Raw genomic sequence first — 57,377 nt, 5'->3', positions numbered from 1 at the left:
ATCGACCGCACCCGCACTTTCTGCAATGGCATCGCCGCCATTGCTTCAAGCAGTGACTCGATCAGGGAGTGAGTCCGAGCGGCGCTGTCCGCTCGCGCTGGTAGGCTTGCCCTGGGGGCGGTGCTGCGGCTTCCCTCGACCCCGTCACATTTCGTCCATCCGTTGACTGCGGGGCGCGTCGCGTTTCGCGACGCCGCCCCATGATGGATCGCGGCGTTCTGGCCGTACCGCCCTCAGCTCTTCCCGCCCGGCCCCTTCAACGCATTCCAAGCTGCCTGATTGGCCTGATCGAACGCCTTGCGGGATTCGCTCAGGGCGGCGCTGAGCACCGACCAGGATTCGCTGCCTGTCTGTTTCAGTTTCTCGAGATGGGCGCCGGCCTCTGCCGCGTCGGATTTGAGCTGCTTCAGCACGGCGTCCAGATCGGTGGTGCCGACCGTCGTCACCTTGGTCGCCGCCTCGCGAAACCTGTCAGCCGACTCCCGCCATGCCGTCGCCTGCGCGGCGGCGATGTCCTTGAAGGTCGCCTGCTGCTGGGCGGCCTGCTTGCCGGCGGCGTCGAAATAGGCCTTCATCTGCGCCTCGAATCCAGCCCAATGCGCGTCCAGCTCGGTCTTCGCGCTGGCCATCGCGGCTTCGCCGGCCGCTGCTTGCGTCTTGAGCAGGGCTTCGAGGTCGCTGCGGCGCTTCTTCAAGTCCGCCATGATCTCCTCGGTCTTCACCTTGGATGCTGCTTCGACCTCGGCTGCCTTGACCCCCAGCGACTCCAGCGCGGCATCCATCTCGTGGAGGCGCTCCCTGGCCCAGTTCAGGTAGACCTGCATCGTGCTCTGTGCCGGCATGGCTGCTCTCCTCTGATCCATCCTGCGACAAGCCATATAGAAACGAGGTCGTATAGTTTTGACCTGCATCAAGGCCCCGGGATGCCGGGGCTTCACGTTTGCGTGCAGGGCGCGACGTCCGCCGTATGGCGGACCGCCATGGCCGGTGCTAGTCCTATCGTTCGAATACGATCACACGAGGCGCGTCGAGATGACCGGTGACGAATTTCGTGCTCTCGCCCTGTCGTTCGCCGGAACGACCGCGGCGCCTCACTTCGATCGCACCGCGTTCAAGCTGCACCGGACCTTCGCGACCCTCGCCGCCGATGGCGCATCCGCCAACGTCCTGCTCACGCCCGACGAGCAGGAGCACCATGCCGGCCTGCAGCCCGGCGTGTTTCGCCGGGTGCCGAACAAATGGGGTGATCAGGGCTGGACCACCGTGTCGCTCGCCGATGTCGACGCCACTCGCCTGCGCTCCGTGCTCGAGAGCGCGTGGCGCGCCGCGCATCGTCCGCAGCGGTCACGCGGCCGCAGCAAGCGTTGAGCCGACCCCGGCGAAACAATCGCCGGCTGCGAACGGGAGCCTCACACCTTCCGCCCGACCATCAGCAGGATGCCGCCGATCTGCGGCAGCAGCGCCAGCAGGATCAGGCGGAGCATGACGAAATCGTCGGCCGACGGCTTCATTGCGCCGCGCGACACCCAGGCGACCAGCTTGATCGCGGCCTCGGTCTGCGGATCGGCGGTCTGGCTCACCGTGGACATCGCCGCATCCAGCGCCTGGCGACGCTCGGCGACCGCAGCCTCGCGCTCCCGACAGAACTTGCCGACGCCGCCCTTGCACTCGCGGTCGCGCGCGGTCATCGCATCGGCGAGCGCGGTCTGCGCGGCCTGCACCGCGGGCGTCACCCGCGAGGCGCGCGCCAAGGTGACGTCGCTGATGTTGGTCGAGGCGAAGCCGATGCCGGCGGTGACCGCGAATACGAAGGTCATCACCCACACCACCCATCCGGCCAGAGCCGAGGCGCGGTGGCGCGCCTGCCACAGCCGTGCGGCGCAGGTCGGCATCACCAGCGCGACGAGGTCGGCGGTGACGCCGACCGCCAGAAACATGTAGCCCGCGGTGCTGTTCGAGCCGAGCGAGTGTGCGAACCAGCCGTTCATGGCCATGCCGACCGCGGCCAGCGCCAGTGCGGCCAGCTGCAGCAGGACCGACGAGGCGGTGATGCGCCCGGTCGCGGCCTTGGCCAAAGCAGCCGGCGCGGTTGTCGCGACGACCTCGCCTTCGATCACCGCTGGCGTTTCCCGCGGTGTCATCGTCGCCGGCGTGGCTGGAGCCGGGATCGCCGCTGCGGCGGCGCTCGCGGCTGCTTCCGTGCGCGGCTGCTCGGCTGCGGCCGAGGACTTCGCCGGCTCGTTCACGAGCTCCAGGAAGTCCGGCATGATCAGTGTCTCGGACGCGAGCATCTCGTCATCGAGCGCCGCCATCTTGGCCTTCTCGGCCTTGTCGGCTCGGGGCCGCGGGCGTGGCTTGACGACCTTGGCCCGCTTCGGACGCGGCTTGGCCGTCTTCGGCTGCTGCCAGGGAATGATGGATGCGACTACGGACTCATCAGCCATCGGGGCTGCTCCAATCGGTGGTGATGGGCGCGACGCTGCGTTTGCACGCAGCGCTGACCGCGCCGGCATCGGGTGCACGTCTGATCGGGAATCGGGCAGCGGCCCGCCTCGAAGCGGGCCTTCGTTCTTGCGGCCGGGCTGGCGTCGCGCGAAGAAATCGTTGGCGTCTCACGCGCCCTGATCCGCCGATGATGCGGAGGGCTTGCGGTCACAAGCGCCACGTAATGAGGCGGCGCCCGGAAGGTTCTGGTCCGCGCGGGGCCGGGCCGGTCAGCCGTGCGCCCAACACCCTTGTTCTTAACCAATGGTTAACACGGATTCGCCGGTTTCGAAACCACGCCAGGCCGTCGTCGGGATGTCAGCTCGCCGGCAACGGAGAACTGCGTCTTTGCGGTCACAACCGGAGGTGACGAGCTCTTTGTTCGATGCGCGAACGCAGGGTGCCGCGCGCTGGTCAACGGGCTATGGTGGGATCTCGGAAAAGGAGCTCTGTCGTCGTCTCATGCAATGTCCGTGCGGATCAGGTCTTCCCTATGATCGCTGCTGCGGTCCCTATCTCGATGGTGACGATCAGCCGCCGACCGCCGAGGCGCTGATGCGCTCGCGCTACACCGCCTATACGCGCGGCGACATCGGCTATGTCGAAGCGACGCTCGCAGCCGATCGGCGCGGTGCGTTCGATGCGGTCGCCGCGAAGGATTGGGCGACACGCGCCACATGGCTCGGCCTGCGCATCGTCTCGTCGGCCCGCGGCCAGCCCGGCAACGCCGATGGCGTGGTCAGCTTCGTCGCCAGCTATCGCGAGGCCGGCAAGACCATCGAGCACCACGAGGTCTCGCAGTTTCGCCGCGACGCCGACGGTGCCTGGCGCTTCGTCGAGGGTGACGCGCGAGCCGTCGTCACGGAGCCGAAGCGGGCGGCTGCCACCGCGAAGGTCGGCCGCAATGATCCATGCCCGTGCGGTAGCGGCAAGAAATACAAGTTCTGCTGCGGGCGGTGAGCGCAGCGGCATTTCTCGATCGCGGTGCGTCGGCTGGGTTGATAGCAGAGGGAGCCGCGACGGCGGGCTCGTCAGGTGCATCCGTGCCCCGCGAAGGCAGGCGCGCGGCACTCAAGCCGTTGGTGCCGGCGCCAATCTGGCAACGACGGTCCAGCGTCGCCGGTCTTCCCGCGCCGGCTTAGTTGCGAGCGCGAATGAGATGCAAAGATCGGACGCATGCGGCGCGAACGATCGCGGCGGCTTCATTGTGGCTGGCCGATGTCTGCTCGTTTCCGTCGCGCGTCAGAGCGAGGGGGCCACGATGCCGACAGAGCGGAGGACTTCTCTGCCGCCGCCTTGACTCCGCCCAACCGGGCTGGCCTAGAAGGACGTAGTTCCTAACAGGGGTGGTATCAGGTGGCGGAGTTGGACGAGCAGGTCCGGCAGGACGAATGCGAGCGGTCGCAGGTTGCCGCAACCCCGTCGTCGGCAACGAAGGCGCTGTCACCGCGCAAGGCGGCCATCCTCGACCATGCCAACGATTTCGCCGATGCGCGCGCCGGCTGGCGCGACAAGGCGGCGTTCTTTCACAGCGAGGACGAGTGCTATCTGCGCTTCCTGATCCCGCCGGGCAGCCGCGTGCTCGAGATCGGCTGCGGCCTCGGCGATACCCTGGCATCGCTCGCGCCGTCCTACGGCGTCGGCATCGACTTCAGCGAAAAGCAGATCAAGATCGCCCGCAGCCGGCATCCTGAGCTGACCTTCATTCTGGGCGACGCGGAGGATCCGGCCACGCTCGCCGCCGCCACCGGCCCGTTCGATGTCATTCTGGTGCTCGACACCATCGGTTCGCTCGACGACTGCCAGCAGTTCATCGAGCAATTGCACCCGCTGTGCACGCGCGAGACGCGACTCGTCATCGGCTACTTCTCGCACCTCTGGTATCCGCTGCTGAAGGCTGCGGAAGCACTGGGCCTGCGGATGCCGCAGCCGGAGCAGAACGTGCTGTCGCCAGCCGACCTGCGCAGCCTGGCGCACCTGGCCGATTTCGATCCCGTCAAATCAGAGCAGCGTGTGCTCTCGCCGCTGCGGCTCTACGGCTTCGGCCGTTTCGCCAACCGCTTTCTCAGCGTGCTGCCGGGCCTGCGCGCGCTGGCGCTGCGGCACTATCTGGTGTCGCGTTCGCTGCGCTGCGTGAGCGACGACGTCCGCTCGGCCACCGTCGTCATCCCCGCGCGCAACGAGCGCGGCAACATCGAGCCGGCGGTCCGGCGCATCGCGGCGTTCTGCAACGATGTCGAGATCATCTTCGTCGAGGGCCACAGCCAGGACGGTACCTATGAGGAGATGGAGCGGGTGCGCGCGGCATTCCCCGATCACGACATCAAGCTGATGCGCCAGCCCGGCAAGGGCAAGGCCGACGCGGTGTTCACCGCGTTCGACGCCGCGCGCGGCGACGTGCTGATGATCCTCGATGCCGACCTCACCATGCCGCCGGAGCAACTGCCGAAATTCTTCGAGGCGCTGCGTTCCGGCAAGGGCGAGTTCATCAACGGCTCGCGCCTGGTCTATCCGATGGACGAGGGCGCGATGCGGTTCCTCAACCTCATCGCCAACAAGACCTTCTCCTATCTGTTCTCGTGGCTCCTGAACCAGCGCTACACCGATACGCTCTGCGGCACCAAGGTGCTCCGCCGCAGCGACTATGTCAGGCTCAAGGCCGGCAAGGCCTATTTCGGCGATTTCGATCCGTTCGGCGATTTCGACCTGATCTTCGGCGCCTCCAAGCTGAACCTGAAATCGATCGACCTGCCGATCCGCTACGCCGCGCGCAGCTATGGCGAAACCCAGATCTCCCGCTTCCGCCACGGCTGGATGCTGCTGAAGATGGTCGTGTTCGCGTTCTTCAAGATCAAGGCGATCTGAGATGGCCGCTGTCTACGCCGTCGAGCCTGACCAAGCGGTGCGTGGATCGGTTGCCCATCTTCCCACATCGTCATGGCCGGGCTTGACCCGGCCATCGACGTCTTCTTTCGTCGATGAGGGCCGACATGGATGCGTGGGACAAGCCTGCGCATGACGGAGAAAGCGGTACCGAAAGCATCGGCTCCCTTTCCCGACGCCCTCGACCGCCTGACGCGCTTCGGCTGGCGCGGCGGGGTCGCGGTCGCGCTGCTGCTGTCGCTCGTGTCGTTCCTGACCGCCGGCTATTTCACCGTCTATTGGCGCAATGCCGACATGGACTTCATGGTGATCTACAATGCGCTCGCCATCAACGATGGCGGCGCACAGGCCTTCTTCGATCACCCGGCCTATCTCACCATCCTCTCGGTCAAGACCTGGTTCGCGTTGCTGCATCGGCTCGGCCTGCTTGAGGCCTGGACATTGTCGGCGATCCCGGCCGATCGCGCCGCCTTCGATGTCGCGATGACCGGCGCCGTCCATGCCGGACGCGTCGCCGCGCTGCTGACGGCGGCCGGCATCATCCTCGCCTTTGCTTGGGCCGCGCGCCGGCTGGTGTCGGATTGGCGCATCGCCATGCTCGCCGTCACCGCCTTCGCGTTCTCCGGCGGCGTGCAGATGCATCTGCGCATCCTGCGCAGCGAGATGATCGCGGCGTCGTTCTGCATCCTCGCGCTGATGATCCTGATCGCGGTCGTGCGCCGCGCCAGCCTGATGCGGCCGCTCGCCGCCGGACTCGCCGCGCTGCTCTGCATGCTCGGCCTGGAGAACAAGGTGCATGCGATCCTGCTGATCGCCGCCATTCCCGTGCTGCTGTTGCCGTTCGGGACGGCGACGAGCGCAAGCGTGGCGTTCTGGCAAAGCTCGCGCGCGTGGGCGGCCGTCATGGTCGCTGCCGTGGCGGCAATAGTCGCCGCGATGGCCGCCTGGCCGCTGGTCGCCGCCGGCTTCGACCCCGTCAATGCGACGGCTGCCGGCCTCAAGCCGATGCTGCTCGGCCGCTTCGGCCTCTATCAGTTCGCGCTGCTCGGCGTGGTCGCGGTCTGCATGGCCGCCTTCGCGTGGTTATGGCGTGTGAGCGCGGCCGAGACCGTCGCGGCGCTGCTGGCGGCGGTGGCCGGCGCAAGCCTCGGCCTGCTGGCACTGAAGTTGAGCTACGACATCAACGATGTCGTGGTCGTGCTCAATCCGCTTGAGAAGATGATCACCTATGTCGACGCGCCCGAGGCCGCCGGCAGCCTGGGCGGTGCGATCGGCCTGTTGCTGTCCGGCGTCTTCGGGGTCATCCGGCGCTACACCTTCGTGCTGCAATCGTCGGCCCGCCCCGCCGTGTTCCTGACCTGGCTGATCATCCCCGGCATCGTCATGGCCTGGCGCCGCGGTGAGCGGCAGGCGGCCATCCAAGCCGTCCTCCTGATGCTGGCGGCCATCGGTATCGACACGCTCGGCGTCCGCCGCGGGCTGAAGGTCGAGTACTTCGTCTTCACCGATCCCCTGATCATCATCGCCGGCATGGTCCTGCTCGATCGTCTGTCGGACCTGCGCTTTTCCCGCTTCGCCTATCCGATCGGCGCGGTGCTGCTCGCGCTCCATGTCGGCATCAGCCAGGCCGAGCCGGTCAAGATGGCGCTCAAGCGCAAGGGGCCCGAGGAGGTCTGCGAGTGGCGCGGCTACTACATGCCACGGCTCGTGCTGCCCTGGTGCGCGCCGCCGAACAGCCCGCCGAGGATGTGATCGAGCGAGATCTTTCCACCGCCATGGGCAATGAGGCCCAGCGCCATCGCGGCCCAGGTCAGATGGATCGGCCAGCCGTCGGGCACCGTGAGCTCGACGATGCATGTCATGAACAGCAGGCCGAGTGCCGCGAAGCGGGTACCGAGGCCGAGAATGAGCAGGACGGGGAAGGTGACCTCGCCGCAGCCCGACAGGAACGCCATCACCGTCGGCATGGGAAAGTGGTATGGCCCGCCAGGCAGATGCAGCATGAACTCGTCGCTGAACAGCGTCACGGCGGTGTCGCTCAGCCTGAGAAAGCCGTCCCATTTGAGAATGCCCGAGCGCCAGAACGGCACCGCCAGCGCAATGCGAGTGACGAGCTGGACTAGGGTGAGCGGGGTCGCGCTCTGCAGCAGCCGAACGGTCTGGCCGACGAGGGAAGGCAGCGACAGTGTCGCGGTCGGCGCCATGGAGTGGTCCGTCGTCATCATGCGTCCTCGAAACTGATGTCCGTGAAGGCGCCGGCCTCGATCAGGCCGGCAATGTTGGTGGCGAGATCGAACTCCGGCGCTGCCTCGAACGCGGCTTCCGCGGCCACGCCGAGCGGCTGCCGCGTGATCAGCAGGCTTGCGAAGATCGCGCCGCCCCGCGGCAGGTGGCGCACGGCGACGTCGAACGCGGGCCGCGTGATCAGCGCGTCCTCCGGGACCGAGCCGTCGATGCGCGGCACCGGCGCATCGCCGCGATTGGCCGAGAAGATCGTCACCGCCGCGAAATCCGAGCGCACGATGCGGGTGGCGGGATGAACGGCGAAGCGCAGCTCGGGCAACCGCTCGGGCGGCACCGTCGCCAGCGTGGCGCCGTCGAGCGGCGCGGCGTCTGCCGCGTGATAGGCGTCGAGCCAGGCCCGCTCGATCTGTGCGACGTCCGTCAGGAACGGCATCGTCCGAGCGTGCTCGTAAGCTGCGATGAAAGCGGGGAAGTCGCGTCCATAGTCGACGAGCAGCGGCGACGTCGGCGGCGTTTCGCGTACATGCGCCCGCGCCATCGCGCGGAAGAAGTCGGGCCCGGTGATGCGCTGCACCGCCGGATAGATCGCGACGAGCGACTCGATCAGGCTGACCGTGACGTTGTTGCGGTAGACGTTGAACCGGCGCCCGGCCGCCTTGGCCAGCGGACCCCTGACGGCGACAGGCGTCGCGCGATCCGGCGTCAGCAGCGCCGCGGCGAACTGAGCGGCATAGTCGGACATATGCTCAGGCTGCGGCATCGCGCACCTCTTGCGAGCAGTCGGGTGCGTGGTCATCGAGAATCGCCTGCGCGGCCGCGGCCTCTGCCTTCAGCACCGGCCAATCCGGAATGTTGCTGTCCCATTCGATCAGCGTCGGCATCGGACCGTTGCGCGCGACCACGCTGGCGAACAGGGCCCACACATCATAGGCGACGGGGCCGTCATGGCTGTCGATCAGCAGCGGCTCGCCTTCATCGTCGGCCTGCACGGCGTGACCGGCGAGATGGATCTCCCCGACAGCGGCGAGCGGAACGTCGGCCAGATAGTCCTGTGGCGAGAAGCCATGATTGATCGCGGAGACGAACACGTTGTTGAGGTCGAGCAGGAGCCCGCAGCCGGTGCGGCGGACGATGGCGCGGATGAAGTCGGTCTCGCTCATCGTCGAGTCGTGAAAGGCGACGTAGGTCGACGGATTTTCCAGCAGGATCGGCCGGCGGATCGCGGTCTGCACCTCATCGATATGGTCGCAGACCCGTGCCAGCGTGGCGGCCGTGTAGGGCAATGGCAGCAGGTCGTTGAAGAACGTCGTATCGTGCGTCGACCATGCCAGATGCTCGGAGACGAGGCTCGGCTGATAGCGGGCGACGAGCTTGCGGAAGCGCGCGAGGTGGTCGCGATCGAGCGGCTGCGGGCCGCCGATCGACATGCAGACGCCGTGGATCGACAGCGGATGATCCCTGCGGATCGCCTCGAGCTGATGGTGTGGCGGACCGCCGGCGCCCATGTAGTTCTCGGCATGGACCTCGAAGAAGCCGGGCCGCGGCGCCTCGGCCAGGATGGCGGTCAGGTGCGACGGCTTGAAGCTGGTCCCGGCGACGCCGCCGAGAGGTGGCGGAAAGCGAAGCGGCATGGTGGGGCCCGGTGCAGGGGGGGCATCGGTGCGCATGCTGCGTCTCCGCTTTCCGCTTGGGGTGAACGAGAGCGATCAGATCGGCTTGAGCGAGCCCTTGCGGCCGCCGGGGACGTCGATGCTGGTGCAGGTGCCGCCCTGGACGAATTTCCACGCGTTGCCCTGGAAGTCGATCGTTGAGGTACCCTGGCAGGTCGTGCCGGGACCGGCGGCGCAATCGTTCTGGCCCTTCAGGGCAACGCCGAAGCATTTCTCCTTCTTGGCGGCCATTGCGGCTTCCGCTTCGGCCTTGGTCAGTGGCCCGGCCATTGCGAGGCTTGCAAGCGCGGTGCTGACGGCGCCGGCGAGCGCCAGCGTGGTGACGGTTCTCTTGGCGGACATGACAATTCCTCTCGTGTTCTGCGTCGCTCGCTTGGCGACGCGCATCTCTCCTTCGCCCGCAGCCACGACAATGTTACGCGGCGACTCCGCTCACGACCCTGTGAGCGGTATTGCGTGCTTGGGAGCTGCCCTAGTCGAGCGCAAGCCGACTCGAAGTGCCAATGCTTTGCAGGCATCATCGACTTAGCCGGCCGGCATTGGCGGCTCACGCCATCGGAGCGCAGTCTGGCGGCTCCCGGTCGCGCGCCGCCCCGCGCGCCGCTCGGTCCGATCGGAGATCCACCTGCGATGATGGCGAGCGCAAAGAGCCGAGTGCCGCGCCGAGGCGCCGCCGACGAGCGGCTGACCGTCAGCATCCGCTTCGCCGTGTCGGCCCTGGTGCTGACCGCGATCCTGCTGACGGCCCTTGCCTCGAGTCTGTTGTGGTGGCGCACCTCGGAGGCGATCAGCCGTCAGCTCGCGAGCACCATCAACGCGCAGATCGCGGGCGCCGTGCGCAAGGAGGTGAGCGCGATCGTCAGCGAGGCGCGCGCCGCGCACACCGCCATCCGCACGCTGTTCCTGCAGAACGTGCTCGACACCCGCGAGGCGGACAAGCGCGAATTCGTGTTCCTGTCGCAGCTGCAGTCGCAGGCGACGATCTCATCGGCGGCGTTCGGCTGGCCGGACGGCTCGTTCTTCGCCGCCCACAAGCTCGGCGACCGGCGCCTGGAGATGATGGAGATCTCGCTGACCGATCATCCCGGCCAGCGCCGCGTCGATGAATACGACGTCGTGCCCGGTGACATCGAGTTCGCGGCACGCCGCTTCGAGCCGACCCGTTTCAAGGTCGCCGACCAGCCCTGGTTCAAGGAGAGCCTCGCTGCGGACGAACCGCGCTGGTTCAGCGTCGATCATCATCCGAGCGGAGACCGCCCGGCGATCGCGCTGGCCGGCCCGATCGATGTCTATCAGGAGCGGCAGGGCGTGCTCGCCATCATCATCGAGCACGCGCGCATCTCGCGCTTTCTCGCCCAGCTTCAGGTCGGCCGCACCGGCAGCGCCTTCATCCTGGCGCTTGATGGCGGCGTGGTCGCGGCGCCCGACGAGACCGCCGACGAGGTCAATGCCGGGCAGGGCCGCCAGCCGCTGCTGCCGATCGCGCAGCAGGCGATGCGGTCCTCGCGCGAAGGCGACGAGGCCTGGCGCGGGCGCGTGCTATCGGGCGACGGCGCCTTCGAGGTCGCGCGCACGGCGCTGCCGTTTCCCGGCTGGTCGCTGGTCACGGTGATTCCGGAAGCGGAGTTTCTCGGTCCGGTCGACGCGGCGCTGCGGCGCGTGATCATCGGTCTCGGCATCGGCGCCGTGCTCGCGGCGCTGGCCTCCGCCGCGCTGGCGCGTGCCGTCATCGCCGCCCCGCTCGGGCGTGTGGTGGCCGAACTGCGTCACGTCGAGGCCTTCGCGCTCGAGCAGGTGCGACGTCATCCCTCGCGGCTTCGCGAGATCGCGAGCCTGTCCGGCGCCATTCATGACATGGCCGGCGGCCTGTCGTCATTCGGCAAGTTCATTCCCGCTGATCTCGTCCGGCAATTGCTGCGGCAGGGCGTCGACGCCAGGCCGGGCGGCCATGTCCAGGAGCTCAGCGTGATGTTCATCGACATCGCCGGCTTCACCGGGTTGTCGGAGCGCATGGGCGACCGTGTCGTGCCGCTGCTGTCGCGCTATCTCGACCTGATCTCGACCGTCATCGTCGACCACGGCGGCACCATCGACAAGTTCATCGGCGATGCGGTGATGGCGTTCTGGGGCGCGCCGGCCGCGCAGCCGGATCATGCGGTTCTGTGCTGCCGCGCCGCGCTGGCGTGCCGAGACGCGGTGGAGGCCAGCGGCCTGTGCGACGATGACGGCCGGCCGCTCGCCATCCGCATCGGCATCAACTCCGGCCCCATGCTGGTCGGCAACATCGGCTCCGAGGTGCGTCTCAACTATACGGTGATCGGCGATGCCGTGAACGTCGCGAGCCGGCTGGAGGGCGCCAACAAGAGCTACGGCACCGATATCCTGATCGGCGAGGGCACCGCGCGGCTGGCGGGCGATGCGTTTCTCACCCGCGAGATCGACCGCATCGCCGTCTATGGCCGCGAAGAGGGCCTGCGCGTCCACGAGCTGGTCGGGCTTGCGGAGAATGTCGCCGCGCAGGACGTGCGCTGGATCGCACACTACGCGTGCGGACTTCAGGACTATCGCGCGCAGCACTTCGAGGCAGCCATCGCGGCGTTTGAAGCAGTCCTCGCGCTCAAGCCCGGCGATCGCGCCGCCGAGGTCATGATCACGCGCTGCAGGCCCCTGGCAGGCACGCGGGCGGATCATCATTGGCATCCGGTGACGGCGCTGACGACGAAGTAACGTGGCCGGTCCGACTAAGCCGACCGCAGCTTGCCGCGCAGCGGCCGCCGTCCGGCGAACACGGCGGCGAGATCCTGAGACGGCGTCGCCGCATCGTCGTCGAGCCGCAGCCGGCCCTCGACATGCAGGAAGTGCTCTCGCGACACCGCGATCGCGCGCAGCAGGTCGCGGTCGCGCAGCGCGTCGACGATCGCGCCGTGCTCGTCGACCGCGCAGATCGACTGCGCCGCCGGCTCGTATACCGACACCATCACCGAGGAGCGGCTGAGCAGATCGGCGAGCATGCGCGACAGCTCGGGATTGCCGATGGAGTCGACGAGATGGACGTGGAAGGCGCCAGACAGCCGCACCGACGTCGCGCGATCGCCGCGCTGCGCGGCGGCGCGCTCCTCGGCCAGATGCGCATCGAGCCGTGCGAGCAGGAGATCATCGACCCGCAGCACCAGCTGGCTGAGCACGCCGGCCTCGAGTACGCGATGTGCCTCATAAACCCGTCTGATATCATCGAGCGTCGGCCGCGGCACCCGCGCGCCACGGTTCGGGATCATCTCCAGCCGCCGCTCGGCGCCGAGCCGGTGAAGAACTTTTCGGATGCGCTCGCGCGAGACACCGAAGAGCGCGGCGAGCGGCGTCTCGGCGAGCTTGGTGCCGGCCTTGAGCTTGCCCTCCAGCAGCGCGCGCAGGATGGCCTGGTACACCGCCTCGTCCTCGGCGGGATTGGCCTTCCCGATTCGCTGCGCTCGCATCGCCATGAGGTTTTAGCTAGGCCCAAAGGCGCGGCACGTCACCTCCAAAAAATGTGCACATTCTGTCCGCGGCCGGGCGCGCTGCGGATCGAGACATAGCCCGGAACGCTGATCTCATTGATGAATCAAGAATGTGCACATTTGGCACGGCGCTTGCTGATCGCGGGTGACACGCCACGCGACAGCTCACACGGGATCCTCGTCATGCACCCCTTCTCCCGACGCAGCCTTCTGAAGACCAGTGCGGCCTTCGCCGCCACGCTCGCCGCGCCAGCCCTGGTGCGCGCCGCCCCGAAAGAGATCGTGATCGGCGGCCCGGCCGGCGCCGCCAAATATTTCAACTCCGACCTGTTTCCGGTGCTGGAGAAGAAGCTCGACTGCAAGGTGCTCTATGAGGGCACCAACTCGCTGACCAATCTGCAGAAGATGCAGGCCGACAAGGCGAGCCCGAAGATCTCGGTGGTGATCATGGACGACCCGGTGATGCTGCCGGCCGCGGCCGAAGGGCTGATCACCAAGATGTCGGCGTCGGCGATTCCCAATCTCGGCAAGCTGGTCGACGACGCCGTGCACCAGGACGGCATGTGGGCCAATTACCAGAAGCCGTGGGTGGGCATCGCCTATTCCACCAGGCGCATGAAGACGCCGCCCGTCAGTTGGGCCGAGCTGTGGGACGCGAAATACGACTCCAAGATCGTCGTGCCGTCGCTGTCCAACACCGAAGGGTTCTGGACGCTGCTCGCCGCCGCGCATCTCGAGACCGGCAAGCCCTACAAGGAGGCGCAGTACGAAATCGACGCCGGCTTCAAGAAGATCAAGAGCCTGAAGGCCAATCTGCTGAACGTCTATACCAACGCACCGCAGGCCATCAATCTGCTGGAGCAGGGCGAGGCCTGGATGATCGGCGGCCAGTTCTCGGCCTACACGCTGATCCGGAAAGCGGACGGCTCGCCGGTCGATCTCGCAATCCCGAGGGATGGCGGCTTCTCGATGCCGTCGGGCATCGCCAAGGTGAGCGGCGCGCCGGCCGGCGACCTCGCCGACGCCGCGATCGACTTCTATCTCAGCCCGGAGGCGCAGAGCATCCTCGCCAAGACGGCGTTCATCGCGCCGACCAATCAGGCCACGCCGCTGCCGGCCGGTTATCCCGATCCCGCGACATTGTTCGCGCCCGACTGGGCCTTCATCGCGAAGAACCGCGCCGGCTGGGTCGATCGCTGGAGCAAGGAGATGACATGAGCGCCGCTCCGCATCTCGTCATCAGCGGGGTCTCGAAGCGGTTTGGCGCGGCGACCGTGCTCGATCGCGTCGATCTCACGATCCGCCGCGGCGAGCTGGTGACCCTGCTCGGCCCATCCGGCTGCGGCAAGACCACCTTGCTGCGTGCGATCGCCGGCCTCGCGCCGCCCGACACCGGGACGATCGCGCTCGCCGGGCGCGACGTCACCCATGTGCCGCCGCACCGGCGCAATGTCGGCGTCGTGTTCCAGAGCTATGCGCTGTTTCCGCATCTCACCGTCGCCGGCAACGTCGCCTTCGGACTGAAGGTGCGCGGCACGCCCAAGGCCGAGACCGACCGCGCGGTCGAGCGCGCGCTCGCGCTGGTCAAGCTCAGCCATCTCGGCGGCCGCCGCATCTCGGCGCTGTCGGGCGGCCAGCAGCAGCGCGTCGCGCTGGCGCGGGCGATCGCGGTCGAGCCGGACGTGCTGCTGTTCGACGAGGCGCTGTCGGCGCTCGATCGCAAGCTGCGCGAGGAGATGCAGGTCGAGCTGCGCCGCCTGCTGCAGGAGGTCAAGGCGACCGCGATCTTCGTCACTCATGACCAGGACGAGGCGCTGACGATGTCGGACCGGGTTGCGGTCATGAACAAGGGCCGCATCGAGCAGCTCGCCGAGCCGCGCGAGCTGTATGCCCGGCCGGCCAGCCTGTTCGCGCTCAACTTCGTCGGGCTGTCGACGCGCATCGCCGGCCAGGTGGTCGGCGCGCAGGACGGCACTGTGGAGGTGGTGACGCCGGTCGGCCGCCTGTCGGCGCGCGGCGCGTTCCAGCCGGGCGCCTCGGTGATCGTGGCGACGCGGCCGGAGCAGTTGCGGCTGGGCGCTGGTGACGGTGCCAACTCCGCGGCCGGCCGAGTTCGGTCGGTCGTGTTCCAGGGCTCGCGGACCCTGGTGGACGTCGATGCCGGCGCTGGCGCGAGCCTGCTCGCCGAGCTCTCGGGCCGCGAGGCCGAGCTGCCGCGCGTGCATGACGAGGTCCGCTTCGCCTGGCCCGTCGCCGAGACCTTCGCCTTCGCCGCCGAGACCTGACCATGACCGACGCCGTGCTATCAGCACCGATCGTCAAGCCCGCGCCGGATCGCGACAGGCTCGCCGCCTTCGGCTTCGTCGCGCCATCGCTGCTGATCATCGCGCTGGTGTTCGTGCTGCCGCTGGCGCTGCTCCTCGGCGTCAGCGTGCTCGACCCCAAGGGCGGCGTCACCTCGGCGCATTACGTCCGGTTGCTCGGCACGCCCTATTATCTCGGAATCATCTGGAACTCGCTGCGGCTCGGCCTGCTGACGACCCTGATCGCCTTCTTCATCTCCTATCCCGCGGCGTTCGCGCTGGCGCGTGCGCGCGGCCCACTGCGCTCGATCCTGCTGGCGACCTTGTTCCTGCCGCTCGCCGCCTCCGTCATCGTCAAGGCGTTCGCCTGGACCATCCTGCTGCGCAGCGACGGCCTCATCAACACGGTGCTGATCGCAGTCGGGATCATCGAGGATCCGATCCGCATGATCTTCACCCAGACCGCGCTGATCGTCGGCGCCGTCAATATCTTCCTGCCGTTCATGGCGCTGCCGATCTACGCGGTGGTGGCGCAGCTGGACGGGCGCTATGCGGAAGCCGCCGCGACGCTCGGCGCCTCGCCGCTGGTCGTGTTCTTCCGCGTCATCCTGCCGCTGACCCTGCCGGGCATCATCGCCGGCGTCGCCCTGGTGTTCTCGCTGTCGGTGTCGGCCTATGTGGTGCCGACGCTGCTGATCGGCGAGAAATATCCGACGCTCGCCACCACCATCGCCAAGGCTTATCTCCTGGCGCGCGAGCCCGGCTTCGGCGCCGCCGCCGGCGTGGTGCTGCTGGCGATCGCCGTCATCGTCGTCGCGCTCAGCGCGATGCTGTCGCGCGAGCCCAAATGATGTCGCGCCTTGCCATCATCATCTGCTGGGCGCTCGCGGTCGGGCTCGCATTGTTCCTGCTGCTGCCGCTGGTCGTGATCGCCGCGGCAAGCTTCTCGCCGACGCCGGTGTTCGACCTGCCGCTGTCAGGCGCATCGCTGCGCTGGTATGGCCGCATCGGCCGGCTCGACGGTTTCTGGCCGTCGCTGTCGCTGTCGCTGCAGATCGCCGTGCTGTCGACCGCGCTGTCGCTGGTCGCCGGCACGCTCGCCGCCATCGCCATCGCGCGCGGCAGGCTGCCCGGCGCCACCGCGCTGGGCACGCTGCTGGTGTCGCCCCTGATGATGCCCGGCCTCGTGCTCGGCATCGCGCTGCTGCAATATTTCCGCATGGTCGGCTTCACCGCGACCTGGAGCGCGCTGCTGGTGGCGCATCTCGTGGTGACGCTGCCTTACGTCGCGCGCACCATGATCGCCGGGCTCTCCCGCTTCGACTTCACCTTGATCGAGGCGGCGCGCACGCTCGGCTGCACCTATGCCGGCAGCGTGCTCAGGGTGATGGTGCCGGCTTTGGCGCCGTCGTTCCTGATCGCAGGGCTGTTCAGCCTGCTGGCCTCGTTCGACAACTATCCGGTCTCGATCTTCCTGACGGATGTGCGTTCCAAGACGCTGCCGATCCGCATGCTGCAATATATCGAGGAGGCGCCCGATCCGACGTTGGCCGCGCTCTCCACCCTCATTCTTGCCGGCACCCTGGTGCTGCTGCTGATCAGCGATCGCCTGGTCGGCCTGCACCGCATGGCCGGAACCGCGGATTGACGCGATGACCTCACAGCCTGCCTTCCGCCGCGATCTCACGGGCTATGCCGGCAGGCCGCCGCATCCGCGTTGGCCCCACGACGCACGCGTCGCGGTGTCGCTGGTGGTGAATTTCGAGGAGGGCTCTGAATTCTCGATGTGCGACGGCGATACGAGCAACGAGGCGATCTACGAGGTCGTGCACCGGCTCGACGGCCCCGACCCCTGCATCGACAGCCATTTCGAATACGGCACGCGGGCGGCGTGGTGGCGCATCATGGACCTGTTCGACAGCCATGGCGTCAAGGTCACCGTCAGCGCCTGCGGCCGCGCGGTGGAGCGTTCGCCGGAGCTCGCCCGCGATGCCGTGGCGCGCGACCATGAGATCTCTGCGCATGGCTGGCGCTGGCAGAGCCACGCCGGCATGGGCGAGACCGAGGAGCGCCGCGTGATCGCGCGCACGGTGGAGACGATCCAGCGCGTCACCGGCAGGCCGCCGTTGGGATGGCACACGCGCTCGGCGAGCTCGCCCAACACGCGGCGGCTGCTGGTCGAGCAGGGCGGCTTCCTCTACGACAGCGACGCCTACAATGACGACCTGCCGTATTATGTCGCCGTCGCCGGCCGCCCGCATCTGGTGCTGCCTTACGCCTTCGACAGCAACGACATGCAGTTCTTCAACGGCTCGCGCTTCCGCGGCGCGGACTTCGCCGACTACGTCATCGACGCCTTCGACTGGCTGGTGCGCGAGGGCGCGACGGCGCCGAAGATGCTGTCGATCGGGCTGCATCTGCGCATGATCGGCCGCCCCGGCCGGATCGGCGCGCTCGACCGCATCCTCAATCACATCACAGGCAACGGTGCGGCGTGGATCGCGCCGCGCGCCGACATCGCCCGGCACTGGCTGGCGACGGTGCCGCCGGAATCCTGAGCGCGGTCAATCGTCGTTGGCGATGTCCTCGTCGGTCAGCGGCACCTCGATGGTGCCGCCCTCGCCGGTCGCGAGGTCGCGCTCGTCATCGATCGGCTCGCCATCCCGTTCGTCCGCGTCGAGCGGCCACAATCCGCGATCATGCCCGTTGCGTGGTGTCATGGCAGGTCCTCCCGCCGGGATAAGATCGGGCGCGCGCAATGGTTCATGCGATCTGGCCGGGGTGTGGCGGACTGGCGCAGGCCGGTTCCGGCGACTACATCTGCGCCATGGCCGATCCCACCGCGCTGAAATCCTTTCTCGACAATCACCGCCGCATCGTCGTGCTCACCGGCGCCGGCTGCAGCACCAACTCCGGCATTCCCGACTATCGCGACACCGACGGGCAGTGGAAGCGCACGCCGCCGGTGACCTATCAGGCCTTCGTCGGCAGCGACGAGACGCGCCGCCGCTACTGGGCGCGCAGCATGGTCGGCTGGCGACGCTTCGGCCGCGCCCAGCCGAACGGCGCGCATCATGCGCTGGCGCGGCTGGAGGCGCAGGGCAAGAGCTCGCTGCTGGTGACGCAGAATGTCGACCGGCTGCACCAGGCCGCCGGGACCAACAACGTCATCGATCTGCACGGGCGGCTCGATCGCGTCCGCTGCCTGGGATGCGGCGCCGTGCTGTCGCGGGCCGACTTTCAGGACGACCTGGCCGGCGCCAATCCGCACTGGCTGGCGCATGATGCCGCCGCGGCGCCCGATGGCGATGCCGATCTCGACGGCGTCGATTTCGCTGAGTTCACCGTGCCGGCCTGTCGCGTCTGCGGCGGCATCCTCAAGCCCGACGTCGTGTTCTTCGGCGAAACCGTCCCGCGCGAGGTCGTCGCCACCGCGCGCGAGCATGTCGAGCAGGCCGACGCCATGCTCGTCGTCGGCACCTCGCTGATGGTCTATTCCGGCTTCCGCTTCGTCCGCGCCGCCGCCGACCGCAACATCCCCATCGTCGCCGTCAATCTCGGCCGCACCCGTGCGGATGACCTCTTGTCGCTGAAGGTGGAAGCGCCGTGCGACGAGGCGCTGGCGTTTTTGTTGGAGGGGTAGGGAGTAAGCTCGATTCCGAATGAGACGCGAGATCTTCCGGCTTGCTCAGTTCAACCTCGCCCCGCTTGCGGGGAGAGGTCGGATGGCATCGAAGATGCCATCCGGGTGAGGGGGACTCTCCACACGGTCAGTGGTTGTGGCTGCCCCTCACCCCAACCCTCTCCCCGTAAGAACGGGGAGAGGGAGCTCACCGTTGCTGCGGCGAGAGCTCGGCTCACATGAGCCAGACACCTCACCGCGACTGCGGCTCCTCGCGCTGCTCGACGCGGTCCTTGTTGTTGACCTGCTCGCTCTCCGGCTTGCCGACCTCGACCGTCTTGCCGGCCTGGTTGCCTGGATTGTAGTGAAACTTGCCCTCGTGGTTCTCGCCCGGCTGCTTCTGATCGGGATTGACGTTGTCGGCCATGGAACTCTCCTGTCGCTGTGCCGGACAACGTCGCGGACATGATGCTTGTTCCGCGGCCGCGCGCCGCGGTCCCGTCGGTGCGACATCACTGCTCTCTCTGTGCGCACTATCACGGAAGCTGCGCGTCCTGTTCGCCATGATCTCCCCATCGGCTGCACGAGGCAGCCTCGAGGATCGAGGGACAAGGTCATGACTTCCAGCATTCGTCTGTTCGCCGCCGCCGCCATCGTCGCGACCGCCGGCCTGCTCGCGTCAGCATCGACATCGCCGGCCTCGGCCGGCTGGGAGTGGCTCGGCAACAAGAACTACGTCAATTGCCTGCAGCTGTTTGCGAGCGGCAACTTCCTGATGCCGGCAAACGCCACCCCGGCCCAGCGCGCGGCCAAGCACGAAGCCGGCCGCCGCTACTGCAACCGCCAGTACTACGGCCACGATTGAGGATGACAGTTGCAGGCACGATCGAGGCCGCGCGCCGCCTCGATCGTCGCAGCCTGCTGCCTCACGCCGCCGTCACGCGCCAGATGCAGTTGCCGACATCGTCGGCCACCAGCAGCGAGCCGTCCGGGCCGAGCGTCACGCCGACCGGCCGGCCATAGGAGAAGCTCTCGTCCGGCGCCAGGAAGCCCGAGAGGATGTCGCGCGCCGGGCCCGACGGCTTGCCGTTCTCGAACGGGATGAACACGACCTTGTAGCCGGACAGCTTGCTGCGGTTCCACGAGCCGTGCTGGCCGATCACCATGCCCTCCTGGGGGAAGCCGGGCAGGGTGCCTGCCGGCAGCCAGCACAGGCCGAGCGAGGCGGTGTGGCCGCCGAGCGCATAGTCCGGCGTGAGCGCGGTCGCGACCAGGGCCGGATCCTGCGGCACGCGGTCGTCGACCGTCTTGCCCCAGTAGCAATAGGGCCAGCCATAGAAGCCGCCCTCGCGCACCGAGGTGAGGTAATCCGGCGGCGTCTCGTCGCCGAGCCCGTCGCGCTCGTTGACGACGGTCCACAGCACCTTCGTCGACGGCTCGAACGCCAGCCCCACCGCATTGCGCAGGCCTGATGCGAAGATGCGGCTCGCGCCGCTCGCGATGTCCAGCTCATAGATGCAGGCGCGGCCCTCCTCGACCTCGAAGCCCAGCTCGGCGATGTTGGTGAGCGAGCCGACGCCGGCATAGAGCTTGCTGCCGTCGGGGCTGACCAGCAGGCTGCGCGTCCAGTGCCCGCCCGGCTTGAACGTGGTCAGCCGCTTACCCGACACGGTGATGCGCTCGGCGCCCGCAGAATAGGGGAAGGCGACGATGCCGTCGGTGTTGCCGACATAGAAGGTGTCGCCGACCAGCGCCATGCCGAACGGCTGGCTGAGATTCTCCATGAAGGCATTGCGGCGCTCGGCGGTGCCGTCGCCGTCGGCATCGACCAGCCGCGTGATGCGGTTGGCGCTGACGCCGAGCGCCGCGGCCCGCCGCATCGTCGCCTGCATCGCATAGCCGAACATGTTGCGCACCGGGCTCGGAATCTGCGTCGCCTCGGCGATCAGCACCGACTTGTCCGGCATCACATAGATCCAGCGCGGATGATCGAGCCCGGTGGCGAACGCATTCACCTTCAGCCCCGCCGCCGCCACCGGCTTTTCGCCGTCGCGCCAGCCCCGCGCCGTCGGCATCTTCAAGGTCGGCAGCAGGCCCTGCGGCTTCGCGACCGGAATCTGCGGCTGCGCCCCCCAGGCCGGCTGCGGCGTCTCCCCCTGCAGCTTGCGCCACTGCAGCGCCGCATTGCCAACCAGCGCGACACCGCGCGCGACGATGGAGGAGAGCGTGGTCATGGGAATCCTGTTTCGGACTGGATCGACGGATGGGATGAGCGGCCATCGGGCGATGGCGGAAAGACCATGTCGTTATGGTCTACCACGCCCAACGTGACAACTGCGTGCGCCGCGGATGGGGCCTGCGGAACCCGCCGCCAACTTCCCGCCATCGCGCACGCCGCCCGCGCCCCCCTCCCCCACGCCACCATCGCGCCAGCGATGGCGGCACGCGGGGAGGGTCGGGGGTGGGGTGCCACACGGGTGGTGCCGGCCGGCACCTTCCCGAACAGTTGCCGACGTCTCCATGACGACGGCCTTGCCCGACGCCGCGCCGGACACATCACGCTTGGCGCGCGGCACACCCTGCGCGATAACCGCCACCAGAATCACCGCGTCGCACCGCCAGGACCACCATGAACGCCGTCGAGATCGAAGAGGCCATCTCCGCGCTGGCCGAGCAGCCTTTCGATGCCACAGAGTTCCCTTTTGCGTTCCTGCAAGCGTTCGGCAACAAGGAGGCGACGCTCAAGCGGCTGCGCAAGGGCGAGACCAACAAGTCCGATTGCGGCGGCGTGCTGCAGACCAACAACATCCACATCGCCGTTGCGCCGAAGGGCGAGGTGACGGCGACGCTGGCCGCCCTGAAAGCGAGCCCGGCCACGGCGCGCGCCAAAGCCAAGTTCGTGCTGGCGACCGACGGCGAGTGGTTTGAGGCGGAAGAGCTTGCGAGTGGCGACACTGTGGCCTGCGCCTACAAGGATTTCCCAAATCGCTTTGGGGTCTTTCTGCCGCTGGCCGGCATCACGACGGTCAAGCAGATCCGGGACAACACCTTCGACATCCGCGCGACCCGCCGTTTCAATCAGCTCTATGTCGAGCTATTGAAGACTAATCCGGACTGGGGCACGGACGAGCGCCGGCACGACATGAACCACTTCATGGCGCGGCTGATCTTCTGCTTCTTCGCCGAAAGCACTGACATCTTCAACGGTGAGGGCTTGTTCACTGCGACGGTGGAGCAATACAGCGACGCCAGCAATGCGCATGATGTGATCGGCGCGATCTTTCGCGCTATGAACATGAAGGGTCCCGAGCGGGTTGCTGCCAAGCTGCGACCCTGGGCCGACGCCTTCCCTTACGTCAACGGCGGGCTGTTCTCCGGCAACCTCGACGTTCCCCGCTTCAGCCGCATCGCGCGCTCCTATCTGCTGCACATCGGTCGTCTCGACTGGAAGCAGATCAATCCGGACATCTTCGGCTCGATGATCCAGGCGGTCGCCGAGGACGAGGAGCGCGGCGCGCTCGGCATGCACTACACCAGCGTGCCGAACATTCTGAAAGTGCTCAATCCGCTGTTCCTCGACGATCTCAGGGAGAAGCTGGCCGAGGCCGGCGACAATTCCCGAAAGCTGCTCAATCTGCGCAATCGCATGGCGCGCATCCGCGTCTTCGATCCCGCCTGCGGCTCCGGCAATTTCCTCGTGATCGCCTACAAGGAGATGCGGAAGATCGAAGCGGAGATCAATCAGCGACGCGGGGAGTCGGAGCGCAAGACCGAGATTCCGCTGACCAATTTTCGCGGCATCGAGCTGCGTGATTTTCCGGCCGAGATTGCGCGTTTGGCGTTGATCATCGCGGAGTATCAGTGCGACGTGCTGCATCGGGGACAGAAGGAAGCGCTAAAGGATTTTCTGCCTCTCGAGGCGGATAACTGGATTATTCGTGGGGACGCCCTGGAGCTTGAATGGTTGAGCATTTGCCCGCCTGCCGGAACTGGGGTGAAGTATCAATCCGATGATCTATTCCGCTCTCCGCTTGAGCAAACACAAATCGATTTCGAGAATGAGGGCGGCGAAACGTATATTTGCAGTAACCCTCCATATCTTGGATCAACTTGGCAATCCGAAGCTCAGAAGGAGAAGTTGAAGGCTGTTTTCGCGAGTCGTACGAAGAATTGGAAGTCGCTAGACTATGTCGCTGGCTGGTTCATGAAGGCGGCCGACTATGGAAGGTCCGGGAATGCCGCCGCTGCGTTCGTTGCGACGAACTCTATCTGCCAGGGCCAACAAGTGCCAATTCTTTGGCCTTTGTTGTTTCAGGCGGGTCACGAAATCTCGTTCGCGCACACTTCGCTAAAATGGTCAAACCTTGCGAGCAACAAGGCGGGGGTCACTGTTGTTGTAGTCGGGATATCTAGCCGAGTTGGTAGAACGAGGCGTCTTTTTACGATCACAGAAGATGAAACGGCTGTCGCCAAAGATGTCGACAACATCAATCCGTACTTGGTTTCCGGCCCAAACGTCATCGTAGAAAAGTCTAGCGCACCTATTGCTGCAATCTCAGGCATGACGTTTGGTAGCAAGCCGGTGGATGGCGGAAATTTGCTGCTTTCGATGTCTGAATTGAACAGCTTAGGTCTTTCTAAACTAGATAGAGAGAAGTTTATTCGTCCGATATTTGGCTCGGATGAATTTATTGGAGGAAGGGCGCGTTTTTGCATTTGGGTCAGCGATGCGGATGCGCCTGAAAGTCAGGATCACCCCGTAATCGGGAAGCGCATCGATGCCGTGCGCGCGATGCGCTTGGCCAGCGCTAAGATTGCTACCCAACGCGGGGCAGAGTGGCCTCATAGGTTCGATGAGAGGCGTCAAACCGGATCTGAAACGATCATTGCCGTTCCGGCGATCAGCTCCGAAAATCGAGAGTATCTCCCATGTGGGATATTGCCAGCAGGGACCATCATTTCCAACAAGTGCTTTGCTTTGTTCAATTCGCCGCTTTGGAATATGGCGTTATTAGTCTCTCGCGTGCATCTTGTTTGGATTGCGACGGTGTGTGTTCGTCTAAGAACTGACTTCTCGTATTCGAATACACTCGGATGGAATACCTTTCCTGTCCCCACGCTCACAGAGAAGAACAAGGCGGACCTCAACCGTTGCGCCGAGGATATCTTGCTTGTACGCGAAGCCCATTTTCCGGCGACAATCGCCGACCTCTACGACCCCGACAAAATGCCCGACGACCTCCGCGCCGCTCACGACCGCAACGACGAGGTGCTCGAGCGCATCTATATCGGGCGGCGCTTTCGCAACGACACCGAGCGGCTGGAAAAGCTGTTCGACATGTATACGAAGATGACGGCCGAGCAGACGGCGGCCAAGACGGGGGCCGTCCGAAAGTCGAAAGCTGGAGCCTAGGCCGGTTTATTTGAGAGGGGCCCCATGAGGCTTCTGGACTCATGGTCGAATGAGAACATATACTGAACATCATTTCGGGTGGGGCAGCCGATGGAAGGGTTCGAGTGGGACCCCGAGAAGAATGCGTCGAACCTGCGCAAGCATGGCCTGTCGTTCGAGGAGGCTGCGTCGATCTTCCAGGGGCCGGTGCTGACCGGACCTGACGAGAGCGGCGAGTTCGGAGAGATCAGGGAAAAGAGTTTTGGCCTGCTCGGCGGGGTGGTCGTGATCTGCGTGGTTCATACCGACCGCAATGGCGTGATCCGCATCATCAGCGCCCGCAAGGCAACGTCCAACGAAAGAAAGCATTTCGATGCCTATCTCAAACAAGCGCTTAGCTGAATTGGCCGCGATGCCGGACAGCCAGATCGATACGTCCGACATCCCGGAGGCCGACGAGAGCTTTTTCAAATCGGCGAAGCTCAGGCAGCCGCGCGCGGCGCATCCGCGCCACGTGCCGTCGGTGTCCGTATCCTATGCCCGCACCGGCCGCTCGACCAAGGCCAATGCGCTGGGCATGCGGCCGATGCAGGAACTGGCCTATGAGAAGCGCGGCGAGCAATATTTGCTGATCAAGTCGCCGCCGGCCTCCGGCAAGAGCCGCGCGCTGATGTTCATCGCGCTCGACAAGCTGCACAATCAAGGGGTCAAGCAGGCCATCATCGTCGTGCCCGAGCGCTCGATCGGCGCCAGCTTCAACGACGAGCCGCTCAGCCAGTACGGCTTCTTTGCCGACTGGCACGTCGAGCCCCGCTGGAATCTCTGCAATGCCCCCGGCTCCGACAATGGTGGCAAGGTGAAGTCGGTCGCGGCGTTCCTGGAAAGCGCCGACAAGGTGCTGGTCTGTACCCACGCCACCTTCCGCTTCGCGGTCGATCAATATGGCGTCGAGGCGTTCGACGGCCGGCTGATCGCGGTCGACGAATTTCACCACGTCTCGGCCAACCCCGACAACAAGCTCGGCCTGCATCTCGGCCAGTTCATCGCCCGCGACAGGGTGCACCTGGTCGCCATGACCGGCTCCTATTTTCGCGGCGACGCCGAGGCCGTGCTGGCGCCGCAGGACGAGGCGAAGTTCGAGACCGTCACCTATACCTATTACGAGCAGCTCAACGGCTACGAATATCTCAAGCGGCTCGACATCGGCTATTTCTTCTATGCCGGCTCCTATGCCGACGACATCCTGAAGGTGCTCGATCCCGCCGAGAAGACGATCGTCCACATTCCCTCCGTCAACTCGCGCGAGAGCACCAAGGACAAGATCAAGGAGGTCGAGCACATCATCGGCGCGCTCGGCGACTGGCAGGGCTCCGATCCCGCCACCGGCTTCCAGCTCGTGAAGATTCCGTCCGGCCAAGTGCTGCGGATCGCCGATCTGGTCGAGGACGATCCGGCCAAGCGGGATCGCGTCTCGGCCGCGCTGAAGGACCCTGCGCAGAAGACCAACCGCGATTTCGTCGACATCATCATCGCGCTCGGCATGGCCAAGGAAGGTTTCGACTGGATCTGGTGCGAGCACGCTTTGACCATCGGTTATCGCGCCAGCCTGACCGAGGTGGTGCAGATCATCGGCCGCGCCACCCGCGACGCTCCCGGCAAGACCCGTGCGCGCTTCACCAATTTGATCGCCGAGCCCGATGCCTCCGAAGAGTTGGTGACCGAGGCGGTCAACGACACCCTGAAGGCGATCGCCGCAAGCCTCCTGATGGAGCAGGTGCTGGCGCCGCGCTTCGAGTTCAAGCCGAAGAACCCGAACAACGAGGCGGCGCCTGGCTATGATTATGGCGAGGCCGGCTACGATCCGGCCCAGTGCAACGTCGGCTTCAACGAGGAGACCGGCAAGTTCCAGATCGAGATCAAAGGTCTCGTCACGCCGAAGAGCCCGGAGGCGCAGCGCATCTGTCAGCAGGATCTGAACGAGGTCGTCGCCGCCTTCGTGCAGGACAAGCCGTCGATCGAGCGCGGCCTGTTCGATTCCGAGCTGGTGCCGGAGGAACTGACCCAGCTTCGCCTCGGCAAGATCATCAAGGACAAATATCCCGAACTGGATGACGAGGACCAGGAAGCCGTGCGCCAGCACGCCATCGCCGCCCTGAACCTGACGCAGAAGGCCAAGGAGATCGCCGTGGGCGGCGCCGGCGCCGGTAGCGAGGCGAGCCCGAACACCGCCTTCGTCGACGGCGTCCGCCGCTTCGCGATGGACGTGCGCGAGCTGGACATCGACATGATCGACCGCATCAATCCGTTCGGCGAGGCCTATGCGATCCTGTCCAAGGCGATGACCGAGGACAGCCTGCGGCGGATCAAGGAGATCATCGAGGCCAAGCGCGTCACCATGTCGATGGAGGAGGCGCGCGAGTTGGCGCGACGGGCGGTCAGGTTCAAGCAGGAGCGGGGACGGCTGCCCTTGATCACCTCGGCGGATGCGTGGGAAAAGCGCATGGCTGAAGGCGTGGCGTTCCTGGCGCGCATGAAGGCGGAGGCCGCGCGTGGTTGATTTCACCGACGAGGACGATGCCCTGCTCGCAGAGCTGGGCGTCGAGGTCGAGACCAAGAAGGAAGGCGGCCGGACCGCGCGCGAGGAGCGCATCATCGCCGGCTTCGAGGAGATCCAGCGTTTCGTCACCGAGCATGGCCGCATCCCTCAGCATGGCGAGGGACGCGACATCTTCGAGCGCATCTATGCCGTCAGGCTCGACCGCCTGCGGGAGCAAGAGGACTGCCGCACGCTGCTCGCGCCCCTGGATCATCAGGGCCTGCTTGCCGGCGCCGAAGCCGCCCCGTCCGGCTTCGCCGAGGAGTTGGACGACGACGCGCTGCTCGCGGAGCTCGGTGTCGACGCGCCGGCCGACGATCTGACCGAGCTTCGCCACGTCCGCTCCGCCGCCGACAAGTGCGCGGCGGAGGAGATCGCCAATCGGACGAAATGCGAGGATTTCGAGCGTTTCAAGCCGCTGTTCGACCAGGTGCAGAACGAGATCCGCGCGGGCCTGCGCGCCACAAGGCCGATCGTTAAGGACACCGGCTTCCTCAAGGCGGAGATCAAGGCCGGACAGTTCTTCATCCTTGGCGGTCAATTGGCCTATGTCGCAGCCGTCGGCGAGCCCTTCAAGGCGCCCAACGGCCAGACCGATTCGCGGCTGCGCGTGATCTATTCCAACGCGACCGAGAGCGACCTGCTGCTGCGCTCGTTGCAGCGTGCGCTCTACAAGGACGATGCGGGCCGCCGGGTCACCGAGCCGAATGCCGGGCCTCTGTTCGCGGACATGACCGAGGATGGCGACGAGGCGAGCGGCACCGTCTATGTGCTGCGCAGCAAGTCGGATCATCCTGACGTCGCGGCGCATCGCGACGTGCTGCACAAGATCGGCGTCACCGGCGGCGACGTCGCGACGCGCATCACCAACGCGCGGCTCGATCCGACCTTCCTGATGGCCGACGTCGAGATCGTCGCGACCTACGAGCTGTTCAACATCAACCGCACCCGGCTCGAAAACATCATCCACCGCGTCTTCGCCCCGGCCCGGCTCGACATCACCATCAACGACCGCTTCGGCAACCCGATCGTGCCGCGCGAATGGTTCCTGGTGCCGCTGTTCGTGGTCGACGACGTCGTCCAGAAGATCAGGGACGGCACCATCACCGGCTACGTCTACGACCCCAAGACGGCCGCGCTGACGCGGGCGGCGTGAGCGGACCGGATGCGGTGTTCGACCTATCTCCATGAACAAGCCGTTCGCGTGTTCATGGTCAATGTGCAGCGCCGCCCTCGGCGCCAGACCCTCATGGTGAGGAGCGTCGCTCTTGCGACGCGTCTCGAACCATGAGGCCACGGCCGGGGCCTCGCCCTTCGAGACGCCCGCCTGTCGGCGGGCTCCTCAGGGTGAGGGTCTGACGATCGTGACTTGCGACAGCGCGTGACGTTTTGGCGCGACCTGCTCTAAGAAATATCTTGCTCTTTTTCCGAAATCATGCTCTACTCCCTGCATCCCGTCCTCATGCAGAGGGGCGTACGCGTCGTCACGATACGTTGAGGCGGGGAGCGGTGGCCGCGAGTGTTGTCAGGTGCTGTTGCGCTGGACGATTGGCAGCTCGCGGACGTTCAAGCCGTGTGGTCCTGGCGCCCCGATGCTGGCGCCAAGTCTGGATGACATGACGTGTCATCAGGCGACGGGGGCAAACAAGCCGGTCCCCGGGGAGAGCTCGGAGCAGACGTTAAACCCATCGCGCAGGGAGGGCCGGGTCTGTCCGGCTGAACCTGTGGTTCCTGCCGCCTGCATTTTTTTCCGCAGGCGGGCCACGGGCCTCAGTCGGGGCCCGGCCTTCCCTGCGCCCTCGGCATTTGAAGATGGTCTTGGTGATGATGATCTCGGGCGCGATCGCGCCGCGGGAGGTGTTGGTGTGTCTGCGTGCATCATGATCGACTTGCCGTGGCGCTGAGAGAGCTGCCAGTGCGCACAACATCGCCGCAGCCGTGGCGCCGTCATCGAATTGCGCTACACTGGTGTCACACGCGACTGCCGCGTTGGCAGTAGGGCGACAGCGGAAGTCAGGGGGATGGACGGCATGACGGGGGTGATCAATTCCGGCGCAGCGCGATCGTCTGCGTCAGGTGTCGCTCTCACGCGCGGACTCTCCCGATGACGTCGCTCGACAAGTCCGCCTTCACGCCGCATGCCCTGCGCGAGAGCGTGCTGAACGAGGTGCATGCGCGGCCGTTCACGCCGCTGGCGCAGCCGGTGCTGGTGATCCGCTTCGCCTTCATGGCGAAGGGCGACAGTCCGGCGGTCGACCGCGCCAGCCTCGCCGCGTTCTGCGCGCAGCATGGCGCGCTGCCGCCGGAGCCGGGCGTGAAGCATCATCAGGTCGATCTCGGCCCGGTCAGGCTGCGCTTCGAGCAGCATTCGGAATTCGCCACCCTCACTTGGATCTGGAGCCCGCCGGCCGGCGCCGGACCGCGCCGCTTCGGGGCCATCGCGCCCGAGCTGCAGGCGCTGATCGCGGCGCTGCCGCAGGCCGGCGAGCTGCTGGTGGCGGTCAAGCTCGAGGTCGAGAATGCGGCCGATCCGGTGGCGCGTGCGGAGGAGATCTTCGACAAGAGCAGCCTCGCCATCGTGACGATCAAGGGCAGCGCCGGCGCGGTCGCCTCCGACTTCCGCCTCGACGACGACGGCTTCACCCGCATCCTGGTCTGCGCCGACGGCCCGACCCCGGAGCGGCTCGGGGCGCTGGTGCAGCGCGTGCTGGAGCTCGAGACCTACCGCACTTTGGCGCTGCTCGGCCTGCCGGCGGCGCTGGCGCTGGCGCCGGACGTCGACCGCATCGAGCGGCGGCTGGTCGAGGTGCTCGCGGAGATGCAGGGCGCGCAGTCGTTCAAGCTCAACAACCATTTGCTGCGCGAGCTGACCGAGCTCGAGGCGCTGCTGGAGCGCGGCGCCACCGGCAGCCTGTTCCGGTTCGGCGCCAGCCGCGCCTATTACGACCTGGTGCAGGCCCGCTTGGCGGTGATCGAGGGTGAGCCGGTCGCGCCGTATTCGAGCTGGTCGTCGTTCCTGGCGCGGCGCACCGCGCCGGCGATGCGCACCTGCAACGCGCTGGAGGGGCGGCAGTCGAACCTGTCGCTCAAGCTGGCGCGCGCCGCCGACCTGCTGCGCACCCGCGTCAATGTCGAGCTGGAGCAGCAGAACCGCGATCTCCTGCGCTCGATGAACGAGCGCACCAAGCTGCAGCTGCGGCTGCAGAGCACGGTCGAGGGGCTGTCGGTGGCCGCGATCGGCTATTACGTCGTCAGCCTGTTCGGCTATCTCGCCAAGGGCGCGCATGACACCGGCCTGCCGGTCGAGCCGACGCTGGCTACCGCCGCCTTCGTGCCGGTCGCGATCGCGCTGATCTGGTTCACGACCCACCAGATCCGCAAGCGGCACTTGAAGGAGGATCACGAGGCGGAGAAGGCCGAGCAGGAGTGAACGGCTGGGCGCCTTGCCAGCGAGCGGCCGGACGGCTAAGCGGCGGGCTGGTCAGCAAGAGGCGATGAGACGATGAGCGGTGCGACGATCGATTTCCTGGTTCACGCGGATGGTGCGGCGACGCGGCAGCGGATCACGCTGAGCCGCCTCGTCATCGCCGGCTGGACCGGGCGCGATCCGGTCGCCCGCGACAAGCACATCGCCGAGCTGGAAGAGCTCGGCATTCCCCGGCCGGCGACGACGCCGATCTATTACGAGGCTGCGGCCAGCCGGCTGACGACGTCGGACAGCATCGAGGTCAGCGGCGGCGACTCCTCCGGCGAGGTCGAGTTCGTGCTGGTGAAGTCCGGCGGCCGGCTCTATGTCGGCGTCGGCTCCGATCATACCGACCGCAAGGTCGAGACCTACAACATCACCGTGTCCAAGCAGATGTGCGACAAGCCGGTGGCGCCCGAGCTGTGGCTGGTTGACGATGTCGCCGCGCATTGGGACCAGCTGATGCTGCGCGCCTACGCGACCATCAACGGCGAGCGCGTGCTCTATCAGGAGGGTGCGCTGAGCGGCATGCTGGCGCCCGTCGACCTGATCGCGCGCCGTTATGGTGAGGCAGGCCTGCCCGAGGGCACCGCGATGTTCGGCGGCACGTTTGCCGCCAAGGGCGGCATCCGCCCCGCCGACCGCTTCGACTTCGAGCTGGTCGATCCCGTGCTGAACCGCGCCATCCGCCACGGCCACGCGATCGAGCAGCTCGCCATCGCCGGCTGATCGGGACGCGCGCGATCACGTTCGCGTGCGGCGGAATGCGCTAACGATCAGGCCGCGGCGCGTCGTCGCGGCCGTCGCCACGCATGGCTGCATTCGCGCAGGCGTTGCGATCCGCAAGGGCCTGTTAAGCAAGGCGGCCTATCGTGCCGGAGTGTGCCGAAGCGGGACCATGGCCTCGTTTCGCGTTCTGGTCCGGCACACCATGTCACGGCATGAGACGCAATGCGGCTGGCATATCCTTAATCGATCCTTACCTGATAGCAGCGGATTCGACGGGTCGGACGACAAGGGCGATTAACTAGAAGTTTAGGATTGGGTTTGTGCGCGTGAACGCCTCCCTTAAGGGTTTTATTAAATGCCCCGGGAATTGGGAGAGTGCGGTGCGCGTCGCGATCGTCCACGATTGGCTTTACGTTCTTGGCGGCGCCGAGAAGGTCCTTCAGGAGATCCTGCGCTGCTATCCCGGCGCCGACGTCTTCACGCTGTTCGACCTGCTGCGTCCCGAGGACCGCGCCAAGCTGGGATTCGAGAAGTCGCACACCAGCTTCCTGCAGAAGATGCCGCTCTTGCGGAAGTATCACCGCTCCTATCTGCCGCTGATGCCGCTCGCGATCGAGCAGCTCGATCTGTCGAGCTACGACCTGGTGATCTCCTCCAGCTGCGCGGTGGCGAAGGGCGTTCTGACCGGGCCGGAGCAGCTGCACATCGCCTATGTGCATTCGCCGATGCGCTATGCCTGGGATCTGCAGCACCAGTATCTGCAGGAGAGCGGCTACGCCACCGGCGTCAAGGGCCTGATCGCTCGCGCCTTGTTGCACAAGATGCGGATCTGGGATGCGCGCACCGCGCACGGTCCCGACGCCATCTTCACCAATTCGCAGTTCGTCGCCCGCCGCATCAAGAAGATCTACGGCCGCGACGCCAAGGTGATCTATCCGCCGGTGACCATCGCGCAGCGCGATGCGATCCTGCCCGTCGGCAACCACTTCCTCGCCGCGAGCCGGCTCGTGCCCTACAAGCGCATCGAGCCGATCGTGCGCGCCTTCAACACCATGCCGGACCTCGAGCTGGTCGTGGCCGGCGACGGTCCGGAAGCCGCGCGGCTGAAGTCGATCGCGGGGCCGAACGTCAAGTTCGCCGGCTTCGTGCCCGACAAGCAGCTGCGTGACCTCATGACCACCGCCCGCGCCTTCGTGTTTGCGGCGGAAGAGGATTTCGGCATCATCCCGGTCGAGGCGCAGTCCGAAGGCGCACCGGTGCTGGCGCTCGGCCGCGGCGGTGCACGCGAGTCGATCCTCACCACGGGGCCGCGGCCGACCGGCATGTTCTTCGGCTCGCCCGAGCCCGAGGCGATCGCGGCCTGCGTGCGATCGTTCGTGGCCAAGGAGAAATCGATCTCGCGGCTCGACTGCCGCCAGCGCGCCAGCTTCTTCTCGGCCGAGCGTTTCCGCAGCCAGTTCGTCGCGGCGGTCAACGAGGAGATCGACAGTTTCCGTGCGGGACATCAGGGCCGCGCGACGCGGCTGATTGCGTAATATTGGATGTGGTACGGGTGCAGATCATGAGGCAGGCGGCTCTCGGCGAGGCCTTGTCCGGCATTGACGCCGTCGCCCGGATCTGGCGCCGCCGCGGCGTGTTCGCCATCGTGGCCGGCGCCGTTCTCGCGCTTGCCGTGGCCGCGCTCGTGCTGCTGCCGGTGCGCTATCTCGCCACCGCTTCCGTGATCATCGCCGAGCAGGAGCCGGGTGCCAACACCTCGGCGGCGTGGGCGCAGAAGATCGGCGATCCCGCCGACATGGAAAGCCAGCTCCTGGTGATCCGCTCGCCGCGCCTGCTGCGTCAGATCATGTCGTCGCCCGGCGTGGTCGACGCCGTGGTCGGCGAATGCGAGCGCGGCCGTCTCATAGGTTCGGGCGATGCGTGCCAGCGCCTCAAGACCGATCCGGGCGCGTTCATCGATCACGTCGACAGTCGCTTCAGCGTTGCTTCGGCCGGCCGCTCGCGCGTCATCAACATCTCCTATCAGTCGAGCAGTCCCGAGGTTGCGAAGACGCTCGCCAACGCGTTGACGCAGACCTTTCTCGAGGACCAGCGCACCGAAGGCGCCAACAGCCGCGAGGTCGCGAGCTCTTGGCTCTGGAAGGAATTGAAGCAGCTCGACCAGCAGTTGCGCGAGGCCGACGACAAGATCCAGAAGTTCCGGCGCACCAAGGGCCTGATGCGTGGCGCCAATGCGCCGATCTCCTCGGAGCGGCTGACCAGCATCGGCCAGCAGCTGTCGCAGGCGGAGGCCGCGCGCGCCGACGCCGCGGCGCGGCTGCAGGAGATAAAGTCGGAGCAGGAGCGCGGGCCGACCGACGCCCCGTCGGTGCTGCAGAGCCGCACCATCGCCGACCTCAAGCAGCAACTGACGACCGTGAGCGCGCAGCTCGCCAGTGCGGCCGGTGTGCTCGGGCCGAAGCACCCCTCGATCCTGGCGCTGACGCGCGAGCAGGCGATCATCCAGCAGCGGCTGGTCGCCGAGATGCAGAGCATCGCGGCGAGCGCGCAGAAGACGTACGATGCCAACACCGCGCTGGTGAACTCGCTGAAGAAGCAGATGGAGACGGCGAAGGCGGAGGCCGGCTCGGCCACGCTGGACGAGGCCTCCATCGAGAGCATGGTGCGCGACACCGAGATCAAGCGGCAGCAATATGCCGAGCTCTACAAGAAGGCGAGCGAGCTCGAGACCGAACGGCGTGTCCTGCGCGGCAGCACGCGTCTCGTCAGCCTCGCTGAGCTGCCGAGCAAGCCGTTCTTCCCGAAGAAGATCCCGTTCCTCGCCGCTGGCACGACGCTCGCGTTGATCTTCGGTGTCGGCGCTGCGCTGCTCGCCGACAGGCTCGGCGCGCGCCTGATCAGCCCGCCCGTGCCCGTCACGCCGGAAGCGCCGGCCGAGCAGGTCGAGGCGCCCGCTGTCGACGAAGCTCCGGCCATCGTCCCTGAATTGGCCGAGCGTGTGACCGCACCGCAAGCGGCGACGCCACCGGCAGCGCCTGAACGAAGGTCCCATCTCCCGAGCGTCGCCGACGTTTCGATCCTGGCCTGCCTGCCGCGCCTGAAGAGCCTGCGTGAGATGTCGGCGCTCGGCGCGATCCTGCAAAGCCACCAACCGCTGGCGATCCCGCGCGTCTTGCGCCTCGCCTCCGAGGACACTGATTTTCAGCACACGCTGCATGATCTCGTCCACGAACTCGGTTTGAAGCGGTCCGCCCGATCGCAGCGCATCGTCGTGACCTCTCCCGATGCAGCAGATGGCAAGACGACCACGACCTGTGCGCTGGCAGAGCACCTCGCGGCCGCAGGCTGGCGCGTGCTGGTCGTCGAGTGCGACGTCTCGCATCCCGCCTTTGCAGAGATCATGGCGCTGCCGGCAAGCCCCGGATGGCTCGGCGCGCTGGAGCGCGGGACGCCGCTCCGGGACATGGTTCTGCCCACCGCGCATCCCTCGCTCGACGTGCTGCCGGTTGGTGAGGCGACCGGTCCGGTCGGCGACATTCTCGACGCGATCAGCCTCGACCGTCTCCTCGCTGGTCTCGATGGCTATGATGCCGTGATCGTCGACACACCATTGCCGTCGCAACGGAACGACTTCCTTGCCGGTACGGACTGGGCGATCGTCTGCGTGCGCAGTGACCGGTCGTTGATCGAGCCGGCGGTCGCGACGGTGAACAGGAGCAGGGCACTCGGAGCCCGCGATGTCGGCATCGTCGTCACCATGACCGACGTCGAGCACCGCAGCGCGCCTGTGGTCCAGACCGCGCCCGTGGCGGCCTACGCCGGAGCCGGGTGATGTCGACCGAGCGTGTCCTATTCGTCGATCACACCGGGCAGATCGGCGGCGCCGAGTTGATCCTGCTCGATGTCGTCCAGGGCCGCAAGGATTCGTCGGTGTTCCTGTTCGAGCCGGGCCCGCTCGGCCAGGTGCTGGCTGAGCGCGGGATGTCGGTCGTCACGTCGCGCTGGGGCCACGGCCTGGGGCAGTTCAGACGTGACAGTTCGTGGCTCGAGGCGCTGCCGCTGTTCGGCAGACTCGCGGCGATCACCGCGGAGCTCGCGCATGTCGCACGCAAGCATGACGTCCTCTATGCCAATTCGCAGAAGGCCTTTGTCCTGTCGGCCATCGCCAACATCGCGGCACGGCGGCCGTTGATCTGGCATCTGCACGACATCATCAGCCCGGCTCATTTCGGCGCGCTGCAGCGTCGCATGCAGATCTTTCTCGCCAACCGCTTCGCGGCGAAGGTCGTCGTCCCCTCCGAAGCTGCCGCAGCCGCCTTCATCGAGGCCGGAGGTCGACGCTCTCTCGTCGAGGTCGTGCCCAATGGTCTCGCCGTCGAACCCGTACCCGTGTCGCGCGAGGAGCTGAGGCAACGGCTCGGCCTGCCGTCGGGACCGCTGGTCGGCGTGTTCAGCCGGCTCGCGCGGTGGAAGGGGCAGCACGTTCTGATCGAGGCGCTGGCCGAATTGCCGGACGTGCACGGTATCATCGTTGGCGACGCGTTGTTCGGCGAGCAGGACTACGCGGCTGAGCTGAGACGGCTGGTCGCGGAGCTTTGCCTCGGCGATCGCGTTCACTTCCTTGGGCATCGCAGCGACGTGCCGCTGCTGATGCAGGCGGTGGACGCGATGGTGCATCCGTCGATCGATCCCGAGCCGTTCGGCCGCACCCTGGTCGAAGCGATGCTCGCCGGCGTGCCGGTGATCGCCACTGACGCTGGCGCTGCGCCGGACATCCTCGAACATGGCCGGGCCGGCCTGCTCGTGCCGCCTGGTGACGCGCGTGCGCTGTCCGAGGCCTTGGACGCGGTGCTGGCTGAACCCGAGATCCTCGCGCCCCAGCTCGACTACGCGTCGCGCCGCGCGCGCACCCATTACAGTCTGACACGCATGCTGGACTCGATCGGGCTGCTGATCCGCAATGTCGGTGCGGGAGCGGCGGTGTGAGCACGATCGTCACACCTGCCCCGGCCTCCGAGCGGCGTATGGTCGATCTCGTCGTGGATTGCGGCCCGCCGTTCGCCATTCTCGCGCCGGTGCCATCGTGGTCGAAACTGCTCGAGGACGGACAAGTCCCTGCGCGATGGAAAGGGCCGCCGGCCGTGTCGGAGGATGCCGCATGAGCGCCTCCGGTCCTTCGCTCAAGCGCTTCAGTGCGCTGCTGATCAGCGGTGCGCTGGCGAGCAAGATGCTCGGCTTCGGCCGCGAGGTGTTGATGGCGCACGTGCTCGGCGCCTCGCTCATCGCCGACGGCTTCCGGGCCGCCATGGCGGCCGTGCTCATCCCGCTTGCGTTCCTGCAGAACGAGAGCGTGCCCGCGATCATGATCCCGATGCATCGCGAGGCGCTGCAGCGGCCGGATGCCGCGCGCAGCCTCGGTGCGCTGACGATCGTCATTGCCGTCGTCTCGAGCCTGGTGACCGCGATCATCCTGCTGCTCGGTGAGCTCTGGGTGAACGCCGTCGTCGGCGGCTTCTCGGCGGAGGGGCGCGAGCTGACCTTGCACTTCGTGCGCATGATGGCGTTCGGCATGCCGGCGTCGGCGGTGCTCAATGTGCTTGCCGCCGGCGAGATCGCGCTCGGCCGCACGCGGCTGACCAATGTCCGTGCCAGCCTGCTCAACGTCGCGGTGATCGGCGGCATCGGCCTGCTGGTGCTGACCGGCGACGCCTACATGCTCGCCTGCGCCTTCACCGTCGCCTTCAATGGCCTCGCCGCCTGGGGTCTGTTCACGCTGTGGCGCGAGGGCGCGCTGAGCGTCGCCGGCCTGACCGCCGGCATGGTGATCGACAAGGGTATCGAATTCTTCCGCCGGCTGCGCGTCCTGCTGGCGTTGCCGTTGGCCGAGCAGGGCAATGTCTGGATCGAGCGCTTCACGGCATCGCGGCTGACGACCGGCGCCGTCGCGTCGCTGGACTACGCGCGCTCGCTGACCGAGAGCGCGCTGCTGCTGATCAGCCAACCGCTCGGCATGGCGGTGCTGTCGCAGCATGCCCCACGCGATCCGCGTGCGCAGACCGAGGCACTGCTGCGGCCGCTGCTCGCGCTGACCTTGCCGGCCTCGGCGTTCCTTCTGGTCTTCTCGACCGACATCGTCCGCCTGATCTATTTCCGCGGCGCGTTCGGCGACGAGGCCCTGCTGCTGACCTCGCATGCGCTCAAGGGCATCGCCTGCGGCGTCTGGGCCGCGACCCTCGGCTGGATCCTGATCCGTCTGCTCAATGGCGCGGGGCGCAACGGCGTCGCTGCGGTCATCATCGTCTCGGCCTATCTCGCCAACATGGGCTTCAACCTGCTGATGCCGCTGTTCGATCCGTCGCCGGCGGCCGGCATGCAGTTGCTCGGCGTTGGCGAAGCGATCCGCAGCCTCGTGCTACTGTCGGGCGTGGTGTTCGTGCTCGGCGATGCGCGAAAGCTCCTGCTCGTGATCGGCCTGGCCCTGCTGCCGACCGCATTGATGGTCGTGCTCGGCCTGATGATTCAGACCTCCGTGCCGGGCCTGCTGCCGCGCCTGTTCGCCGGCGGATTGGCGTATCTGCTCTGCCTGGCCTTCGCGATCGGCATCCTGCTGCCGGCCGTGGTGGGCACGGCGCTCCGTCATGTTCGTCGTACGTTCAGGATGAAGGGAGAGCTGAGTTGACCCTGCTGGCCCTCGCTGCCGCCAAGGCGATGATGGCATCCGGTGCCTTCGTCCTTCCCGTCGCCAAGGCGGTCGATCGTGTGCTCGGCCCGCGCGGCTGCTGTTTGACGTTCCATCGCACCGCGCCGGCAGAGCAGTGGGAGCGTCTGCCCAATCGCGACTTCTACGTCGATGCCGACTTTCTCGATCGCTTCCTCGGCTATGTCCTCGACCAGGGTTGGGACGTCGTGACGATCAGCGAGGCGCTGCGCCGGACGGCAAGCGCCGAGCCGTCCGGCCGCTACGTCAACTTCTCGATCGACGACTGCTACCGCGATACGTTCGATCTGCTTGTGCCGGTGTTCCGCAGGCACAAGGTGCCGGTGACGCTGTTCGTGACGACCGGCATTCCCGAAGGCACGTTGCCGCTGTGGGCCGCCGGCTTGGAGGATGCGCTGCTGCACAGGGACCATGTCAGGGTCGACGATGAGCGGATCGCGCTGTCGAGCGCCGAGCAGCGCCGCGCGGTGTTCGCGCAGATCGCCTCGCGCTGGGATGGCCCGCAGGCGGCGGATCGTTACGCCGCGTTCTGTGCCGCCAACGCCATCGACATCGAGGCGATGCATTGGAAACATGCGATCTCCTGGGAGATGTTGGAAGTGCTGGCGGCGGATCCGCTCATCGAGATCGGAGCCCACACCGTCTCGCATGCGCGCATCTCGTCGCTGTCTTCCGAAGACGCCCTTTGCGAGCTGGCCGGCGCGCGGCTGCGATTGAACGAGCGGCTCGGCATCGACGTCCGGCACTTCGCATTTCCTTACGGGCGCGCCGCCGATTGCGGACCGCGGGACTTTGCGCTGGCGCGGCAGGCCGGATTCGCCAGTGCCGCGACCACGCGCAAGGGCCTTGTCAAAGCAGGGCAGGATGCGTTCTCGATTCCGCGCAACACCATGAATGGCGCGCATCGTACGCTTGCGGCGATGGAGCTGCATCTCACGGGCTTCAGCGGGACTGCAGCGAAGGTGATGGGCCGTGTCTAGCAGGGGGCGCTTGCGAATCGTCTCGATTGCGCATCCGGCCACCAGCAGCGAGGCCGGCCGGCTGCGCTACCGCCATCTCGCGTCCCGGCCCGACGTCGATCTGCATCTCGTGACGCCCGAGGTGTGGAAGGAATTCGGCCGCACCATCACCGCGGCTCACTCCAACGAAGCCTTTCCCATCCATCGGCTCCCGATCCGACTCCCGGACGCGGGTCCGATGAAATGGTACCTGCACTTCTATCCGGCGCTGCGCCGCCTGCTGCGCGAGCTCGATCCCGACGTGATTCACCTTTGGGAAGAGCCCTGGAGCATCGTCGCGCTGCAGGCGCAGATGCTGCGCGGCCGTGCGGCGCTCGTGCTCGAGGTCGACCAGAACATCCTGAAACGGCTGCCGCCACCATTCGAGGCGATCCGCAAATTCGTCCTCGGCCGCACCGCCCACATCCTGTCGCGCAGTCCCGATGCGACTGAGGTCGTGAGGGCGTGCGGCTACACGGGTCCGGTGACGCCGATCGGCTATGGTGTCGATCTCGCGACCTTCATGCCGGCGGGTGATCGATCGAATGCGACGGCCGGCTCGCCGCTGCGGCTCGGCTATGTCGGCCGGCTGGTGGTCGAGAAGGGCCTCGACGATGCGCTCGAAGCGCTCGCGCGCAGCAAGTCGGCGGCGACGCTGAGCATCATGGGCGAAGGTCCGCACGAGCCGCATCTGCGCCGGCGCGTGGCCGAACTTGGTTTGGGCGGGCGCGTCACCATCCAGGGCTGGGCTTCACCCGCTGCGGTCGCGGCTTTTCTGCGCGGCCTGGACGCATTGCTACTGCTGACGCGAACCACGGACGCGGTGCGCGAGCAGTTCGGCCGCGTGATCATCGAGGCCCAGGCCTGCGCCATCCCGGTGATCGGATCGACCTGCGGAGCGATTCCGGATGTCGTCGGCGACGGCGGCTGGATCGTGCCGGAGCAGGATCCCGGCAGCCTGTGTCGGCTCATCGATGAGCTCAGCGGTCGGCGGGCGGAGCTCGCCGTTCGCAGTGAGGCGGCCCGCGCGAACGTGCTCCGGCGCTTCACCTATGATGCGGTCGCAGCGGCGATTGAAACGGCATGCCGTGCGGCGCATCAGTCGAGAACCGCATCCGGCCTCGCCCGCCCACAGCGGCTGCAGACGAATTAGCTAGGCCTTCACCGGCAGCGCCATCGCTGCGCGGCCGGACTGGCGCTTGGCGGCATCGATCTGCTTGAGCAGTTCGATGTATTGCAGCCCGATCTGGTCCCAGCCATAGATCTGCGCGGTGGCCTGGGCGCCGTCCTGCAGCCGGCGCATCAGTGCGGGGTCGGCGAAGACGGCCGCGAGCTTGGCCGCGATGTCGTCGGCGTCTGCTGAAATGCGGAAGCCGTTGACGCCGTCGCGCAGATAGTCCTCGATGCCGCCGACCGGCGTTGCGAACACCGGCACCCCGCAGGCCATGGCCTCCATGCAGACCAGCGAGAAGGTCTCGTAGCTCGTGGGGAGCACGAAGGCATCGGCCGCCGAGTACAGCGCCGGCAGGTCCGAGCGTGGGCCGGCGAAGATCAGTCGTTGCTGGGCGTTGCGCGTCAGTCTGCGGTAGGGCGCGGGATTGTCCGAGCCGACGACCAGCAGCCAGACGTTGTTGCCGAGCCGATCGAGCGCGCAGATCGCATGCGCCAGTCCCTTGCGGTTGAATTCGTGGCCGACGAACAGCAGCAGGCGCGCGTTCTCCGGGATGCCGAACTCACGCCGGATCGCCTGGCCGCCGACGGCGTCGCGCTTGAAGCGCGCGAGATCAATGCCGTTGGAGATGACGTGGATGCGGGCGGCCGGCACGCGGAAGAAGCGCTGCAGCTCCGCGGTGACGCGGGAGGACACCGCCACGAACGCCCGATACCGCAGGCCTCCGATCATGAACCGGTCGCGCAGCGCGACCCACAGATGCATAGGGTTGAGCATCCAGCGCCAGCTGCCGGCGGCGCGTTTCTCGGCGAGGCTCTGCGCATTGACGGCATGCACGATCAGCACGTCACCCTTGAGGCTGTCGCCGTGGCTGATGACGACGGCGTCGGGGTGACGCGCCAGCGCCCGTGTCGCGGCCAGCGTGAACAGCGGCACGACAATGGCGCGGCCGATGTGCCGGAACAGTCCGCGAGTCGGAATCCGCGCCAGCCATGGCGCAACGCGCTCGACTCTGATCGTGTGTTCGAGATTGTCCGCGACGGTGCTCGCGAGCACGATGTTCGATAAACCATTCCGGCCGAAAACGCGCGCCAGCTCGATAGCGACTGTTTCCACGCCGCCGGCATTGCTTATCTCTTGAACGACCTGGACGATCTCAAACGTCATAGCGGAAATCTAAGGGATCAGACATTGCGACTTCGTTCCAATCTGCTGGTCATTAGCACAGCCCTGTTAACGTTTGTCACGTCGCCATGGCCGAGCGCTGTCCACGCCATCGAAACGAACGCCTCGGCGCTGCGGATCGACGAGCGCATCGGCGGCGGCAATTTGGTCACGCATCTGGCCGGCAAGAGCGCGCAGATCTATCAGGCACTGCACGGTGTCGGTGCCAGGATGGGCCGAATGGATTCCTACGGCTGGCGGACGTTGGCGCGGGTACCGACGCCGCACGATTTCGATGCCGCGATGCTGGAGGCGCACAAGAACGGTATCATGCCGCTGATCCTGCTGGAGTATGAAGGCAGCTATCAGAGCCTGACTCCGCCGCAGCCGATCGGGTCCTATCAGGACTGGTTCGCGGCTGGGCAGGCGATGGCGAGACGTTTCCGCCCCGGCGGCGAATGGGGCCGCGAAAACGGTATTCCCGATTGGGGTGCTACCGTCTTCACCGCCATCAACGAGCCCGATGTGCAGGCCACGATCCCGCGCCAGGACTATCACGACGCGCTGGCCGGGCTTGCCGACGGTGTTCACAGCGTCGCCCCCAAGCTGCGGGTCGTTCCCGGCGGCTTTGCCACCTGCAACTCGCATGGCGATGCGACGTTGCGCGGCTACGGTCCGGCGATCGCCGATCTGCTCGAGGACGGCCGTCTCGACGGCATCGACCTGCATACCTACTACAATGATAAATGGTATCCGATGACCCGCGGCCGCGAGTTCTCGGTGCAGACCTGCTTCGACCGTATCAAGCAGGCGATGGGGCTGAGCCGCGACATCAACTTCTACGCAACCGAGTTCAACGTCGCTCGCGCCGGCGCGTGGGACAGCGATACGGACGCGGCCAGATTGTTTCTCAATGCGATCTGGGACCAGCTTGCGGTGGTTGGCAAGGATGGCAGCATGCCGGTGTCCATGCTGGCGTTTCCTTGGAATCTCGGCGACACACCCGATGTCGACGGCCTGGCCTATGCGATGGCGACGGGCAAGGATCCCTGGACCCCGGAGGCGCGCAGCCTCGTGGTGAAGACGGTGCTGCAGCTCGCCGGTCACATGAGGATCGTGTCCATCGACCGGCGGCTGGCGCTGTACACGCTGCGCGGATCGGATGCCGATTTGATCGTGTGGCAGAACATTGCCGGCTGGACCGAGCGGCCGGGCCGCGCGGTCGAGCTCGAGCTGCCCGCAGGGACGCGCAGCCTCGAGGTCTGGGGCTGGGATGGGCTGCGGCGCCGGATCGAGGCAAAGCCCGGACGTTTCTTCGTCGACGGCCTCAATGCCGATGAAACCTACATGTTTCGCGTGCCGCGGCCGTGAGCGGCGGCTCGGATCGCGAAGATCATGTCGGCGCTGATCGAAGCCTGTCGGGTGTGGCTCGCATGTTCCATTAACTGAAAAGTAAGGCCAGCACGACGTGGTTCACTGCCGCCAAAGCTTTTTACGATAATTGCCGTCATGACGATCCCGCCGCGCCATGGGTGGCGCGCCGGATCTCTCTCGGGTGATGCTGGAATGCAGCCAATCAAAAAGGCTGAGATTGCAAATGACAGGCCGGCTCCCGCGCAGGCCGTGACCGGCGTTCGCATCCGAGAGATCGGCGCGGCGGATCTGCCGGCGGTCGCCGCACTGCTGACGCGCGGATTCGCCTTTCGCAGCGAGGCCTATTGGTTGCGCGGACTCGAACGCCACGCGGCGCGCCCGCGGCCGGCCGGCTATCCGGCATTCGGCTATTGTCTCGACCAAGCCGGGGTGCCTGTCGGCGTGATCCTGCTGCTGTTCTCCGAGCTCCACATCGGCGGTGAGCCGATCGTCAGGGCCAATGTCTCGAGCTGGTATGTCGAGCCGGCGTTCCGTGCCTTCAGCTCGATGCTGGTGCGCGCGGCGACGCGCGACAAGACGGTGACCTATTTCAACATCACGCCGGCCCCGCACACTTGGCCACAGGTCGAGGCTCAGGGCTTTTCGGTCTACTGCAAGGGACAGGTCTACGCCGCGCTGGCCCTGTCGCGACCGCGCTCGGATGTCCGTATCGAAGAATTCTCCGAGGACGATGTGCACGGGCTCTCTCCCGATGAGGCGGATCTGTTGCGGCAGCATGCGCAATGGGGGTGTCTCAGTCTCGTCGCGCGCGAGGCCGATGCGGCGTATCCGTTCGTGTTTCAGAAGCACCGGGTGATGAATGCGCTGCCGGTGTATCGCCTGCTGTATTGCCGGGATGTCGCTGACCTCGTGCGGCTGGCCGGCAACATCGGCTGGCTGCTGCTGCGGCGCGGCGGCCTGCTGGTGCGGCTCGATGCCAATGGGCCCATCGCAGGGCTGGCCGGCTGGTACTCGGACAAGCGCGGACGCAAATATGCCAAAGGTCCGCATCCGCCGCATCTCGGCGATCTCGCCTTCACCGAAGCCGCGCTGTTCGACGGCTGAGAGGTGGCAATCGATTGGGTTGCATGGTCCCGCTGCGGCGGCCGGGATACTCGCTCGCGTGGTCTATGGGACCGGTGTGACGGCACGCACAGTCTGGGCTTCCGGCATGCGCCATCCTCCTGGCAACGGAGGAGGTCATCCATGTCTTACGTTTTCGAACTCGCGCTGGCGGCGATGCTGCTGTTCTTCCTGTTCCTGCCGATCACCGATCGCAGGACGGTCATGATGAAGCTCTGCATGATCATGGTCGTCGCCATCCTGTTCACGGTTACGCTGGCCGTCCCGCATGGCGGCGCACCATCCGCCCACGCCCTGGTGCTGACGGCAAACTGATGTGGCGCGGGTGAGCTCCGGCCTTGCCGCTCGAGCATGATGTTTGGACGGGGCGATCCAGACGGCGCGGCTCGCAGATCGAACGGCCGCCGGTTGGCAGTCCGCCCCTCATCGTGTAGCACCGGCTGAACCTTACGCCACGCTCAGGGGATCCGGATGCCTGCTCTTGCCCATGCGCTGCTCGCCGCCCTGAAGGACCATGGCGCCCGCGAGATCTTCGGCATTCCCGGCGACTTCGTGCTGCCGCTGTTCAAGGTCATCGAGGAGAGCAACATCCTGCCGAGCGTCACGCTGAGCCATGAGCCGGCGGTCGGCTTCGCCGCGGATGCGGCCGCGCGCTATCATGGCGGCCTCGGCGTCGCCGTCGTCACCTACGGCGCCGGCGCCTTCAACGTCGTGAACGCGGTCGCCGGCGCCTATGCCGAACGCTCGCCCGTCGTGGTGATCGCGGGCGCGCCCGGCGCGCGTGAGCGCGTCTCCGGCTTTCTGCTGCACCACCAGGCCCGCACCGTCGACACGCAGCTCGCGGTGTTCAAGGAGATCACCTGCGATCAGGCGGTGCTGAGCGATCCGGCCACCGCCCCGGCCCAGATTGCGCGCGTGCTGCGCAGCGCGAAGGAGATGTCGCTGCCGGTGTATCTCGAATTTCCGCGCGACATGGTCGATGCCGAGGTCGAGCCGGTGGTGCCGCTGCCGCCGCGGCGGGCCAGCCGCGAGGCGCTCGACGAATGCGTCGAGGAGATCCTCGCCCGCATCGCGCAGGCAGAGCGTCCCGTGATCGTCGTCGACGTCGAAATCCGCCGCTACGGTGTCGAGGACAGGATCGCCGCGCTGGCGCGCAAGCTGGGTCTCCCGCTGGTGACGACCTTCATGGGCCGCGGCCTGCTCGACAGGGCCGACGATGTCGTCGCCGGCACCTATCTCGGCGCCGCGGGCAATCCGGCGATCACGGAGCTGGTCGAGAATGCCGATCTCGTGCTGATGCTGGGCGTCATCCTGTCGGATACCAATTTCGCGTTGTCGAACCGGGCGCCAGACCCGCGCCGCATGATCCTGGCCGCCAGCCGTGAGGTGCAGATCGGTCATCACGCCTATCGCGACATGCCGCTCGGCGATCTGATCGATGCGCTCGACGAGCGCGCGGCACCCCGGGCCGCAGCTCCCGGCCTGCCGCGGCAGCGCTCGGCCTATCCGCGCGGCCTCGCTGCCGATGGCGCGCCGATTGCGCCTTCGGACATCGCGACCGCGGTCAACGACATGTTCGACCGCCACGGCCGGATGCCGATGACATCCGATATCGGCGATTGCCTGTTCACCGCGATGGAGATCGACAATACCGCGCTGGCCGCGCCGGGCTACTACGCGGGGATGGGCTTCGGCGTGCCGGCGGGCATCGGCGTGGCCGCGACCGGACTTCGTCCGCTGATCCTGGTCGGCGACGGCGCGTTCCAGATGACCGGATGGGAGCTCGGCAACTGCCGCCGCTACGGGCTCGATCCGATCGTCGTGCTGTTCAACAATTGCAGCTGGGAGATGCTGCGTGTGTTCCAGCCGGAATCGCGGTTCAACGATCTCGACGACTGGCACTATGCCGACATCGCCAATTCCATCGGCGGCACCGGCGAGCGCGTCGCCACCCGCAGCGAGCTCGTCGCCGCGCTGGAGCGCGCAGTGCATCGGCGCGGACGCTTCTCGCTGATCGAAGTGATGCTGCCGCGCGGCAAGACCTCGGACACGCTGGCGCGCTTCGTGGCGGGCTTCAAGTCGGCGCGCGAACGCATGGCCCAGGGATAGGATGGCCGGAAGGCCGTCTCGACGCGCCGCCGTCAACCGGTTGCAGACCGCAGCACCGTCTTGATCGCGTCGCGGCCCTTCCAGGCGAAATAGGTGAGGCGGCCGCCGAACGAGCGATGGCTGCGCAGCCTGTTCGAGCCGAGCACGTGTCCGACCTCTTCGGGGAAGCGCTTGACCTCGGCCTGCACCATTCTGTCGGTATTGGCCATGATGGTGCTCAGGCGCGTACCCCAGTCCGAGTCCTCGATGCGATCGATGCGGACCTGGATCGCATATTCGATGTCATAGATGCTGGTCAGGATTTCCTTGGCGGTCACGACGCGGTTGTTCTTCAACGCGATCCGGAGCGCGAGCCGCTTGTCCTCCAACTGGTCGAGCACCATCGGCACGGTCATCGCGTAGGGTGCCGCGATGACGTCGGCAATGTTCTTCGAGCGCGCCGCCTTCGTCGCCAGCCGCATCACCTGCCACGGCTCCTTCAGACGCTTGGCGACGAGCGTCAACGCAAAGGGCACGGCTTCCGGCTGCCTCTTGCGCAGGGCATCGAGCAGCAGCACCATCTTCTTCACCTGCGGATCGTCGAACTCCGCGATCCGGTCCGGCAGCGAATCGGCGAACTTCGCGAGTTCCTCGCGGGCGCGCAGCGCCTTCATCAGCTTGACGACATCGTCGAACACCGACGGCGAGGCCGTATAGGCCTTCAGCTTGCTGCGGACCTGCTCGATGCCCTCGGCGCGCGCCAACGTGCCTTCCAGCGACTTCGTCACCTTGGTCTGGAACGCGCTCGCCGTCTGGCGGATCTCGCGCTGCTTGTCCGCCGCGATCAGGTCCTTCATCTGTGCATTATAGTCGCGCGCCATGGTCGGCAGCAGATCGCGCGAGATCCATTCCCAGATCGGCGTGAGGGAGCCGCGGGCAATGCGGCCCTCATTGGCATGCTCCGGCGAACCGTCGATGAGAAGCTGCTCGACCGGCATGAAGAAGTAGCGCGAAGGATTGATGGTGCGGTGGCCGCCGGCGCCATTGTTGTTGCGGATCTCGGCGCGCAGCCGGGCCTGGAGGTCGGCGGATCCCGGCATGTCGACGCCGCTCAGCTCCAGCCGTTCGAGCTCGCTGAGCAGACAGCTTCGTGTCAGCGGTGACAACCGCTGCAGGAATTCCCAGATCCGGTCGACCGGTCCCATTGGCGTCAGGCTGTCAGCTATATCTCAAGGTCGCTCGTCTCCACGGACGGGCACGGAACGCATGGAAGCACGAAACAGTTGGTGCGAAATTAATGTCAGTAAACAATCGTAGTAATGCGCGGCATCGTGGACAGCCGCCGCCGCACGCGCCGCGGACGTCTCCTTGAAGGGTGGCATCACGCCCCGGCTTAACCATTGCAGCTTGCAACTTTTTGGGGAAATGATCGACGGTTGCGCGAGTTGCCGGAACAATCCCGTATTGCTACGGACGACATAATTAACCATGTTAAAGCCGCCCTCGCGTCAGAATGAGGCATGGCACAGCTGAACAACAGCCTTTCCGACGCTCACGCCGCACCTGCTCCGGGCGGCCAAGGGGTTAACGACCCGGATCTCCTGGCGACCCGTTCCGGCATGTCTGCGCCGCTCGCGATGGGACGTCACGACGACCAGGGCAGGCTCGCTTTGGCGCGTCAGCTGAACGGTTCGCTCACCGCCCTGATGCTCTACATGGAGGAAATCAAGCAGCGCAGTGACGAGATTGCCAGGACGCCCGGCGAGCGCCGGCATGTCCAGCTCGTCGTCGACAACGCGTTGCTGCAGACCGAGCGGATCTGCGCCCTGGTCAACCAGATGTCCGGCGCGCACGGGCAGTTCGGACCGCTGTCACGGGCGGCGCCGGCTCCCGAGGAGGGCGCGGTGCCCGGGCGGCCACCCGGCCGGGCCAGCAAGTCGCTGACCCCGCGCGAATACGAGGTCCTCAAGCTGATCAGTGAGGGGCACTCGAACAAGGAGGGCGCCTTGCGCATGGGCATCAGCCCCCGCACCTTCGAGAGCCATCGCGCCGAAGCCATGCGCAAGGTTGGCGCGCGCAATACCGCCGAACTCGTCCGCGCAGCACTCCTCAATCAGATCGGATGACGGCGAACGAGCGCGAATGCCGCGCTCGTGCCTTCGAGGTGGGCCCTGCGATGCAGACAACGACAATCGGCGTCCGACCGGCTCGGTCGAACGCGCTGATTGCGGACGCGGATGTCCGTGCTGTCAGAAATAATCCTCGGCGAAGGGACGAACCCGGGAGGTCGGGCGCAGCGGCGCTTGCGCCTTGGGCGGTGTCGGCACGATCGTAATGGTCCAGCGCGGCGGTACGCTCGCTTCCTTTTCCATGACTGAACGGACGTGGCCGGTGATCGTCGATCCGCCGGATTTCACGGTCGCGGTCCGGCCGTTGAACTGCGCAATTCGGAAACGCCTGACTTCCTTCTGGTCGGCGGTTTCAAAAGTAAACATGGGACACATCTCCTATGTGACCCCGAGTCTCGCAGCTCATGATTAGTTGATTGTGAAAATCGTGAGCCGTAGAAGTACGGCGTCAACCCATTGTAAGGGATTATGAAGGTCAGGTTCGGCGAATCCGCGTTCGTGAACGTCTCGTTTGCCATCTCGATCGTCGGAGCCCGTCCTCGTCGCCGCGGTGCACCGTGCGGGGACGTCGCGCGGATCGGCATGCGCCAGGGAGGCCTGCGGCCTCCCCGCGTCAATATTGCAGCTCCTGGGCGCGGGCGGCGGCGTAGGCGGCCTCGATGTTGTCGAGCAGCTCGGCATACTCCTTGGCGGACAGGCGTGGTGCGCTCTTCTCCAGCGCCAGCGCGTAGGTTGCAAGCCGGCGGTACCCGAAGGTTCCGGCTGCGCTCTTCAGCGAATGCGCCTCGCGGCCGATCTTGATGCGCTCGCCGTCGAGCGTCAGCTGGCGGAGCTGCTTCAGCCGCGCATCCGTCTCGCTGAAGAACACGTCGCGGATCTCCTGCGCCGCCTCGTCTCCGATCTCGCCGACCAGCTCGGCGTAGGCTTCGCGGTCCAGCGCAGCTTCGGGAGCAATTTCGGTGTCGGCGCCAATGTCGGGGGCCGCGGCATCCGCCTGAGCCGGCACCAGCGGGGCGTCTGACGCCGCGGTGTCCAGCACCGGAACGGGCAGGGGCAGCACGCGCAGGATGGCCTCCACGAGCGCCTTCTTGCGGGCGGGCTTGACGACGAAATCGTTCATCCCGGCTTCCCGGCAGGCTCGGATATCCTCCATGAAGGCGTTCGCCGTGAAGGCGATGATCGGCACGTTGGAGCGGCGCTCGCCTCGCGCGCGAATGGTCCGGGTCGCCTGGAAGCCGTCCATCTCCGGCATGCGGACGTCCATCAGGATGAGGTCGTAGTTGAAGCGGCTGGCGGCGGTGACGGCCTCGGCGCCGTCGCAGGCCGTGTCGGTCTGGATGTCGAAATCCTTGAGCATCTTGGTCGCGACCAGGCGGTTGGTCGGATTGTCGTCCACCACGAGGACGCGCAGCGGCCGGCCGAACGCCGCGATCCGGTTCTGCAGCGAGGTGTAGATGCCGTCGTCGTTCTGCTCTGGCACCGCGATGGTCTCGGCAATCGGCAGCGTCAGGCGGAACGAGAAGGTGGATCCGCTGCCCAGCGTCGAGGTGACCCTGATGTCACCCCCCATCTGCTCGATCAGTCGCTTGCAGATCGCGAGTCCGAGTCCGGAGCCCCCGAACCGGCGGCTGATCGAATTGTCGGCCTGGACGAAGTTCGTGAACAGCGAGCCGATCTTGTCGGCGGCAATGCCGATGCCGGTGTCGGTCACCGTCCATTCCACGGTCGCCTTCTCGTCATCCTTCTCGATGCAGCGCGTCGTGACGACGACCTCGCCGGACGAGGTGAACTTGACCGCGTTGGAAACCAGGTTGAGCAGGATCTGGCGAATGCGGCCGGCGTCGCCGACCAGCGCCGGCGGCACGGATGGGTCGCCGACGCTCCTCAGCTTCAGGTCCTTGGCGGAAGCCCGCGGCCCGATGATGCTGAGCGTGTTGTGGACCAGGGCCTCGGCGGAGAACGCGATGTCCTCGAGCGAGAGCTGGCCGGATTCGAGCTTGGAGAAGTCGAGAATGTCGTTGAGGATCTCGAGCAGATTGTCGCCGGCATTGTGGATCGCCACCACCGAACGGCGCTGCTCGGGATCGAGATTGGTTTCCAGCAGCGTCGTGGCGAGGCCGAGCACCGCGTTCATCGGCGTGCGGATCTCGTGGCTCATCATCGCGACGAAGGTGGACTTCGCCGCGTTCGCGGCCTCGGCGGCCTCGATCAGGTGCTGGTGGCGTTCCCACCAGCGGGAGATCAGGACCGCGGCCGCGAGCACGGCCATCGCGCTCACCAGCGACACGATGACCAGAAGCGTCGCCATGTCGCGCCAGGCCTTCAGGACGTCGTGCTCGAATACCGACACCACGATCATCGCGGGATAATTGGGCAGCATCTTTGCCGCCCGCAGGCGCATCTCGCCGGTTCGTGCGGAGGGCTCGCGCAGCACGCCGCCGGCCGACAGCGCGCGCTGACCGAAGCCGGAGGTCGGCCTGCCGATCTCGCTCGTGGGCGGAAAATGCGCGAGCAGCGTCCCGTCCTCGCGGATCAGCGACACCGCCGCATCGAGACCCTGCGCGGTGGAGCCGAAGAAGTTCTCCAGATAGGGCACCGACATGGCGCCGAGCATCATGCCCATGAACTCGCCATTGGGATCGTCGAGCCGGCGGGCAAAATAGATGTTCCAGGTGCCGTCGCCGCGATTCTGAACCGGCGTGCTGAGGAACGTGTGCGGTGCAGGGCCGGCCTTCAGCGCCTTGAAGTAGTCGCGGTCGGCGATGTTGACGTCCGGGATCGGCCAGTAGCGCGAGAAGTTCAGGAGCCTGCCTTGCGCGTCGATCAGCGTCACCGCATCGATCTGCGGCAGTCCCGCGATCTTTTCCTTGAGCAGGAGGTGGGTCTGATGGTCTGACGCGACCTTGCGATACGCCGCAGCGTCGATGGCGCCGCCGCGCACCAGGTAGTCGCGCACGCTCGTGAGCACGAGGTCGACGGACTTCACCGAACGGTCGGCGTTCTCGGCAAGCGTGAGGCTATGGCGGCTGAGATCTTCCTCGGCGTGCTGAAGCGCGTTCTCGCGCAGATTGGTGAGGAAGAAGAGGTTGCTGCCGGCAATGACGCAGACGAGGATCAGCGCGATCGCTGCAGGCGCTCCCAGAAAGCGCTTCTTTTTGCTCATCGCCTGCTACCAGCCCGCCGCTCTGACCAGCCGCCGGCGATCGGTCTCCTGCGCGATCTGCTTCAGAGTTTGCCGGGGCCGCATCAGGTCGATCGGCTTCGAGAAGGGGGGATCTATGTTGAGCTCGAGAACCTCCGTGCCGGGGCGTTTGCCCAGCGAGAGTTCCGGCATGGTGCAGTCCAAGCTCCTCTTCTGCAGGACGATCGAGGCTGCGTCGACCGAGCTCACGTCCGTCGTGTTGAAGCCGGCCTGTGCTGCAATCTTTCGCAAGATTGAAACATGCACGGCGGCATCTTCGATCACGAGGAGTTCGTTGCGCATGAATTCCCTGTCCCGTTGCCGCCCTGACACGGTCATCGGCAAGCAGGATCATGTCTACCGGCCGGCTCTGACCCCCTCGTAAATTTTGGTTTCCGTACGACTACGGGGAGCGTGCGGCGATGTATGCGTCCTGCCATCGTCAACCGCGCGGAGTTCGTCCGCCAAAGAGAAAGCGGCCGGACACCGGTCCGGCCGCCGCGCAGGGCATTTCCGGGGAGCTCGGCTATTCGGCCGGGCCGAACACGGCTTCCATCTTGGTCTTGAGCGTCGCAGCGTTGAACGGCTTGACGATGTAGTTGCTCACGCCGGCCTTCTTGGCGGCAATGACGTTCTCGGTCTTCGATTCGGCCGTGATCATGATGAACGGCGTCTTCGACAGTTCCGGGCTGGCGCGCACCTCGCGCAGCAGGTCGTAGCCGGTCATCGGCTCCATGTTCCAGTCGGAGATCACGAGGCCATACTTCTTCGCCTGCATCTTGGAGAGCGCGGCCGATCCGTCGCTGGCGTCGTCGACGTTCTCGAATCCGAGCTGCTTCAGCAGGTTGCGGATGATCCGGATCATAGTGGCGTAGTCATCGACCACCAGGATCGGCATCGACAGATCAAAGGCCATGTCATTACTCCGCGCGTCTGGTCAAAAGCCGAACACGGGCGAGATATATCAGCACGAAGATAATTCGACGCTTCTTGGAACTCGCGCTCGTCAGCACGTCGACAATTATCAGCGCCCGTTGAACAGCGCGTTAATTCCGTCCGCAGCGGTGATGGGGATCATGCAATGGGCCGTAGTTGTACGGAGGCAAGGGCGTTCGGCGAGGCGCCGGCGCGCGACGGCCGGAACGACGCCTGCTTACGGCAGGCTGCGCGGCCGGACCAGATTCTCGTAGTGGGCCTTCACGGCGCCGTAGCACTCACACGCCGTCTTCTTCAGCCCCTCCAGATCGATGATCTCGATATGGCCGCGGCTATAGTGGATGAAGTCCGCCTGCTGCAGCGTGCTCGCCACCAGCGAAACGCTGTTGCGCCGGGCGCCGATCATCTGGGCCAGGGACTCCTGGGTGATGTAGAGCTTGTTGCCGCCTGAAAGGTCATGCGTCTGCAGCAGGCAACGGGCGAGACGCGACTCGACGGTGTGGGCGGCGTTGCAACCGGCGGTCTGCTGACTCTGCACGTAGATGGCGAGTGCGTGGCGCAACATCAGCGCGCGAAACGAGGGGCTCTGTTCGGCGGCTGCCCGTACCCTGTCGATGTCGACGACCGATGCAGCACCGGGAACGAGGACCACCGCGCTGTTCAGCACCACCGGATCGCCGCCCGCGAGCAGGGACATGCTTCCGAAGAAGCTATCGCGACCGATCATCGCCACCTGAACGCGCTCTCCGCGCGCGAGGTTCACGACCAGCGAGATCACGCCGCGATGAGGAAAGTAGATGCGCGAAAGCTTTTCGCCGACCTCGGCGAGAATGGAGTCTTGCACCAGATCCACGGTCCGCAGATAGGGTCGGATCAGCTCGAAATCATCGTCGGTCAACGACGACAGGAAACCGTTCGGAGAACGCAAGCTGGGGTCCAAAGCCATCTCCTGCATTGCAGTATCGGAGCCTCGCAGATCTCAATGCCCTCATGGTTCCATAGAACTGCGTCCCATCCGCTGACAAGAAGAATCACGGGTAATATTCCCAGTAAAGGCCATTCGTTCCTGCTGTGTGCGTTGTCGTGCAGACAGGCGCGAATGCGCTTTGCGGATTTGGGCCGTCAACGTGTGTGCGATGTGCTGATCTGATCGCGCGCGGTTGTATACAGTCGGCACGCATCCGGCCTCCGCCTCGGCTCGTGAAAGCAGCGCAGCACACTTGCGGCGAACGTCTCGTTGCTCCGGCCGCGGCAGCTCCGATGGGCACGGACGCCACGTAGCAAGCGCCGCAATTGACAGCGGACATCTTGAGGCCAAAATCGCTAATAAGCGCGCTGATTCGTTGACGGATCTTTTTCTGTCGGATGCAACTCTCGTCGCGAGTGGAGGCATCGGCCGGTGTCCTGCGACTGGCGTGACGAGGTTGTCGTCCTGGCAGGAGCGGGAGTCCGACTGATGCTGCATCCAGCCGGAGCGCGATCGATGGTCGCGGTGAGACTGAGCGCCAAGGCTGAGCATCAAGACGAAGCTGAACATCGCAGCGGCGTCCGTGCGTTTGCGTCCCGATAGCCCCGCCGTCCTCCCCCCAACAGGTATTGCACGATTCATGGCCTCTTCCACCTACCAGCGGTCCAATCAGTCGCTACCGAGCCCGGGCGCAGACATTCCGGCTGCTGCGACGCCGGACATCCACCCCGGGATGGCCATCGTGGGTCAGGTTGCCGGTGGCCTGCTGCACGACTTCAACAACATTCTCACCGTGATCACGGGGACCATCGACATTCTCGCCGAAGCGGTCGAGGACAAGCCTGAACTGGCGGCCGTCGCGCGTCTGATCGACGAGGCCGCGACCCGGGGCGCTCGATTGACGTCGCAGCTTCTGTCGTTCGCAAGGGGCCGGCCGCCGCAGCCATGTGCGGTGGAGTTGAACGAGCTCCTGGTCGACGTCGCTCGCCTGCTTCGTCCGACATTGGGCACCGAGGTCGAGGTGACGACGTCGGTGGACGCGGACGTGCCGGCCGTCTTCGCTGATCCGGGCCAGTTGATGGCGGCATTGCTGTGTCTTGCGATCGGGGCCCGACATCGACTGGAGCACGGTGGCCGCATCGACATCCAGGCCAGGCGCATGAGTGCGGACGCCTCGGGCGCCGGCGGCATCTCCTCCGACGTGCAGATCGTGTTGACGGCGTCGGTGAGTGCGGCGGAGGCCGGTCCAGCCGATCCCGTGTTCTCGGAGATCCGGCTGGTCGAGGATTTCGTCAGGCGCTCGAACGGACGTCTGGAGCTCCAGGAGCCGCACGGCCGGACCGCCAGCGTCGAGATCGTCCTCCCGCACGCGGACCGCACCCCCGCGTAACCGGCCGCTCTTCCGCAAGCTCATAGTTAGCACTGCCTTAACGGTCGCACCGCGTATCGGCGCGCGCCCGTCAGACGTGGATCCGTGCGCCATTTTACCGTGAATCGCGGCGGCCTGCACGCATTTGATCAAACTGATTAGCGGCCAATTAGGATTAACGGCGGCGGGGGAGGCTGCGCGCGGCCGTTCCGAAGTCAATTTAACGAACGGGTAGGATTCCGCGGACCAGTCTGCGCCATCGCCGACAGAACGGTGCGGCGATGTCTACTCATGTTCATCCAGAAGGGAATGACAATGTCAGGTATCGTACTCTCTGCGTCGGTTCGCCAGAACCTGCTCTCGCTCCAGTCGACGGCTCAGCTCCTCGCCACCACGCAGAACAACCTCTCCACGGGCAAGAAGGTCAACTCGGCGCTCGACAATCCGACCAACTTCTTCACCGCCCAGGGTCTCGACAACCGCGCTTCCGACATCTCCAATCTGCTCGACGGCATCGGCAACGGCGTGCAGGTGCTGCAGGCCGCCAACACCGGCATCACCTCGCTGCAGAAGCTCGTCGACAGCGCCAAGTCGATCGCCAACCAGGTTCTGCAGAGCGCGGTGGGCTACTCCACCAAGTCGAGCGTGACCTCGGCGGCTCTGACCGGGGCGACCGCCACCGACCTGCTCGGCTCCAGCTCGACGGCTGTGACCGGCTCGGTCGTGAACAACGACAATACCTCGAGCGCGGTGGCGATCACCGGCTCGACCAAGCTGTCGGGCACGGCAGGCACCGCGTCGAACAACCTCGCCTCCGGCATCACCTCCGGTGAGACGCTGGTCGTCAACGGCACCACCTTCACCTTCATCACCGGCACGTCCTCGACGGGCACCAACATCGGCATCGGCGACAGCGTCAGCAACCTGCTGTCGGCGATCCAGACCCAGACCGGCGTGACCGCGTCGATCACCGCGGGTGCGATCACCCTGACGCCGCCGGCAGCGGGATTGACGCTCTCGGGCAGCACCGGCACCTTGGGCAAGCTCGGGCTGACTGCCGTCGGCGATGGCTTGTCAGGTCAGACCTTGACGGTCGGCGCCACAGGAGGTGGCACGGCGACAAGCATCACGTTCGGTCTAGGGACAGGACAGGTCAAGTCGCTGAACGATCTCAACGCGAAGCTCGCAGCCAACAACCTGCAGGCCACGGTCGACTCGTCCACCGGCAAGATCTCGATCACCACGACCAACGACGCGGCTTCGGCCACGATCGGTGCGATCGGCGGTACGTCGGCTGCATCCAGCCAGGCCTTCAACGGTCTGACGGCGGCGGCTCCGGTGGCGGACGCGACCGCGCAGACGCAGCGCGCGAGCTTGGTCTCCCAGTACAACAACGTGCTGGCGCAGATCAACACGACCGCGGCCGACGCTTCGTTCAACGGCATCAACCTGCTGAACGGCGACACGCTGAAGTTGACCTTCAACGAAACCGGCAAGTCGACGCTGTCGATCACCGGTGTCACGTTCAACTCGGCTGGCCTCGGCCTGTCGAACCTGACCTCGGGCACCGACTTCCTCGACAACAACTCGGCGAACAAGGTCATCGGCGTCCTCAACTCGGCGAGCTCCACGCTGCGCAACGAGGCCTCGACGCTGGGTTCGAACCTCTCGGTCGTGCAGGTTCGTCAGGACTTCAACAAGAACCTGATCAACGTGCTGCAGACCGGCTCGTCGAACCTGACGCTGGCCGACACCAACGAGGAAGCGGCCAACAGCCAGGCGCTGTCGACCCGCCAGTCGATCGCGGTGTCCGCGCTGTCGCTCGCCAACCAGTCGCAGGCGAGCGTGCTGCAGCTCCTGCGCTAAGGCGCGGGCGGCACCCACCAATATCGGAGGCGGCGGGGCTTGCCCCGCCGTTTTCGGCTCTAGACTATTCGCAAATTGACGCCGCTCGGCTGCGGCGCCGGATCAGCCGGACAGCGAGCACGAGAGCAACGTCGTGTCGACGCGAATGCAGCCTGCCGACGACGCCGCTCCCGAGAGGAGGCTCCCGAGAGGAGCCTTCTGAGAGGAGACTGGGCCATGCCCCTGCGGGTCGAGCTGAAGCCTTTCGAGCGCATCGTGATCGGCGACACCGTCATCGTCAATTCGAACACGCGCGCCCGCTTCATCGTCGAAGGCGACGCGCCCATCCTCCGCGAGCGTGACACCGTCACCGCCGAGACCGCCGATACGCCGGCCAAGCGCCTCTATCTCTGCGTCCAGACGATGTATCTGAAGAACGACGCGATCCGTTATCGCGCGTCCTATCTCGCCTGTATGAACGAGTTGCGCAGGGCGATTCCGGAAGCCGCCGGCCAAGCCGAGATGGTGGATCGCCATGTCACGGAAGGAGCGCTGTACAAGGCGCTGAAGGAGATCAGGGCGCTGATCGAGCGAGAGGATCGCGCAGTTGCGCCGGCCGAAGCGATGCCTTGACATTCCGGCCGCGGAAGGGGCCGGGCTCGCCGCAGCCTGAGAGGTCGATACTACGTCCGTATTAGCACGGACAATAAAATTAACGGGACGGATAAAAGCCCCACCTAACGATGGCGTGGACGAAAGTCTGTTCAGCCGAGTCGGCGAGGGCCGGGTACCGATCCGCGCTGCTGGTGAAGGCCGGGACCGACCGTCGCTCTGACAGGATCAGCGGTCGCCCCGTGACCGCGGCGCCAATTCTTGGAAGGCCAGTTTCATGGACGATCTGTTGCGTGAGTTCCTGACGGAGACCAGCGAGAGCCTGGATACCGTCGACAATCAATTGGTACGGTTCGAGCAGGAGCCGAACAACGCCAAGATCCTCGATAACATCTTCCGGCTGGTGCACACGATCAAGGGGACCTGCGGCTTCCTCGGCCTGCCGCGGCTCGAAGCACTGGCGCATGCCGCCGAGACCCTGATGGGCAAATTCCGCGACGGCATGCCGGTGACCGGCGAGGCCGTGACCTTGATCCTGACCACGATCGACCGCATCAAGGACATCCTGGGACAGCTCGAGGCCAACGAGGCCGAGCCCGAGGGTGAGGACCGCGACCTCATCAGCGAGCTCGAGGCCATGGTCGAGCGCGGCATGGCGGCGATGGCCGCCGGCGAGGCGGCCCCGCCGCTCGCTCCCGCGGCGCCCGAACCGCCGCCCAAGCCGGCGGTGACGCACGGCTCCTTGATCGACCAGACGCTGGAGCGTCCGCTGCGTCCGGGCGAAGTGTCGCTCGACGAGCTCGAGCGGGCCTTCCGCGAG

52 protein-coding genes (1 of these 52 running past the window's edge) are annotated in these 57,377 nt (G+C 66.2%); 35 read left to right on the top strand and 17 right to left on the bottom strand.

The annotated features are described in order from the left end of the window. Positions 1-56: the 3' end of an HNH endonuclease gene (locus QX041_RS31245; RefSeq protein ID WP_315825788.1), read on the top strand. Its footprint begins 847 nt before the window's first position; only the last 56 of its 903 coding nucleotides appear in the window; the start codon falls outside the window, past its left edge; it ends in the stop codon at positions 54-56. Positions 57-233: 177 nt separating this feature from the next. On the opposite strand, the gene QX041_RS31240 is transcribed toward QX041_RS31245, so the two are convergent. Then, positions 234-842, bottom strand: a complete 609-nt coding sequence (locus QX041_RS31240; RefSeq protein WP_315716186.1) for a hypothetical protein — start codon at positions 840-842, stop codon at positions 234-236. A 190-nt stretch (positions 843-1,032) separates the two neighbouring features. On the opposite strand from QX041_RS31240, the gene QX041_RS31235 reads away from it, so the two are divergent. Next, the gene (locus QX041_RS31235) at positions 1,033-1,368 is read left to right on the top strand and encodes an MmcQ/YjbR family DNA-binding protein (protein WP_315825789.1); all 336 of its coding nucleotides are present in this window, start codon (positions 1,033-1,035) and stop codon (positions 1,366-1,368) included. A 41-nt stretch (positions 1,369-1,409) separates the two neighbouring features. Here QX041_RS31235 and QX041_RS31230 read toward each other — a convergent pair whose 3' ends face one another. Then, the gene (locus QX041_RS31230) at positions 1,410-2,444 is read right to left on the bottom strand and encodes a hypothetical protein (protein ID WP_315825790.1); all 1,035 of its coding nucleotides are present in this window, start codon (positions 2,442-2,444) and stop codon (positions 1,410-1,412) included. 502 nt (positions 2,445-2,946) lie between these two features. Here QX041_RS31230 and QX041_RS31225 point away from each other — a divergent pair. From QX041_RS31225 to QX041_RS31215, 3 genes are all read left to right on the top strand, one after another. After that, positions 2,947-3,444, top strand: coding sequence for a YchJ family protein (locus QX041_RS31225; RefSeq protein WP_315825791.1), 498 nt, complete (start codon positions 2,947-2,949; stop codon positions 3,442-3,444). 396 nt (positions 3,445-3,840) lie between these two features. Next, complete coding sequence (locus QX041_RS31220; RefSeq protein WP_315750661.1) at positions 3,841-5,349, top strand: bifunctional class I SAM-dependent methyltransferase/glycosyltransferase family 2 protein; 1,509 nt, start codon at positions 3,841-3,843, stop codon at positions 5,347-5,349. 150 nt (positions 5,350-5,499) lie between these two features. After that, the gene (locus tag QX041_RS31215; RefSeq protein WP_316167759.1) at positions 5,500-7,119 is read left to right on the top strand and encodes a hypothetical protein; all 1,620 of its coding nucleotides are present in this window, start codon (positions 5,500-5,502) and stop codon (positions 7,117-7,119) included. Here QX041_RS31215 and QX041_RS31210 read toward each other — a convergent pair. From QX041_RS31210 to QX041_RS31195, 4 genes are read right to left on the bottom strand one after another with little or no spacing between them, the layout of a single operon-like run. Further along, positions 7,059-7,589: a DoxX family protein gene (locus QX041_RS31210; RefSeq protein WP_409977912.1), complete on the bottom strand. Its 531-nt coding sequence runs from the start codon at positions 7,587-7,589 to the stop codon at positions 7,059-7,061. The genes QX041_RS31215 and QX041_RS31210 overlap by 61 nt on opposite strands. After that, positions 7,589-8,371, bottom strand: coding sequence for a DNA-binding domain-containing protein (locus QX041_RS31205; protein WP_315750664.1), 783 nt, complete (start codon positions 8,369-8,371; stop codon positions 7,589-7,591). Before QX041_RS31205 ends, QX041_RS31210 begins: the two co-directional genes overlap by 1 nt. Further along, positions 8,358-9,278 (bottom strand): DUF692 domain-containing protein, encoded by a 921-nt coding sequence (locus QX041_RS31200; protein WP_316167758.1) that lies wholly within the window; start codon positions 9,276-9,278, stop codon positions 8,358-8,360. The genes QX041_RS31205 and QX041_RS31200 overlap by 14 nt, the downstream gene beginning before the upstream one ends. 39 nt (positions 9,279-9,317) lie before the next feature. After that, complete coding sequence (locus QX041_RS31195; protein ID WP_315715966.1) at positions 9,318-9,623, bottom strand: DUF2282 domain-containing protein; 306 nt, start codon at positions 9,621-9,623, stop codon at positions 9,318-9,320. 288 nt (positions 9,624-9,911) lie between these two features. Between QX041_RS31195 and QX041_RS31190 the strand changes: the two genes are divergently transcribed. Continuing rightward, positions 9,912-12,008 (top strand): adenylate/guanylate cyclase domain-containing protein, encoded by a 2,097-nt coding sequence (locus QX041_RS31190; RefSeq protein WP_316167756.1) that lies wholly within the window; start codon positions 9,912-9,914, stop codon positions 12,006-12,008. A gap of 14 nt (positions 12,009-12,022) precedes the next feature. Here the strand turns inward: QX041_RS31190 and QX041_RS31185 are convergent, their stop codons facing one another. Further along, on the bottom strand, positions 12,023-12,760 hold the full coding sequence (locus QX041_RS31185; RefSeq protein ID WP_315715968.1) for a GntR family transcriptional regulator: 738 nt from the start codon (positions 12,758-12,760) through the stop codon (positions 12,023-12,025). A gap of 198 nt (positions 12,761-12,958) precedes the next feature. Between QX041_RS31185 and QX041_RS31180 the strand changes: the two genes are divergently transcribed. Genes QX041_RS31180 through QX041_RS31160 form a run of 5 tightly spaced genes read left to right on the top strand, consistent with a single transcriptional unit; the run spans position 12,959 to position 17,636 of the window. Continuing rightward, complete coding sequence (locus QX041_RS31180) at positions 12,959-13,993, top strand: extracellular solute-binding protein (RefSeq protein ID WP_315715969.1); 1,035 nt, start codon at positions 12,959-12,961, stop codon at positions 13,991-13,993. After that, the gene (locus QX041_RS31175) at positions 13,990-15,060 is read left to right on the top strand and encodes an ABC transporter ATP-binding protein (protein WP_315715970.1); all 1,071 of its coding nucleotides are present in this window, start codon (positions 13,990-13,992) and stop codon (positions 15,058-15,060) included. The genes QX041_RS31180 and QX041_RS31175 overlap by 4 nt, the downstream gene beginning before the upstream one ends. Positions 15,061-15,062: 2 nt before the next feature. Next, positions 15,063-15,929, top strand: a complete 867-nt coding sequence (locus QX041_RS31170) for an ABC transporter permease (RefSeq protein WP_315715971.1) — start codon at positions 15,063-15,065, stop codon at positions 15,927-15,929. Then, complete coding sequence (locus QX041_RS31165) at positions 15,926-16,726, top strand: ABC transporter permease (protein WP_315715972.1); 801 nt, start codon at positions 15,926-15,928, stop codon at positions 16,724-16,726. The genes QX041_RS31170 and QX041_RS31165 overlap by 4 nt, the downstream gene beginning before the upstream one ends. A 4-nt stretch (positions 16,727-16,730) precedes the next feature. After that, on the top strand, positions 16,731-17,636 hold the full coding sequence (locus tag QX041_RS31160) for a polysaccharide deacetylase family protein (RefSeq protein WP_315715973.1): 906 nt from the start codon (positions 16,731-16,733) through the stop codon (positions 17,634-17,636). Between the two features lie 6 nt (positions 17,637-17,642). Here QX041_RS31160 and QX041_RS31155 read toward each other — a convergent pair whose 3' ends face one another. Further along, positions 17,643-17,798 (bottom strand): hypothetical protein, encoded by a 156-nt coding sequence (locus QX041_RS31155; RefSeq protein ID WP_315715974.1) that lies wholly within the window; start codon positions 17,796-17,798, stop codon positions 17,643-17,645. A 107-nt stretch (positions 17,799-17,905) separates the two neighbouring features. On the opposite strand from QX041_RS31155, the gene QX041_RS31150 reads away from it, so the two are divergent. Further along, on the top strand, positions 17,906-18,721 hold the full coding sequence (locus QX041_RS31150) for an NAD-dependent protein deacetylase (RefSeq protein WP_316167815.1): 816 nt from the start codon (positions 17,906-17,908) through the stop codon (positions 18,719-18,721). A gap of 232 nt (positions 18,722-18,953) precedes the next feature. Here QX041_RS31150 and QX041_RS31145 read toward each other — a convergent pair whose 3' ends face one another. After that, positions 18,954-19,127 carry a hypothetical protein gene (locus QX041_RS31145; RefSeq protein WP_316167754.1) on the bottom strand — a complete coding sequence of 58 codons (174 nt, stop codon included), beginning with the start codon at positions 19,125-19,127 and terminating at the stop codon, positions 18,954-18,956. A 189-nt stretch (positions 19,128-19,316) separates the two neighbouring features. Here QX041_RS31145 and QX041_RS31140 point away from each other — a divergent pair, with 189 nt between their 5' ends. Further along, positions 19,317-19,565, top strand: a complete 249-nt coding sequence (locus QX041_RS31140; protein ID WP_316167753.1) for a hypothetical protein — start codon at positions 19,317-19,319, stop codon at positions 19,563-19,565. Between the two features lie 61 nt (positions 19,566-19,626). Here the strand turns inward: QX041_RS31140 and QX041_RS31135 are convergent, their stop codons facing one another. Further along, on the bottom strand, positions 19,627-20,934 hold the full coding sequence (locus QX041_RS31135) for a sorbosone dehydrogenase family protein (RefSeq protein ID WP_316167751.1): 1,308 nt from the start codon (positions 20,932-20,934) through the stop codon (positions 19,627-19,629). 395 nt (positions 20,935-21,329) lie between these two features. On the opposite strand from QX041_RS31135, the gene QX041_RS31130 reads away from it, so the two are divergent. The 13 genes from QX041_RS31130 (at position 21,330) to QX041_RS31070 (ending at position 39,752) form a co-directional block, all read left to right on the top strand. Beyond that, complete coding sequence (locus QX041_RS31130) at positions 21,330-24,113, top strand: class I SAM-dependent DNA methyltransferase (protein WP_316167750.1); 2,784 nt, start codon at positions 21,330-21,332, stop codon at positions 24,111-24,113. A 78-nt stretch (positions 24,114-24,191) separates the two neighbouring features. Next, the gene (locus QX041_RS31125) at positions 24,192-24,494 is read left to right on the top strand and encodes a BrnT family toxin (RefSeq protein ID WP_316167749.1); all 303 of its coding nucleotides are present in this window, start codon (positions 24,192-24,194) and stop codon (positions 24,492-24,494) included. Positions 24,495-24,504: 10 nt separating this feature from the next. Next, positions 24,505-26,649 (top strand): DEAD/DEAH box helicase, encoded by a 2,145-nt coding sequence (locus QX041_RS31120; RefSeq protein WP_316167748.1) that lies wholly within the window; start codon positions 24,505-24,507, stop codon positions 26,647-26,649. After that, complete coding sequence (locus tag QX041_RS31115) at positions 26,642-27,844, top strand: GIY-YIG nuclease family protein (RefSeq protein WP_316167746.1); 1,203 nt, start codon at positions 26,642-26,644, stop codon at positions 27,842-27,844. The genes QX041_RS31120 and QX041_RS31115 overlap by 8 nt, the downstream gene beginning before the upstream one ends. Before the next feature lie 948 nt (positions 27,845-28,792). Continuing rightward, positions 28,793-30,118 (top strand): DUF3422 domain-containing protein, encoded by a 1,326-nt coding sequence (locus QX041_RS31110; protein WP_316167745.1) that lies wholly within the window; start codon positions 28,793-28,795, stop codon positions 30,116-30,118. A gap of 72 nt (positions 30,119-30,190) precedes the next feature. Next, complete coding sequence (locus QX041_RS31105) at positions 30,191-30,883, top strand: DUF2848 domain-containing protein (RefSeq protein WP_316167743.1); 693 nt, start codon at positions 30,191-30,193, stop codon at positions 30,881-30,883. Positions 30,884-31,263: 380 nt separating this feature from the next. Then, entirely contained in the window at positions 31,264-32,418 is a 1,155-nt protein-coding gene (locus QX041_RS31100; RefSeq protein ID WP_315750689.1) for a glycosyltransferase, read from the top strand. Positions 32,419-32,444: 26 nt separating this feature from the next. Continuing rightward, positions 32,445-34,715 carry an exopolysaccharide transport family protein gene (locus QX041_RS31095; protein ID WP_316167741.1) on the top strand — a complete coding sequence of 757 codons (2,271 nt, stop codon included), beginning with the start codon at positions 32,445-32,447 and terminating at the stop codon, positions 34,713-34,715. Then, the gene (locus tag QX041_RS31090) at positions 34,712-35,869 is read left to right on the top strand and encodes a glycosyltransferase family 4 protein (protein WP_316167740.1); all 1,158 of its coding nucleotides are present in this window, start codon (positions 34,712-34,714) and stop codon (positions 35,867-35,869) included. Before QX041_RS31095 ends, QX041_RS31090 begins: the two co-directional genes overlap by 4 nt. Then, positions 35,866-36,045 (top strand): hypothetical protein, encoded by a 180-nt coding sequence (locus QX041_RS31085; RefSeq protein WP_316167738.1) that lies wholly within the window; start codon positions 35,866-35,868, stop codon positions 36,043-36,045. The genes QX041_RS31090 and QX041_RS31085 overlap by 4 nt, the downstream gene beginning before the upstream one ends. Next, positions 36,042-37,562 carry a lipid II flippase MurJ gene (locus tag QX041_RS31080; protein WP_315715984.1) on the top strand — a complete coding sequence of 507 codons (1,521 nt, stop codon included), beginning with the start codon at positions 36,042-36,044 and terminating at the stop codon, positions 37,560-37,562. Before QX041_RS31085 ends, QX041_RS31080 begins: the two co-directional genes overlap by 4 nt. Continuing rightward, positions 37,559-38,581: a polysaccharide deacetylase family protein gene (locus QX041_RS31075; RefSeq protein WP_315715985.1), complete on the top strand. Its 1,023-nt coding sequence runs from the start codon at positions 37,559-37,561 to the stop codon at positions 38,579-38,581. The genes QX041_RS31080 and QX041_RS31075 overlap by 4 nt, the downstream gene beginning before the upstream one ends. Next, the gene (locus tag QX041_RS31070; protein WP_315750701.1) at positions 38,574-39,752 is read left to right on the top strand and encodes a glycosyltransferase; all 1,179 of its coding nucleotides are present in this window, start codon (positions 38,574-38,576) and stop codon (positions 39,750-39,752) included. The genes QX041_RS31075 and QX041_RS31070 overlap by 8 nt, the downstream gene beginning before the upstream one ends. Here the strand turns inward: QX041_RS31070 and QX041_RS31065 are convergent, their stop codons facing one another. Then, a complete protein-coding gene (locus tag QX041_RS31065; protein WP_316167736.1) occupies positions 39,753-40,937 on the bottom strand; it encodes a glycosyltransferase family 4 protein in 1,185 nt (394 codons plus the stop codon). A 108-nt stretch (positions 40,938-41,045) separates the two neighbouring features. Between QX041_RS31065 and QX041_RS31060 the strand changes: the two genes are divergently transcribed. The 4 genes from QX041_RS31060 to ipdC all read left to right on the top strand — a co-directional run bounded on the left by QX041_RS31060 (position 41,046) and on the right by ipdC (position 45,539). After that, complete coding sequence (locus tag QX041_RS31060) at positions 41,046-42,305, top strand: hypothetical protein (RefSeq protein WP_316167814.1); 1,260 nt, start codon at positions 41,046-41,048, stop codon at positions 42,303-42,305. A 195-nt stretch (positions 42,306-42,500) separates the two neighbouring features. Continuing rightward, positions 42,501-43,412, top strand: coding sequence for an acyl-CoA acyltransferase (locus tag QX041_RS31055; RefSeq protein ID WP_316167734.1), 912 nt, complete (start codon positions 42,501-42,503; stop codon positions 43,410-43,412). 141 nt (positions 43,413-43,553) lie between these two features. After that, positions 43,554-43,745 carry a hypothetical protein gene (locus QX041_RS31050; RefSeq protein WP_315715989.1) on the top strand — a complete coding sequence of 64 codons (192 nt, stop codon included), beginning with the start codon at positions 43,554-43,556 and terminating at the stop codon, positions 43,743-43,745. A 156-nt stretch (positions 43,746-43,901) separates the two neighbouring features. Continuing rightward, complete coding sequence (gene ipdC, locus QX041_RS31045) at positions 43,902-45,539, top strand: indolepyruvate/phenylpyruvate decarboxylase (RefSeq protein WP_315715990.1); 1,638 nt, start codon at positions 43,902-43,904, stop codon at positions 45,537-45,539. A gap of 32 nt (positions 45,540-45,571) precedes the next feature. Here the strand turns inward: ipdC and QX041_RS31040 are convergent, their stop codons facing one another. Continuing rightward, positions 45,572-46,723 carry a hypothetical protein gene (locus QX041_RS31040; RefSeq protein ID WP_315750707.1) on the bottom strand — a complete coding sequence of 384 codons (1,152 nt, stop codon included), beginning with the start codon at positions 46,721-46,723 and terminating at the stop codon, positions 45,572-45,574. A gap of 315 nt (positions 46,724-47,038) precedes the next feature. Here QX041_RS31040 and QX041_RS31035 point away from each other — a divergent pair, with 315 nt between their 5' ends. Then, the gene (locus QX041_RS31035) at positions 47,039-47,644 is read left to right on the top strand and encodes a helix-turn-helix transcriptional regulator (protein ID WP_316167733.1); all 606 of its coding nucleotides are present in this window, start codon (positions 47,039-47,041) and stop codon (positions 47,642-47,644) included. A 123-nt stretch (positions 47,645-47,767) separates the two neighbouring features. Here the strand turns inward: QX041_RS31035 and QX041_RS31030 are convergent, their stop codons facing one another. From QX041_RS31030 to QX041_RS31010, 5 genes are all read right to left on the bottom strand, one after another. After that, positions 47,768-48,013: a hypothetical protein gene (locus QX041_RS31030; RefSeq protein ID WP_006614403.1), complete on the bottom strand. Its 246-nt coding sequence runs from the start codon at positions 48,011-48,013 to the stop codon at positions 47,768-47,770. Positions 48,014-48,260: 247 nt separating this feature from the next. Then, positions 48,261-50,810 carry a hybrid sensor histidine kinase/response regulator gene (locus QX041_RS31025; protein ID WP_316159430.1) on the bottom strand — a complete coding sequence of 850 codons (2,550 nt, stop codon included), beginning with the start codon at positions 50,808-50,810 and terminating at the stop codon, positions 48,261-48,263. A 6-nt stretch (positions 50,811-50,816) separates the two neighbouring features. Further along, positions 50,817-51,131: a response regulator gene (locus QX041_RS31020; RefSeq protein ID WP_316167732.1), complete on the bottom strand. Its 315-nt coding sequence runs from the start codon at positions 51,129-51,131 to the stop codon at positions 50,817-50,819. Positions 51,132-51,354: 223 nt separating this feature from the next. Beyond that, complete coding sequence (locus QX041_RS31015; protein WP_008968243.1) at positions 51,355-51,744, bottom strand: response regulator; 390 nt, start codon at positions 51,742-51,744, stop codon at positions 51,355-51,357. A 237-nt stretch (positions 51,745-51,981) separates the two neighbouring features. Next, a complete protein-coding gene (locus tag QX041_RS31010) occupies positions 51,982-52,704 on the bottom strand; it encodes a Crp/Fnr family transcriptional regulator (protein ID WP_315715994.1) in 723 nt (240 codons plus the stop codon). A 667-nt stretch (positions 52,705-53,371) separates the two neighbouring features. On the opposite strand from QX041_RS31010, the gene QX041_RS31005 reads away from it, so the two are divergent. The 4 genes from QX041_RS31005 to QX041_RS30990 all read left to right on the top strand — a co-directional run. Beyond that, a complete protein-coding gene (locus QX041_RS31005; RefSeq protein WP_315825811.1) occupies positions 53,372-54,121 on the top strand; it encodes a histidine kinase dimerization/phospho-acceptor domain-containing protein in 750 nt (249 codons plus the stop codon). 294 nt (positions 54,122-54,415) lie between these two features. Continuing rightward, positions 54,416-55,966: a flagellin gene (locus QX041_RS31000; RefSeq protein ID WP_315729343.1), complete on the top strand. Its 1,551-nt coding sequence runs from the start codon at positions 54,416-54,418 to the stop codon at positions 55,964-55,966. A gap of 216 nt (positions 55,967-56,182) precedes the next feature. Continuing rightward, positions 56,183-56,578, top strand: coding sequence for a flagellar biosynthesis repressor FlbT (gene flbT / locus QX041_RS30995; protein WP_316167731.1), 396 nt, complete (start codon positions 56,183-56,185; stop codon positions 56,576-56,578). A gap of 256 nt (positions 56,579-56,834) precedes the next feature. Next, the coding region (locus QX041_RS30990) for an Hpt domain-containing protein (protein ID WP_316167730.1) at positions 56,835-57,377 on the top strand (543 nt) is incomplete at its 3' end.

Origin of the sequence: Bradyrhizobium sp. SZCCHNRI2009, assembly GCF_032485115.1 — a bacterium.
GTDB lineage: Bacteria > Pseudomonadota > Alphaproteobacteria > Rhizobiales > Xanthobacteraceae > Bradyrhizobium.
The sequence above is the reverse complement of the archived record's forward strand: the minus strand, read 5'-3'. Positions and strand labels throughout refer to the sequence as shown.

Coding starts and splice junctions, on each gene's coding strand:
- QX041_RS31240 (WP_315716186.1), bottom strand. CDS start 842: ATGCCGGCACAGAGCACGATGCAGGTCTACCTGAACTGGGCCAGGGAG.
- QX041_RS31235 (WP_315825789.1), top strand. CDS start 1,033: ATGACCGGTGACGAATTTCGTGCTCTCGCCCTGTCGTTCGCCGGAACG.
- QX041_RS31230 (WP_315825790.1), bottom strand. CDS start 2,444: ATGGCTGATGAGTCCGTAGTCGCATCCATCATTCCCTGGCAGCAGCCG.
- QX041_RS31225 (WP_315825791.1), top strand. CDS start 2,947: ATGCAATGTCCGTGCGGATCAGGTCTTCCCTATGATCGCTGCTGCGGT.
- QX041_RS31215 (WP_316167759.1), top strand. CDS start 5,500: ATGACGGAGAAAGCGGTACCGAAAGCATCGGCTCCCTTTCCCGACGCC.
- QX041_RS31210 (WP_409977912.1), bottom strand. CDS start 7,589: ATGACGACGGACCACTCCATGGCGCCGACCGCGACACTGTCGCTGCCT.
- QX041_RS31205 (WP_315750664.1), bottom strand. CDS start 8,371: ATGCCGCAGCCTGAGCATATGTCCGACTATGCCGCTCAGTTCGCCGCG.
- QX041_RS31200 (WP_316167758.1), bottom strand. CDS start 9,278: ATGCGCACCGATGCCCCCCCTGCACCGGGCCCCACCATGCCGCTTCGC.
- QX041_RS31195 (WP_315715966.1), bottom strand. CDS start 9,623: ATGTCCGCCAAGAGAACCGTCACCACGCTGGCGCTCGCCGGCGCCGTC.
- QX041_RS31190 (WP_316167756.1), top strand. CDS start 9,912: ATGATGGCGAGCGCAAAGAGCCGAGTGCCGCGCCGAGGCGCCGCCGAC.
- QX041_RS31185 (WP_315715968.1), bottom strand. CDS start 12,760: ATGGCGATGCGAGCGCAGCGAATCGGGAAGGCCAATCCCGCCGAGGAC.
- QX041_RS31180 (WP_315715969.1), top strand. CDS start 12,959: ATGCACCCCTTCTCCCGACGCAGCCTTCTGAAGACCAGTGCGGCCTTC.
- QX041_RS31175 (WP_315715970.1), top strand. CDS start 13,990: ATGAGCGCCGCTCCGCATCTCGTCATCAGCGGGGTCTCGAAGCGGTTT.
- QX041_RS31170 (WP_315715971.1), top strand. CDS start 15,063: ATGACCGACGCCGTGCTATCAGCACCGATCGTCAAGCCCGCGCCGGAT.
- QX041_RS31165 (WP_315715972.1), top strand. CDS start 15,926: ATGATGTCGCGCCTTGCCATCATCATCTGCTGGGCGCTCGCGGTCGGG.
- QX041_RS31160 (WP_315715973.1), top strand. CDS start 16,731: ATGACCTCACAGCCTGCCTTCCGCCGCGATCTCACGGGCTATGCCGGC.
- QX041_RS31155 (WP_315715974.1), bottom strand. CDS start 17,798: ATGACACCACGCAACGGGCATGATCGCGGATTGTGGCCGCTCGACGCG.
- QX041_RS31150 (WP_316167815.1), top strand. CDS start 17,906: ATGGCCGATCCCACCGCGCTGAAATCCTTTCTCGACAATCACCGCCGC.
- QX041_RS31145 (WP_316167754.1), bottom strand. CDS start 19,127: ATGGCCGACAACGTCAATCCCGATCAGAAGCAGCCGGGCGAGAACCAC.
- QX041_RS31140 (WP_316167753.1), top strand. CDS start 19,317: ATGACTTCCAGCATTCGTCTGTTCGCCGCCGCCGCCATCGTCGCGACC.
- QX041_RS31135 (WP_316167751.1), bottom strand. CDS start 20,934: ATGACCACGCTCTCCTCCATCGTCGCGCGCGGTGTCGCGCTGGTTGGC.
- QX041_RS31130 (WP_316167750.1), top strand. CDS start 21,330: ATGAACGCCGTCGAGATCGAAGAGGCCATCTCCGCGCTGGCCGAGCAG.
- QX041_RS31120 (WP_316167748.1), top strand. CDS start 24,505: ATGCCGGACAGCCAGATCGATACGTCCGACATCCCGGAGGCCGACGAG.
- QX041_RS31110 (WP_316167745.1), top strand. CDS start 28,793: ATGACGTCGCTCGACAAGTCCGCCTTCACGCCGCATGCCCTGCGCGAG.
- QX041_RS31105 (WP_316167743.1), top strand. CDS start 30,191: ATGAGCGGTGCGACGATCGATTTCCTGGTTCACGCGGATGGTGCGGCG.
- QX041_RS31095 (WP_316167741.1), top strand. CDS start 32,445: ATGAGGCAGGCGGCTCTCGGCGAGGCCTTGTCCGGCATTGACGCCGTC.
- QX041_RS31080 (WP_315715984.1), top strand. CDS start 36,042: ATGAGCGCCTCCGGTCCTTCGCTCAAGCGCTTCAGTGCGCTGCTGATC.
- QX041_RS31065 (WP_316167736.1), bottom strand. CDS start 40,937: ATGACGTTTGAGATCGTCCAGGTCGTTCAAGAGATAAGCAATGCCGGC.
- QX041_RS31055 (WP_316167734.1), top strand. CDS start 42,501: ATGCAGCCAATCAAAAAGGCTGAGATTGCAAATGACAGGCCGGCTCCC.
- QX041_RS31050 (WP_315715989.1), top strand. CDS start 43,554: ATGTCTTACGTTTTCGAACTCGCGCTGGCGGCGATGCTGCTGTTCTTC.
- ipdC (WP_315715990.1), top strand. CDS start 43,902: ATGCCTGCTCTTGCCCATGCGCTGCTCGCCGCCCTGAAGGACCATGGC.
- QX041_RS31040 (WP_315750707.1), bottom strand. CDS start 46,723: ATGGGACCGGTCGACCGGATCTGGGAATTCCTGCAGCGGTTGTCACCG.
- QX041_RS31035 (WP_316167733.1), top strand. CDS start 47,039: ATGGCACAGCTGAACAACAGCCTTTCCGACGCTCACGCCGCACCTGCT.
- QX041_RS31030 (WP_006614403.1), bottom strand. CDS start 48,013: ATGTTTACTTTTGAAACCGCCGACCAGAAGGAAGTCAGGCGTTTCCGA.
- QX041_RS31025 (WP_316159430.1), bottom strand. CDS start 50,810: ATGAGCAAAAAGAAGCGCTTTCTGGGAGCGCCTGCAGCGATCGCGCTG.
- QX041_RS31020 (WP_316167732.1), bottom strand. CDS start 51,131: ATGCGCAACGAACTCCTCGTGATCGAAGATGCCGCCGTGCATGTTTCA.
- QX041_RS31015 (WP_008968243.1), bottom strand. CDS start 51,744: ATGGCCTTTGATCTGTCGATGCCGATCCTGGTGGTCGATGACTACGCC.
- QX041_RS31005 (WP_315825811.1), top strand. CDS start 53,372: ATGGCCTCTTCCACCTACCAGCGGTCCAATCAGTCGCTACCGAGCCCG.
- QX041_RS31000 (WP_315729343.1), top strand. CDS start 54,416: ATGTCAGGTATCGTACTCTCTGCGTCGGTTCGCCAGAACCTGCTCTCG.
- flbT (WP_316167731.1), top strand. CDS start 56,183: ATGCCCCTGCGGGTCGAGCTGAAGCCTTTCGAGCGCATCGTGATCGGC.